This window comes from Vallicoccus soli, from assembly GCF_003594885.1.
Taxonomy (GTDB): domain Bacteria; phylum Actinomycetota; class Actinomycetes; order Motilibacterales; family Motilibacteraceae; genus Vallicoccus; species Vallicoccus soli.
This window is the reverse complement of sequence record NZ_QZEZ01000010.1, coordinates 1-49,060: the sequence shown is the minus strand read 5'-3', so window position 1 is coordinate 49,060 and position 49,060 is coordinate 1. Positions and strand designations below refer to the sequence as shown.

At 78.3% G+C, this 49,060-nt stretch carries 46 protein-coding genes, 1 tRNA gene and 1 riboswitch; of the genes, 5 read left to right on the top strand and 42 right to left on the bottom strand.

What is annotated here, in order from left to right; translation table 11 throughout:
* Positions 1–97: 97 nt before the first annotated feature.
* Genes D5H78_RS17165 through D5H78_RS17155 form a run of 3 tightly spaced genes read right to left on the bottom strand, consistent with a single transcriptional unit; the run spans position 98 to position 2,781 of the window.
* Positions 98–1,126, bottom strand: coding sequence for an NAD(P)/FAD-dependent oxidoreductase (locus D5H78_RS17165; protein WP_119951735.1), 1,029 nt, complete (start codon positions 1,124–1,126; stop codon positions 98–100).
* Entirely contained in the window at positions 1,123–1,665 is a 543-nt protein-coding gene (locus D5H78_RS17160; RefSeq protein ID WP_119951734.1) for an isoprenylcysteine carboxyl methyltransferase family protein, read from the bottom strand. Before D5H78_RS17160 ends, D5H78_RS17165 begins: the two co-directional genes overlap by 4 nt.
* Positions 1,666–1,710: 45 nt before the next feature.
* Positions 1,711–2,781: a type III polyketide synthase gene (locus D5H78_RS17155; protein ID WP_119951733.1), complete on the bottom strand. Its 1,071-nt coding sequence runs from the start codon at positions 2,779–2,781 to the stop codon at positions 1,711–1,713.
* Positions 2,782–2,947: 166 nt separating this feature from the next.
* On the opposite strand from D5H78_RS17155, the gene D5H78_RS20360 reads away from it, so the two are divergent.
* Positions 2,948–3,145, top strand: coding sequence for a DUF5999 family protein (locus D5H78_RS20360; protein WP_119951732.1), 198 nt, complete (start codon positions 2,948–2,950; stop codon positions 3,143–3,145).
* A gap of 22 nt (positions 3,146–3,167) precedes the next feature.
* Here D5H78_RS20360 and gcvP read toward each other — a convergent pair whose 3' ends face one another.
* The 11 genes from gcvP to clsA all read right to left on the bottom strand — a co-directional run bounded on the left by gcvP (position 3,168) and on the right by clsA (position 14,785).
* A complete protein-coding gene (gcvP, locus tag D5H78_RS17145; protein WP_119951731.1) occupies positions 3,168–6,065 on the bottom strand; it encodes an aminomethyl-transferring glycine dehydrogenase in 2,898 nt (965 codons plus the stop codon).
* 96 nt (positions 6,066–6,161) lie between these two features.
* A riboswitch (glycine riboswitch) is annotated at positions 6,162–6,256 on the bottom strand.
* A gap of 63 nt (positions 6,257–6,319) precedes the next feature.
* Positions 6,320–6,847 carry a MerR family transcriptional regulator gene (locus tag D5H78_RS17140; protein WP_218566757.1) on the bottom strand — a complete coding sequence of 176 codons (528 nt, stop codon included), beginning with the start codon at positions 6,845–6,847 and terminating at the stop codon, positions 6,320–6,322.
* A 329-nt stretch (positions 6,848–7,176) separates the two neighbouring features.
* The gene (locus D5H78_RS17135) at positions 7,177–7,653 is read right to left on the bottom strand and encodes a bifunctional nuclease family protein (protein ID WP_119951729.1); all 477 of its coding nucleotides are present in this window, start codon (positions 7,651–7,653) and stop codon (positions 7,177–7,179) included.
* Between the two features lie 57 nt (positions 7,654–7,710).
* Positions 7,711–8,424, bottom strand: a complete 714-nt coding sequence (ftsR, locus tag D5H78_RS17130) for a transcriptional regulator FtsR (protein ID WP_119951783.1) — start codon at positions 8,422–8,424, stop codon at positions 7,711–7,713.
* A 43-nt stretch (positions 8,425–8,467) separates the two neighbouring features.
* On the bottom strand, positions 8,468–8,998 hold the full coding sequence (locus tag D5H78_RS20355) for an FHA domain-containing protein (protein ID WP_119951728.1): 531 nt from the start codon (positions 8,996–8,998) through the stop codon (positions 8,468–8,470).
* Positions 8,999–9,166: 168 nt separating this feature from the next.
* Positions 9,167–9,556 carry a glycine cleavage system protein GcvH gene (gene gcvH / locus D5H78_RS17120; protein ID WP_119951727.1) on the bottom strand — a complete coding sequence of 130 codons (390 nt, stop codon included), beginning with the start codon at positions 9,554–9,556 and terminating at the stop codon, positions 9,167–9,169.
* Between the two features lie 28 nt (positions 9,557–9,584).
* Positions 9,585–10,391, bottom strand: a complete 807-nt coding sequence (locus D5H78_RS17115) for a DUF881 domain-containing protein (RefSeq protein WP_119951726.1) — start codon at positions 10,389–10,391, stop codon at positions 9,585–9,587.
* Positions 10,392–10,397: 6 nt separating this feature from the next.
* A complete protein-coding gene (locus D5H78_RS17110; RefSeq protein ID WP_119951725.1) occupies positions 10,398–10,718 on the bottom strand; it encodes a small basic family protein in 321 nt (106 codons plus the stop codon).
* Positions 10,715–11,665, bottom strand: a complete 951-nt coding sequence (locus tag D5H78_RS17105) for a DUF881 domain-containing protein (protein ID WP_165865781.1) — start codon at positions 11,663–11,665, stop codon at positions 10,715–10,717. The genes D5H78_RS17110 and D5H78_RS17105 overlap by 4 nt, the downstream gene beginning before the upstream one ends.
* A gap of 32 nt (positions 11,666–11,697) precedes the next feature.
* Positions 11,698–14,193 carry a mannose-1-phosphate guanyltransferase gene (locus tag D5H78_RS17100; protein ID WP_119951723.1) on the bottom strand — a complete coding sequence of 832 codons (2,496 nt, stop codon included), beginning with the start codon at positions 14,191–14,193 and terminating at the stop codon, positions 11,698–11,700.
* 10 nt (positions 14,194–14,203) lie between these two features.
* Positions 14,204–14,785, bottom strand: coding sequence for a cardiolipin synthase ClsA (gene clsA / locus D5H78_RS17095; RefSeq protein ID WP_119951722.1), 582 nt, complete (start codon positions 14,783–14,785; stop codon positions 14,204–14,206).
* A gap of 128 nt (positions 14,786–14,913) precedes the next feature.
* On the opposite strand from clsA, the gene D5H78_RS17090 reads away from it, so the two are divergent.
* Positions 14,914–16,224 carry an MFS transporter gene (locus D5H78_RS17090; protein WP_165865780.1) on the top strand — a complete coding sequence of 437 codons (1,311 nt, stop codon included), beginning with the start codon at positions 14,914–14,916 and terminating at the stop codon, positions 16,222–16,224.
* Positions 16,225–16,650: 426 nt separating this feature from the next.
* Positions 16,651–17,934 (top strand): GGDEF domain-containing protein, encoded by a 1,284-nt coding sequence (locus D5H78_RS17085; protein ID WP_119951720.1) that lies wholly within the window; start codon positions 16,651–16,653, stop codon positions 17,932–17,934.
* Between the two features lie 245 nt (positions 17,935–18,179).
* Here D5H78_RS17085 and D5H78_RS17080 read toward each other — a convergent pair.
* The 24 genes from D5H78_RS17080 to D5H78_RS16965 form a co-directional block, all read right to left on the bottom strand.
* A tRNA-Pro gene (locus D5H78_RS17080) sits at positions 18,180–18,253 on the bottom strand.
* A gap of 57 nt (positions 18,254–18,310) precedes the next feature.
* Positions 18,311–19,681, bottom strand: a complete 1,371-nt coding sequence (gene der / locus D5H78_RS17075; RefSeq protein ID WP_119951719.1) for a ribosome biogenesis GTPase Der — start codon at positions 19,679–19,681, stop codon at positions 18,311–18,313.
* Complete coding sequence (gene cmk, locus D5H78_RS17070; RefSeq protein ID WP_119951718.1) at positions 19,678–20,403, bottom strand: (d)CMP kinase; 726 nt, start codon at positions 20,401–20,403, stop codon at positions 19,678–19,680. Before cmk ends, der begins: the two co-directional genes overlap by 4 nt.
* A gap of 11 nt (positions 20,404–20,414) precedes the next feature.
* Positions 20,415–20,774, bottom strand: coding sequence for a hypothetical protein (locus tag D5H78_RS17065; RefSeq protein WP_119951717.1), 360 nt, complete (start codon positions 20,772–20,774; stop codon positions 20,415–20,417).
* Between the two features lie 50 nt (positions 20,775–20,824).
* Complete coding sequence (locus D5H78_RS17060) at positions 20,825–21,886, bottom strand: prephenate dehydrogenase (protein WP_218566736.1); 1,062 nt, start codon at positions 21,884–21,886, stop codon at positions 20,825–20,827.
* Positions 21,887–21,893: 7 nt separating this feature from the next.
* The gene (gene aroH / locus D5H78_RS17055; RefSeq protein ID WP_119951716.1) at positions 21,894–22,256 is read right to left on the bottom strand and encodes a chorismate mutase; all 363 of its coding nucleotides are present in this window, start codon (positions 22,254–22,256) and stop codon (positions 21,894–21,896) included.
* 65 nt (positions 22,257–22,321) lie between these two features.
* A complete protein-coding gene (locus D5H78_RS17050) occupies positions 22,322–23,077 on the bottom strand; it encodes a pseudouridine synthase (RefSeq protein ID WP_119951715.1) in 756 nt (251 codons plus the stop codon).
* On the bottom strand, positions 23,074–23,835 hold the full coding sequence (scpB, locus tag D5H78_RS17045; RefSeq protein WP_218566735.1) for an SMC-Scp complex subunit ScpB: 762 nt from the start codon (positions 23,833–23,835) through the stop codon (positions 23,074–23,076). The genes D5H78_RS17050 and scpB overlap by 4 nt, the downstream gene beginning before the upstream one ends.
* Positions 23,828–24,646, bottom strand: a complete 819-nt coding sequence (locus D5H78_RS17040; protein WP_119951714.1) for a segregation and condensation protein A — start codon at positions 24,644–24,646, stop codon at positions 23,828–23,830. The genes scpB and D5H78_RS17040 overlap by 8 nt, the downstream gene beginning before the upstream one ends.
* 19 nt (positions 24,647–24,665) lie before the next feature.
* Positions 24,666–25,613 carry a ParA family protein gene (locus D5H78_RS17035; RefSeq protein WP_425472973.1) on the bottom strand — a complete coding sequence of 316 codons (948 nt, stop codon included), beginning with the start codon at positions 25,611–25,613 and terminating at the stop codon, positions 24,666–24,668.
* A 55-nt stretch (positions 25,614–25,668) separates the two neighbouring features.
* Positions 25,669–26,610 (bottom strand): site-specific tyrosine recombinase XerD, encoded by a 942-nt coding sequence (gene xerD, locus D5H78_RS17030; protein ID WP_119951713.1) that lies wholly within the window; start codon positions 26,608–26,610, stop codon positions 25,669–25,671.
* Positions 26,611–26,657: 47 nt separating this feature from the next.
* Positions 26,658–27,773, bottom strand: coding sequence for an alanine dehydrogenase (ald, locus tag D5H78_RS17025; protein ID WP_119951779.1), 1,116 nt, complete (start codon positions 27,771–27,773; stop codon positions 26,658–26,660).
* A gap of 95 nt (positions 27,774–27,868) precedes the next feature.
* Positions 27,869–28,513, bottom strand: coding sequence for an NUDIX domain-containing protein (locus tag D5H78_RS17020; protein ID WP_119951712.1), 645 nt, complete (start codon positions 28,511–28,513; stop codon positions 27,869–27,871).
* Positions 28,513–30,201 (bottom strand): CTP synthase, encoded by a 1,689-nt coding sequence (locus D5H78_RS17015; RefSeq protein WP_119951711.1) that lies wholly within the window; start codon positions 30,199–30,201, stop codon positions 28,513–28,515. The genes D5H78_RS17020 and D5H78_RS17015 overlap by 1 nt, the downstream gene beginning before the upstream one ends.
* Before the next feature lie 128 nt (positions 30,202–30,329).
* The gene (locus D5H78_RS17010) at positions 30,330–31,421 is read right to left on the bottom strand and encodes a glycosyltransferase family 4 protein (RefSeq protein WP_119951710.1); all 1,092 of its coding nucleotides are present in this window, start codon (positions 31,419–31,421) and stop codon (positions 30,330–30,332) included.
* On the bottom strand, positions 31,418–33,100 hold the full coding sequence (gene murJ, locus D5H78_RS17005; protein ID WP_119951709.1) for a murein biosynthesis integral membrane protein MurJ: 1,683 nt from the start codon (positions 33,098–33,100) through the stop codon (positions 31,418–31,420). Before murJ ends, D5H78_RS17010 begins: the two co-directional genes overlap by 4 nt.
* A 19-nt stretch (positions 33,101–33,119) precedes the next feature.
* Positions 33,120–33,911: a hypothetical protein gene (locus tag D5H78_RS17000; protein WP_218566734.1), complete on the bottom strand. Its 792-nt coding sequence runs from the start codon at positions 33,909–33,911 to the stop codon at positions 33,120–33,122.
* A gap of 104 nt (positions 33,912–34,015) precedes the next feature.
* Entirely contained in the window at positions 34,016–34,963 is a 948-nt protein-coding gene (locus tag D5H78_RS16995) for a copper transporter (RefSeq protein WP_119951708.1), read from the bottom strand.
* Positions 34,960–36,144 carry a putative cytokinetic ring protein SteA gene (gene steA / locus D5H78_RS16990; protein ID WP_119951707.1) on the bottom strand — a complete coding sequence of 395 codons (1,185 nt, stop codon included), beginning with the start codon at positions 36,142–36,144 and terminating at the stop codon, positions 34,960–34,962. The genes D5H78_RS16995 and steA overlap by 4 nt, the downstream gene beginning before the upstream one ends.
* A gap of 216 nt (positions 36,145–36,360) precedes the next feature.
* Positions 36,361–38,331 (bottom strand): DNA repair protein RecN, encoded by a 1,971-nt coding sequence (gene recN, locus D5H78_RS16985; protein ID WP_119951706.1) that lies wholly within the window; start codon positions 38,329–38,331, stop codon positions 36,361–36,363.
* 10 nt (positions 38,332–38,341) lie between these two features.
* The gene (locus D5H78_RS16980) at positions 38,342–39,310 is read right to left on the bottom strand and encodes an NAD kinase (protein ID WP_119951705.1); all 969 of its coding nucleotides are present in this window, start codon (positions 39,308–39,310) and stop codon (positions 38,342–38,344) included.
* A complete protein-coding gene (locus tag D5H78_RS16975; RefSeq protein ID WP_119951704.1) occupies positions 39,307–40,116 on the bottom strand; it encodes a TlyA family RNA methyltransferase in 810 nt (269 codons plus the stop codon). The genes D5H78_RS16980 and D5H78_RS16975 overlap by 4 nt, the downstream gene beginning before the upstream one ends.
* The gene (locus D5H78_RS16970) at positions 40,113–40,439 is read right to left on the bottom strand and encodes a hypothetical protein (protein WP_119951703.1); all 327 of its coding nucleotides are present in this window, start codon (positions 40,437–40,439) and stop codon (positions 40,113–40,115) included. Before D5H78_RS16970 ends, D5H78_RS16975 begins: the two co-directional genes overlap by 4 nt.
* A complete protein-coding gene (locus D5H78_RS16965) occupies positions 40,436–42,124 on the bottom strand; it encodes a coiled-coil domain-containing protein (RefSeq protein ID WP_133412086.1) in 1,689 nt (562 codons plus the stop codon). Before D5H78_RS16965 ends, D5H78_RS16970 begins: the two co-directional genes overlap by 4 nt.
* 209 nt (positions 42,125–42,333) lie before the next feature.
* On the opposite strand from D5H78_RS16965, the gene D5H78_RS16960 reads away from it, so the two are divergent.
* Complete coding sequence (locus tag D5H78_RS16960) at positions 42,334–42,660, top strand: SCP2 sterol-binding domain-containing protein (protein WP_119951701.1); 327 nt, start codon at positions 42,334–42,336, stop codon at positions 42,658–42,660.
* Positions 42,661–42,762: 102 nt separating this feature from the next.
* Here D5H78_RS16960 and D5H78_RS16955 read toward each other — a convergent pair whose 3' ends face one another.
* Both D5H78_RS16955 and D5H78_RS16945 read right to left on the bottom strand, forming a co-directional pair.
* The gene (locus tag D5H78_RS16955) at positions 42,763–43,917 is read right to left on the bottom strand and encodes an HAD-IIA family hydrolase (protein ID WP_119951700.1); all 1,155 of its coding nucleotides are present in this window, start codon (positions 43,915–43,917) and stop codon (positions 42,763–42,765) included.
* Positions 43,918–44,077: 160 nt separating this feature from the next.
* Entirely contained in the window at positions 44,078–44,506 is a 429-nt protein-coding gene (locus tag D5H78_RS16945) for a tetratricopeptide repeat protein (RefSeq protein ID WP_119951699.1), read from the bottom strand.
* A gap of 82 nt (positions 44,507–44,588) precedes the next feature.
* Here D5H78_RS16945 and D5H78_RS16940 point away from each other — a divergent pair, with 82 nt between their 5' ends.
* On the top strand, positions 44,589–45,998 hold the full coding sequence (locus D5H78_RS16940) for a DUF1015 domain-containing protein (protein ID WP_218566733.1): 1,410 nt from the start codon (positions 44,589–44,591) through the stop codon (positions 45,996–45,998).
* 16 nt (positions 45,999–46,014) lie between these two features.
* On the opposite strand, the gene D5H78_RS16935 is transcribed toward D5H78_RS16940, so the two are convergent.
* Positions 46,015–46,404 (bottom strand): single-stranded DNA-binding protein, encoded by a 390-nt coding sequence (locus tag D5H78_RS16935; protein ID WP_119951698.1) that lies wholly within the window; start codon positions 46,402–46,404, stop codon positions 46,015–46,017.
* A 131-nt stretch (positions 46,405–46,535) separates the two neighbouring features.
* Complete coding sequence (locus tag D5H78_RS16930) at positions 46,536–47,615, bottom strand: tetratricopeptide repeat protein (RefSeq protein ID WP_133412085.1); 1,080 nt, start codon at positions 47,613–47,615, stop codon at positions 46,536–46,538.
* Positions 47,616–49,060: the final 1,445 nt, after the last annotated feature.

Below are 49,060 nucleotides of genomic sequence, written 5' to 3'. Positions count from 1 at the left end.
TGATCATGCGCCTCCCCGGCCGTGACCATGCGCCTCCCCGGCCGTGATCATGCGCCTCCCCGGGCGCGACCATGCAGTCGCCCGGGACGGGGTGGGGTCAGGGGCGGGCGAGGCGGTCGACGACGTGGGCGAAGGCCCAGGGGGCGCGGCGGGCGGCGGGGACGAGGCGGCGGCGCACGGCGGGGCGGGAGGAGGCCCAGAGCAGGCCGCGGGTGAGGCGGCGGTAGTCGCCGGTGGCGCGGCGCCAGGCGCGCTCGTACTCGTGGGGGCGGCCGGCGACCAGGCACCGCACGAGCTCGCGGGCGCCGATCAGGCCGACGGCGATGCCCTCGCCGGTGAGGGCGTCGACGTACCCGGCGGCGTCGCCGGCGAGCAGCACGCGCCCGTCGACCCGGCGCCGGGCGCGCTGCTGCAGCGGGCCGGCCCCGCGCACCGCGGAGGCGGGCTCGGCCCCGGCGAGGCGCTCGCGCAGCGCGGGGAAGCGGTCGAGCCAGGCCTCGTACGGGCGCCCTCCCCCGCAGAGGACGGCGACGCCGACGAGGTCGTCGGCGACCGGGGTGACGTACGCCTCGGCGTCCGTCGCCCAGTGCACCTCGACCGCGTCGGACCAGGGGGCCACCGCCCAGTGCCGGCGCAGGCCGTAGCGGGGGCGCCCGCGCACCGGCGCGTCCAGCCCGAGCGCGCGGCGCAGCGGCGAGTGCAGGCCGTCGGCGGCGACGGCCCAGGGGGCGCGCACGCCGGCGACCTCCACCTCGCCGGGGCGCACCAGCGGCGCCGCAGCGCGGGCGGCGACCCGGCGCACCCCGAGGGCGGACGCGCGCTCGGCGAGCGCGCCGGACAGGGCGGTGCGCCGCACCCCCAGGCCGGGCCCCGAGCGGAAGCGGGCGGTGGCGGCGGGGCCGCGCCCGTCGACGTACGCGATGCCGTGGAACTCGCGCCCCGGCGGCTCGACCCCGAGCCGGGCGAGCGCGTCGCGCGCCGGGGGCATCAGCCCCTCGCCGCAGGCCTTGTCGACCGGGCCGGGCCGCGGGTCGACGACGACCACGTCCATCCCGGCGAGCGCGGCCTCGACCGCGGTGCCGAGCCCGACCGGCCCGGCCCCGACGACGACGAGGTCGGCCCTCACCCGCGCCCGCGCCCGCGCCCGCGCCCCAGGGCCGCCTCCTCGGCGCGCAGGCGCACCGCGAGCAGCGGGACGTTGAGCACCGTGAAGACGAGCGCGGTGACCCACGCGGTGTGCACCAGCGGCAGCGCGACGCCCTCGACGACGACGGCGACGTAGTTGGGGTGGTTCACCAGCCGGTACGGCCCGCCGGTGACGAGCGGCATCCCCGGCACGACGACGACGCGGGTGTTCCAGCGGTGCCCGAGGGTGCGGATCGACCACCAGCGCAGGCCCTGCGCCAGCAGCGCGAGGGCGAGCATCGGCCAGCCCAGCCAGGCCAGGAACGGCCGGTCGAGCACCAGCACCTCGACGAGGCAGCCCACGAGCAGGCCGGTGTGCAGGACGACCATGGAGGGGTAGTGGCCGAAGCCGGTCTCGACCCCGCCCCGCGCGAGCGACCAGCGGATGTTCCGGGCGGACAGGACGAGCTCGGCCAGCCGCTCGACCGCGTAGAGGCCGACGAGGAGGCAGTACGCGGCGACGCTCGACACGCGCCCCATCCCACCACGGGCGCGCCCCGCCCGCTCACCGCTCGGACCGCCCGCTCACCACTCGAGCAGCACGAGCTCCGCGCAGAAGCCGGGGCCCATGGCCAGCAGCACGGCCGGGGCGCCCGGGGTGCCGCGACCCTCGGCGATGGTCCGGTCGAGGACGTGCAGCACCGAGGACGAGCTGAGGTTGCCGGTGTCGGCCAGGCACTCCCAGGTCACGTCGAGCGCGCCGTCGGGCAGCTCCAGGGCGCGCTGCACGGCCTGCAGCACCTTGGGCCCGCCGGGGTGCGCGAGCCACGTCGCGACGTCGACGGTCTTGAGGTCGTGGTCCTCGAGGAACCCCCGGACGTCCTCGCCCAGGTGGGCCTCGACGACGTCGGCGACCGACGCGGCGAGGACGATGCGGAAGCCGCTGCCCCCGACGTCCCAGCCCATGACGCGCTCGGTGTCCGGGTAGAAGCGGCTGCGCGAGGCCAGGACCCGCGGCGCCGCGTCGAGCCCCATCCGCCGGGCGCGCTCCTCGCCCACCATGACCACGGCCGCGGCGCCGTCGCCGAAGAGGCCGCTGGCCACGAGGTTGGCCATGGAGGTGTCGTCGGCCTGGAAGGTCAGCGAGCACAGCTCGACCGACAGCAGCACCGCGACGTCGTCGGGGTGCCCCACGAGGTGGTCGTGCAGCCGGGCGATCCCGGCAGCCCCGGCCACGCAGCCGAGCCCGAAGACCGGCAGGCGCTTGACGTCGGGGCGCAGCCCCAGCCGCGGGACGAGCCGCGCGTCGAGGCTCGGCGCGCCGATGCCGGTGACCGAGGTGGCCAGCAGCAGGTCGACGTCCTCCCCGGCGAGGCCCGCGCGGTCCAGCGCCTCGCGGACCGCCCGCTCGCCCAGGCTCGTGCCCACGTCGAGGAACCGGTCGTTGGCGCCGCCGAAGCCGCCGAGCCGCGCGTACTCCTCCAGCGGCACGGCGAGCGAGCGCTGCCGGACGCCGGCCGCGGCGTGCAGCCGCTCCATGACGGGGCGGCGGTCGGTCTGGTCGCCCAGCACGACGTCGCCGATGGTCGCCGTGATCGTCGCCTGGTCGTACGCGTGCTCGGGGACCACCCCGGCCGCGGCGGCGATCCTCGTCATCCGGCCGTCCTCATGCGCGGACGCTACCCCGGGCCCCCGGGGGCGGGCACCCGGGACCTCCGGCCCGGGCAGGACAGGACCTCCGCCCGCTCAAGCGGCGCGGCGCGGGGGCCGACGTGGAGGGGGAGGCCACCGCACCGCCCGCGCACCCACAGGAGTCGCCACCATGTGCTCGCACCAGCCGACCTGCCCCGCCGCCGACGCCGTCGACCACGAGGCCGCGGCCATCGTCAGCGCCCACCCCGAGCAGGGCTGGAACCTGCTCTGCAACGGCGTCGTGGTCTTCGAGGACACCGGCGAGATCCTGCCGACCGGCCAGGTCGTCGCCCCGCACCGCGCGCGCCCGCTCGTCGCGGCCGCCTGACCCCGGCCCCCTCCCGGCCGGCTCAGTCGGCGAGCTCCTCGACCGGCGGGCAGGAGCAGACGAGGTTGCGGTCGCCGTACGCCCCGTCGATCCGGCGCACCGGCGGCCAGTACTTGGCCGCCGTCGTGCCCGCCGGGTAGGCCGCGAGGGCGCGGTCGTAGCCGTGCTCCCACGGCCCGGCCAGGTGCGCCGCGGTGTGCGGGGCCTGGCGCAGGGGGTTGTCGGTGGCGTCCCACTCCCCCGCGCCGACCTTCTCGATCTCGGCGCGGATCGCGACCATGGCGTCGCAGAACCGGTCGAGCTCGGCGAGGTCCTCGCTCTCCGTCGGCTCGATCATGAGCGTCCCGGCGACCGGGAACGACATGGTCGGGGCGTGGAAGCCGTAGTCGACGAGCCGCTTGGCGACGTCGTCGACCGTGACGCCCGTGCGCTTGGTGATCGCGCGCAGGTCGACGATGCACTCGTGGGCGACGAGCCCGTCGCGGCCCGTGTAGAGCACCGGGTAGTGCTCCGCGAGCCGAGCGGCGACGTAGTTGGCGCCGAGCACCGCCACCTGCGTGGCCTCGCGCAGCCCGTCGCCGCCCATGAGGCGCACGTACGCCCAGGAGATCGGCAGGATGCCGGCGGAGCCGTACGGGGCGGCCGAGACGGGCCCGACGCCGGTCCCCGGCGCGGGCGGCGTCGACGCGGCGGCCTGCGGGTCGAGGGGGTGGCCGGGCAGGTACGGCGCGAGGTGCGCGCGCACGGCCACCGGCCCCACGCCCGGCCCGCCGCCGCCGTGCGGGATGCAGAAGGTCTTGTGCAGGTTGAGGTGCGACACGTCGGCGCCGAAGCGGCCCGGGCGGGCCAGGCCGACGAGCGCGTTGAGGTTGGCGCCGTCGACGTACACCTGCCCGCCGGCGTCGTGCACCAGCGCGCAGACCCCGCGGATCGACTCCTCGTAGACCCCGTGGGTCGAGGGGTACGTGACCATGAGCGCGGCGAGGTCCTCGCGGTGCGCGTCGACCTTCGCGCGCAGGTCGTCGAGGTCGACGTTCCCGGCGTCGTCGCAGGCGACGACGACGACCCTGAGCCCGGCCATGACGGCCGACGCGGCGTTGGTGCCGTGCGCCGAGGACGGGATGAGGCACACCCGCCGCTCGCCCTGGCCGTTGGCCCGGTGGTACGCCCGGATGGCCAGCAGCCCGGCGAACTCGCCCTGCGACCCCGCGTTGGGCTGCAGGGACACCGCGTCGTACCCGGTGACCTCGGCGAGCCAGCGCTCGAGCTGCGCGATGAGCTCGCGGTAGCCCTCGGTCTGGTCGTCCGGCGCGAACGGGTGGACCTGCGCGAACTCGGGCCAGGTGATCGCGGCCATCTCGGTGGTCGCGTTGAGCTTCATCGTGCAGGAGCCGAGCGGGATCATGCCGCGGTCGAGGGCGTAGTCCTTGCGCGCCAGGTCGCTGATGTAGCGCAGCATCGCGGTCTCCGAGCGGTGCGCGGAGAAGACCGGGTGGGTGAGGTACGCCGAGGTGCGCAGCAGCGCCTCCGGCAGCGCGTCGGGCGCCTGCTCGTCGAGCGCGTCGACGTCCCCGGGCACGCCGAACGCCGCCCACACCCGCCCGAGCACCTCGGGGGTCGTCGTCTCGTCGCAGGCGGCGCCGACGACGTCCTCGTCGACGAGGCGCAGGTTGACCCCGCGCGCCGCGGCGGCCTCGACGACCTCGCGGGCCCGGCCGGGCACCCGCGCCTGCACCGTGTCGAAGAAGGCGCCGTGCACGACCTCGACCCCGCCGGCGCGCAGCCCGGCGGCGAGCACCGCGGCGAGGCGGTGCGTGCGCGCGGCGATGGTCCGGATCCCCTCCGGGCCGTGCCACACGGCGTACATCGAGGCCATGACGGCCAGCAGCACCTGCGCGGTGCAGATGTTGCTCGTGGCCTTCTCGCGGCGGATGTGCTGCTCGCGGGTCTGCAGGGCCAGCCGGTACGCCGTCGCCCCGTCCGCGTCCTTGCTCACGCCGACGAGCCGCCCGGGGAGCGAGCGGGCCAGGCCCTCGCGCACCGCGAGGTAGCCGGCGTGCGGGCCGCCGAAGCCCAGCGGCACCCCGAAGCGCTGGCTCGAGCCCACCGCGACGTCGGCGCCGGCCTCGCCCGGCGGGCGCAGCAGCGCGAGGGCCAGCAGGTCGGCGGCCACGGCGACGAGCGCGCCGCGCGCGTGCGCCTGCTCGACGAGCGGCGCGTGGTCGCGGACCGCGCCGGAGGCCCCCGGGTACTGCACGAGCACGCCGAAGACGTCGCCCTCGGGCAGGCCCGGCCCGTCCGGGCCGAGGTCGGCGACGACCACCGGGATGCCCAGCGGCTCGGCCCGGGTGCGCACGACCGCGAGGGTCTGGGGCAGCGCGTCGGCGTCGACGACGAGCGCCGCCCCCGCCGGCGCCTTCGACGCCCGGCGCATGAGGGTCATCGCCTCGGCGGCGGCGGTGGCCTCGTCGAGCAGCGAGGCGCCCGCGACCGCGAGGCCGGTGAGGTCGGTGACGACCGTCTGGAAGCTCAGCAGCGCCTCGAGCCGGCCCTGGGAGATCTCCGGCTGGTACGGCGTGTACGCCGTGTACCAGGCCGGGTCCTCCAGCACGTTGCGCTGCACGACCGCCGGGACGTGCGTGCCGTGGTAGCCCAGGCCGATCATCGGCACGAGCACGCGGTTGCGCGCGGCGAGCGCGCGCAGCTCGGCGACGACCTCCGCCTCGCTCGCGGCCGGCGGCAGGTCCAGCGGCGCGCCGTCGCGGATCGCCTCGGGCATGGCGCCCTTGGTCAGCGCCTCGAGGCTGGGCTGGCCGACGGCGTCGAGCATCCGCTGGCGCTCGTCGGCCGAGGGGCCGACGTGGCGCTCGACGAAGGGGGTGCCGGCGAGGTCGCGCAGCGAGGGGGTCGTACGGGGCACGGGAGGGCTCCTGACGGGCAGGCCTCGGCGGGCGCCGGGCCGCGGGTGCGGGCGCCTCCCCCAGTCACGGCGCTGCGCGCGCCGCCCCTGGTGTGCCTCGTCCGCGCGGTCCGGTGGCCTGAGAGGTTCCGGGAGCGTTGCCCCTTCGGCGCCCGGCGCTGGCTGCGCCGGGACTCTCCCGCGCGGAGTCGTCAGCGGGTACGGGCGCCGAGCCTACCCGCCGCGCGGGGGTGCCGCGAGGCGCCGCGCGGGCCTCAGCCGGCCGAGCGCGCCCGGCGCCGGGCGGAGAGCTCGTCGTCGGCGCCCGGGGCGGCGGGGGCCTCGTCGCCGGCGCGCTCGGCCGGCAGGTGCGCGAGCGAGCCCTCGACCTCGCGCCAGACCCGCCCCACGGCGATGCCGAAGACGCCCTGCCCGCCCTGGACGAGGTCGACGACCTCGTCGGCGGAGGTGCACTCGTAGACGCTGGCCCCGTCGCTCATCAGCGTGATCTGCGCCAGGTCGTCGATCCCGCGGTCGCGCAGGTGCCCGACCGCGGCGCGGATCTGCTGGAGCGACACCCCGGTGTCGAGCAGCCGCTTGACGATCTTGAGCACGAGGATGTCGCGGAAGCTGTAGAGGCGCTGGCTGCCCGAGCCGTGCGCCGTGCGCACCTCGGGCTCGACGAGGCCGGTGCGCGCCCAGTAGTCGAGCTGGCGGTAGGTGATGCCGGCGGCCCGGCACGCGGTCGGGCCGCGGTAGCCGACGTCCTCGCTGAGGTCGGGCAGGTCCTCGTCGAACAGCAGGCCCTGCGCGCCCGCGGCGCGGCGCGCCTGCCAGCGCCCCGCGTCGTCCTGCGCGCCGTCGGCGGCAGCGCCGCCGCGCCCCGCGCCGGGGTCTCCCGTCGTGCCCACCACGACCTCCGTCTCCGCGCCGCACGTCCCACGTCCCGTGGTGCCGCTCCCCCGCTCGGGCGGGGGGGCGCACGGTGGCGTCGACGGGAGGCGTCCCTGGTCGGAGACGCTACGGGCGCCCCCGAGGAGCGTCAACGAGGCGCGCGGCGTGTCGCCGGCCCCTGGTCTCGACCTCAGGTCGAGGGTACGACCCGCCCGCCCCACCCCCGGGCGGCGCCGGCTCAGTGCGGCGAGCCCTCGCCGAAGTCGTCCGGGGAGATCTGGTCGAGGAACTCGCGGAACTTCTCGACCTCGTCCTCCTGCTCGTCGGGGATCGGGATCCCCGCCTCGCCGAGCACCTCGTCCGCGCCGTAGATCGGGCTGCCGGTGCGCAGCGCGAGCGCGATCGCGTCCGACGGGCGCGCGCTGACCTCCACCCCGCCGCTGAGCACGAGCAGGGCGTAGAACACCCCGTCGCGCAGGTCGGTGATGCGCACGGCGGTGAGCTCGCGGCCCACGGCCTCGAGCACGTCGCGCAGCAGGTCGTGGGTGAGCGGGCGCGGCGGCACGACGCCCTGCTGGGCGAACGCGATGGCCGTCGCCTCCGCGGCGCCGATCCAGATCGGGAGGTAGCGGTCGCCCGCGGTCTCCTTGAGCAGCACGATCGGCTGGTTGGACGGCATCTCCACCCGGACACCGACGACGTCGAGCTGGTTCACCCTCCGCACCCTACGCCCGGGCGGCGGCGCCGGTCGGGGGCGGGGCGGCTGCGGCGCTCAGCGCCCCAGGCGGGGGCGCAGCGCGGCCTTGACGAGCACCGCGTGCAGGGTGACCGAGAGCGCCGCGAGCTCGCGCGAGGCCTCCTCGGCCCGGGCGCGCGCCTCGGGGTTGCGCTGGCGCAGCGTGGGGCTGATGACCTGCTCGACGAGCCCCACCTCGCGCTCGGCGGCCGCCTTGAACGGGCGCAGGTGCCGCGGCTCGATGCCGAACCCGCTCATCTGCGCGACGGTCCGCGCGATGACCAGGGCGTCCTCGTCGTAGTGGGTGCTGCCCGGGCGGGGGCCGACGAGGCCGTACGACTCCACCTGGTCCAGCAGGCGCCCGTCGATGCCGGCGGCCTCGACGAGCTCGCTGCGCGACAGGCGCAGCTCGTCGGCGCCGCGGGCGAACGCCTCGGGCCCGGGCAGCCCCTCGCCCTGCGCGACGGCGCGCGGCGCGCGCGGGCCGGGCCCGGCGGAGGGGCCGGCGGGCTCGAGGCCGCGGTCGAGCGCCTCGAGGTGCTCCTTGATGACCCGCAGCGGCAGGTAGTGCTCGCGCTGGGCCGTCAGGACGTAGCGCAGGCGCTGGACGTCCTCGTGGGAGAACTTCCGGTAGCCCGAGGGCGTGCGCTGCGGCTCCACGAGCCCCTCGGACTCGAGGAAGCGGATCTTGGAGATCGTCACGTCCGGGAAGTCCGGGCGCAGCGTCGCGAGCACCTCGCCGATGCTCATGCCGGCCCGGGCCGGGACCGCGGAGCTCACCGCCGACCCCGGCTCAGGCCCGGCCGGCCGCGGCGGGGCCGTCGTGCTGGCTCGGGAAGAACACCAGGCGGTACTTGCCGATCTGCACCTCGTCGCCGCCGGCGAGCACGACCTCGTCGATGCGCTGGCGGTTGACGTAGGTGCCGTTGAGGCTGCCGACGTCGCGCACGGCGAACGAGCCGCCGCTGCGGGTGAACTCCGCGTGCCGCCGGGAGACGGTCACGTCGTCGAGGAAGATGTCGCTCTCCGGGTGGCGCCCGGCGGTGGTGACGTCCTCGCCGAGCAGGAAGCGGCTGCCGGAGTTGGGGCCGCGCCGCACCACGAGCAGCGCCGAGCCCGCCGGCAGGGCGTCGACCGCCGCCTGGTCCGCCGGCGACATGCCGCCGGCGGCCGCCTGCTCGCCGTGGTCGGTGTCGCCCTCCACGCCCTGCAGCGGGATCCGCGAGGTGGCGTCCGGCGCGGCCGCGCGCAGCGGGGCCCCGCAGTTGCTGCAGAACCGGCTGTCGTCGCTGTTGGCGTGCCCGCACTGGGTGCAGAACGGCATGGGTGCCTCCTGCCGCGGCCGGGGCCGCGGCGATGGTCGGGGGCGCTCGGTCCGCCCGTCGGCTGTCTCCCCCGGGGCGACCCTCGAGCGCGCGTCGAGGGTGAGGGTGCCCAGGAACCTACTACGCCCGCGCGGGCGCCGCGCCGGGCAGGGGTCCCTGCGCGGGGCCTACTGCTGCGGCAGCTGCGCGGCGTACGCCGCCGCGTCGAGGAGCCCCTCGACGGCGGCCGGGTCCTCGGGGCGGACCTCGAGGAGCCAGCCCTCGCCGTAGGGGTCGGTGCCGGCGACCTCGGGCGAGGCGTCGAGGGCCTGGTTGCGCGCCACGACGGTGCCGCTGACCGGCGCGTAGACGTCGCTCACGCTCTTGGTGGACTCGACCTCGCCGCAGGGCTGGCCCGCCGTGACGGCCTCGCCGGCCTCCGGGAGCGTCACGAAGACGATGTCGCCGAGCGCCTCCGCGGCGTAGGAGGTGATCCCCACCCGCACGGGCTCGTCCGCACCGGCGGCGCGCACCCACTCGTGCTCGGGGGTGTACCTCAGGTCCTCGGGGTACTGCACTGCGCCACCTCGTCCGCCGCCGGTCGTCTCAGCCCCCCGCGGGGGCCGGCGAAGCGTACTGAGGCTCCGCCGGGGGCCGCAACGCGTCGACGAGCACCTCGTCCCGCTCGGTGACCCGCGGCTCGGACCCGCGCCGGCGCAGCGACTCCTCCACCCCGCCCGGGATGCCGAGGGCCGCCGAGAGCGTCTCGGGGGCCCCGACGGCCAGCACCCGGTACGGCGGCGCGAGCACCGTCCCGTCGACCTCCACCGTCCCGGGCCCGTCCGGCCCGTCGACGAACCAGGTCTGCGCGACGACGCGCACCGGTCCGCCGGCGCTGCCCGGGCCGCCGCCGACCTGCACCGCCTCGGCGCCGGCGTCGCGCAGCTCCTGCACGAGGTCGAGCAACTGGTCGGCGTCGACGGCGCCCTCCTCGTCGGGCACGACGACCTCGACGCCGGGGCCGGTCGCCGGCGCCGTGCCCGCGAGGACCGCCAGGACCTCGGCGCGGCGGCGGGCCTCCTCCACGGCGGCGCGCGCGCCGTCGGTGCCCGAGGCGAGCTGGCGCCGGGTCTCCTCCAGCTCGGCGGCCTCGGCGCGCAGGCGGGCCGAGCGCTCCGCGGCGTCGTCGAGGATCCGCACGAGGTCGGCCTCGCGCAGCGACTCCAGACCCTCGGCCTGCGTGGAGCGCACCTGCACCGCGACCGCGAAGCCCAGCAGGCCCAGCAGCACCGCCGCGGTGACCCGCCCGGCGCTGGGCCGCCCGCCGGCGGCGCGGCGCAGCGCCGCCCAGCCGGTCGGGCGCGGCGCGGGGGCGCCGCCCGGCGCCGCCGTGCCGTCCTCGTCCGTCGCCATGCGCGCTCAGGCCTTGAACAGGTGCCGGCGGATCGCGGCCGCGTTGGAGAAGATCCGCACCCCGAGCACGACGACGACCCCGGTCGAGAGCTGCGAGCCGACGCCGAGCTGGTCGCCGAGGAAGACCACGAGCGCCGCGACGACGACGTTGGACAGGAACGACACGACGAACACCTTGTCGTCGAAGATGCCGTCGAGGAGCGCACGCAGGCCGCCGAAGACGGCGTCGAGCGCGGCGACGACCGCGATGGGCAGGTACGGCTGCAGCGCCAGCGGCACCGTCGGCTCCAGCACGAGGCCGAGCACGAGCCCCGCGGCGGCGATCACGAGCCGCCCCCGTCCCCGCCGCGCCCCGCCGCGGCGGCCACCCGCAGGGTCGTGCCGGACGCGCCCGGGAGCCGCAGCTCCTCCTCGCGCCGCAGGTCCGAGCGGATGCCGTAGTTGTCCTCGAGGGCCTGCAGCACGAGCCCGGCCTCGCTGTCGAGGAAGCGCTGCTCCAGGGCGGCGGGGTCGCCGACGGCCGCCACCTCGTACGGCGGCGTGAGGGGCCGGTAGGCGACGAGGACGGCCTCGCCGGCACTGCGGATCGCGGTGAGCGAGGTGAGCCGCTGCCCGTCGATGCTCACCGCCTCGGCGCCGGCGCGCCACAGGCCGTTGACGACGTCCTGCAGGTCGCCGTCGCGCACGCGCCCGGGGTCGGAGGCGCCGACGACGGGCTCCTCCCCCACCTCGGGCTCGGGGGCCTCCGCGTCGTCCACGGTGAGCACCACCCCGGGGCCCGTGACCGGCCCGACGCCGGTGACCGCCTCGAGCCCCTCCAGCCGCTCGGCCGCCACGGTGCCCGCACCGCTGAGCGCGAGGGCCCGCCCGCGGGTCTCGGCGAGCTCCTGGCGCAGGTCGGCGACGGCCCCGGCGAGGCGGTCGTTGGCGGCCGTGCGCTCCTGCACCTCCGCGGACAGCGCAGTGCCGGTGCCCACGCGCTCGCGGTCGCGCTGGCGCACCGCCGCCGTGGCGAGCAGGAGCCCGACGGCGAGCAGGCCGACGACGAGGACCGCGCTGCCCCGCACCCCGCCCGCGGGGCGCCCGGCGGCGCGGGCCCGCGCCGTGGCGGCGGCGTACCCGTCGTCGAGCGTGTCGGTCATGAGGGTCTGCAGCAGCGACATCGACGCGTCGCGCCGGGGGCCGCGTGGCGGGGACGCCGGGGCCGGTGGGGCCGCCGGACCCCGACCGCCGCCGCCACCGGCGTCGTCGACCGTCCCCGCGCTGCGCACCACGGCCGCCATCGTGCCACGCGGCGGCGACGGGCTCAGCGGCCCGCGCGCTCCACGACCGCGCCCCACCGCTCCAGCAGGCCCGCCGTGGCCGCGTCGTCGGCCCCCTCCGCCCACAGCCGGGTGACCGGCTCGGCGGGGTCGGGGAGCACGAGCACCCACGACCCGTCGGGCTCGACGACGCGGACGCCGTCGGTGGTGTCGAGCGGGCGCCCCTCGGCCGCCTCGACCACGGACCGCATGACGAGGCCCTTGGCCGCCCACGGGGTGGGCACGGAGCGCCGCACCAGGGTGGCCGTCGGGATGCGCGCGTCGATCTCGCTGAGGTCGAGCCGGGTGCGCGCCACGAGGCCGCAGAGCCGGACGAAGGCGGCGATGCCGTCGAGCCCGCCGGAGCACTCGGGGATGACGTACCCGCCCCGCCCGTCGCCGCCGAGCACGACGCCGCCCCGGGACACCGTCGTCGTGAGGTCGTCCGGCGACGTGGTCGTCCAGGCGATGGACACGCCGTGGAAGGCGGCGACCCGCTCGGCGACCCGCGTCGTCGTCACGGGCAGCGCCACGGTGCAGCCGCGGTTCTCCGCCGACACGAGGTCGAGCACGACGAGCAGCGCCCGGTCGTCGTCGACGACCCGCCCCGCGTCGTCGACGAGGGCGATGCGCTCGCCCACCGGGTCGAAGCGCACCCCGAAGGAGGAGCCGGAGGACGACACCATGGCCGCGAGCCGCTCGAGCGCGGCGGCCGACGCCTCGGGCAGGTGCGTGGGGACGGCCTCGTCGAGCCGGTTGTTCATCGTCAGCACGTCGACGCCGAGCCGGCCGAGGAGCGAGGGCAGCACGAGCGCGGCGCTGCCGCCGCCGGTGTCGACGACGACCTTGAGGCCCGCCCCGGCGACCCCGCGCACGTCGACGGTGCGCAGCACGTGCTGGCTGTAGCCCTCGAGCACCCGCGCGGGCAGCTCGAGGTCGCCGATCTCGCCGGGGAACGCCCGGCGGTACTCCTCGCGGGTGTACACCCGCTCCAGCCGGCGGCGCGCGGCCTGCGTGAGGTCCGCGCCCCGTCCGTCGAGGAAGGCGATGTCCACCGACTCCGGCTGGCCGGGCGTGGTGCGCAGCAGGACCCCGCCCGCGCGGCCCTGGGAGGTCTCCAGCCGCGCGACCGGCGCGGGCACCGCCTCGAGGTCGTGCACGTCGATGGCGCTCGCGGTGAGGGCCGCGACGACCGCCCGGGTCAGCGCCTGCGCGGCGCGCGAGTGGTCGCGCGCGGTGACGACCACCTCGCCCTTCTTCAGGGTGGTGGCGAAGGCGGCGGCGAGCCGCACGACGAGCTCGGGGGTGATCTCGACGTTGACGATGCCCGAGACCCCGCGCGGGCCGAAGAGGCTGCGCTGCCCGCGGTTCTCGAAGATGACGCTGCTGGTGACGACGGCGCCGGCCTCGACCGTCTTGTACGGGTAGACGCGCACCCCGTCCTGGACGATCGCCTCCTCCTCGATGACGCACTCGTCGCCGATGACCGCGGCCTCCTCGATCCGCGCGGCCCGCATGACGTCGCTGTTCTTGCCGACGACGCAGGCGCGCAGGCTCGTCTGGGGCCCGATGAAGACGTTGTCGTGCACGACGGCGCGGTGCAGGAACGCCCCGGCCTTCACCACGACGTTGCTGCCGACCACGGTGTTCTCCCGCAGGACCGCGCCCGCCTCGACCTTGGAGTAGTCGCCCACGAACACCGGGGCCTCGAGCGTCGCCTCCTGGCTGACCTCCGCGCCCTCGGCGATCCAGACGCCGGGGGACACCTCGAAGCCGTCGAGCTCCACATCGACGAGCCCGGACAGCACGTCGGCCTGCGCCTTGAGGTAGCTGTCGTGGGTGCCGACGTCCTCCCAGTAGCCCTCGGCGACGTAGCCGTACACGGGGGCGCCGGCGGCGAGCAGCCGCGGGAAGACGTCGCCGGACCAGTCGAGGGCCTCGCCGCGGGCCACCTCGTCGAGGACCGAGGGCTCCATGACGTAGATGCCGGTGTTGACCGTGTCGGAGAAGACCTGGCCCCAGGTCGGCTTCTCGAGGAACCGCTGCACGCGGCCCTCCTCGTCGACGATGGTGATGCCGAACTCCACCGGGTCGGGGACCCGGGTGAGGCAGACCGTGACGAGGGCGCCCTTGGCGCGGTGGAAGGCGACGAGCGCGGTGAGGTCGATGTCGGTCAGGGCGTCGCCGCTGATGACGAGGAAGGTGTCGTCGCGCAGCAGGTGCTCGGCGTTCTTCACGCTGCCGGCGGTGCCGAGCGGCTCCTCCTCGGTGGCGTAGTGCAGCTCCATGCCCAGGTCCTCGCCGTCGCCGAAGTAGTTGCGCACCAGCGAGGCGAGGAACTGCACCGTCACGACGGTCTCGTGGAAGCCGTGCCGCTTGAGCAGGCGCAGCACGTGCTCCATGATCGGCCGGTTGACCACGGGCAGCAGCGGCTTGGGCATGCTCGCGGTCATGGGGCGCAGGCGGGTGCCCTCGCCGCCGGCCATGACCACCGCCTTCACGCCGGCCCCCTCACGGCGCGGCCGGCACCGGCCCGGCGAGCACCCGGCGCGCCTGCACGGCGTAGAGGGCGCCGGCCCACCAGTAGAGCGCCGTCCCCCACAGCACGAAGGCCCAGCCGAAGGTCGCGGCGAGCGCGGCGAGCACGCCGTCGCCGTCGGCGAGGAGCAGCAGGGGGAAGGCGTAGAGGAGGTTGAAGGTGGCCGCCTTGCCGAGGTAGTTGACCGGCAGCGCGCTGATGCCGCGGCGGCGCAGCAGCGGCAGCGCGGCGGCGACGAGCACGTCGCGCCCGACGACGGCCAGGGCCAGCCACAGCGGCACGACGCCGCGCGCGGTCAGCCCCCAGAGGGCGGCGAGGATGTAGAGCCGGTCGGCGACGGGGTCGAGCAGCTGCCCGAGGCGGGTCACCTGGTCCCAGCGGCGCGCGAGCCACCCGTCGACGTAGTCCGACCAGCCGCTGGCCATGAGCAGGAGCAGCGCCCAGCCGTCGTGGCCGGCGCTGATGAGCCAGAGGAAGACGGGGACGCCGAGCAGGCGCAGCAGGCTCAGGGCGTTCGGCAGCGTCACGACGCGGTCGACGGCGGCCCCGGCCACGCGCCCACCTCCTCCCCGCCGTCCGCGACCCTACACAGGACGGGCGCCCCGCGGCGTCGTAGGGTCGGTCCCCGCAGCGCCCGGTCCGCACCGGTCCGGGCCCTTGAGTGGTCACGGACGGAGATCGCGTGGCAGCAGAAGGTGGTGGCACCCCGGCACCGGCGCCGGGCGGCGCCGCACCCGCGCGCGCCACCTTCCGCGACGTGCTCGCCGTGCGGGAGTTCCGCGCCCTGTGGGGCGCGCACCTGCTCAGCGTCCTCGGCGACCAGCTGGCGCTGGTGGCGCTGGCCGTCCTCGTCTTCGAGCGCACCGGCTCGCCGCTGCTCACCGCGGCCGCGTACGCCGTGAGCTACCTGCCGTGGGCGGTCGCCGGCCCGCTGCTCTCGGGGCTGGCCGACCGCGTCCCGCGGCGCAGCCTCATGGTCGCCGCCGACCTCGTCCGCGCGGTGCTGCTGCTGCTCATGGCCCTGCCGGGCGTCCCGCTGCAGGTGCTCCTGCTGCTCCTGCTGCTCGCCGAGCTGTGCGCGCCGCCCTTCGCCGCCGCCCGGGCCGCCGCCCTGCCGGACGTCCTGCCCGGCGACCGGTACGTCGTGGGCAGCGCCGTCACCACCGTCACCACGCAGGTGGCGCAGGCGGCGGGCTTCGCGCTCGGCGGGCTGCTCGTCGCCGTGCTCGGCGCCCGCGGGGCGCTCGCCCTCGACGCGGTCACCTTCCTCGCCTCCGCTGCGCTGGTCCGGCTGCTGGTGGGCGAGCACCGCCCCCCGCGGGCGGCGTCCCTGCGGGCGGACGCGGCCGGCACCGCAGCTTGGCTGCGCGCCGAGGCCCGCGGGCTCGTCGCGTCGAGCCGGGAGGGGCTGGCGCTGCTCGCGCACCGCCGCGACCTGCTCACCCTCGCCGGGCTGGGCTGGCTGTGCGCGTTCTACGTCGTCCCCGAGGGCCTGGCCGCGCCGTGGGCGGACGCGCTCGGCGGCGGCGAGCGCGAGGTGGGGCTGCTGCTCGCCGCGGCACCCGCCGGCTCGGTGGTCGGCGCGCTCGTGCTGAGCCGCCTCGTCGACCCGCCGCGGCGGCTCGCGCTGATGGGCCCGCTCGCGGTCCTCGGCTGCGCCGCCCTGGCCCTGTCCCTGCTGCGTCCGGGGCTCGTCGGCTCGCTCGCCCTGCTCGCCGTGTCCGGTGCCGCGGCGGCGTACCAGCTGCCGGCCAACGCCGCCTTCGTCGCCGCGGTGCCGCCGGAGTCGCGCGGGCAGGCCTTCGGGCTCGTGCAGTCCGGCATCAACGTCGTGCAGGGCGCCGCGATCCTGCTCGCCGGCGCCGTCGCGCAGGCGGTCGACGTGCTCGTGGTGGTCGGCACCGCGGGCCTGCTCGGCTGCGTGGCGGCGCTGCTGCTCTGGCGGGCCTGGCTCGGCGCGCCGGCGCCGGCGCGGGTCCTCGCCGACGGCTGACGCGCGCCCCTCGCGGTCCCCCGGGCGCAGCACCGGGCGCGCGCGGCCCCCGGCCCCGTCGCCGGGGCCCGGGGCGCGTCGTGCGCTGCGGGCACCACCGGCCCGCGCGGGTCTCAGCTCCACTTCCAGCCGCGCACCCTGACCACCTCCTCCCCTGCCGCTCCCGCTCCTGCTGCCTGCCGTCCCGGGGCGCCCGCCCCGGCGGTCGGGGGCTCAGCCCCTCAGCTCCACTTCCAGCCGCGCACGGGGACCACCTCCTCCTCGGCTCGGGCGCCCGGTCCGGTCGCACCCCGCGTGTCGGGGGGTTCGGAGCCGTGCACGACGGGGTCTGCACGGACTACGGTCGTTCCCTGTGACGCCTTGAGTGCAGACGGTTGCGGAACGCTGCTCCGGGGTGTGACAGTTGGCCGACCAGGAGGGAGCCCCATGCCGTCTCCCGCAGCAGCTGCGGGGCCGAGCGGCCCCGTCCCCGGCCGGCCCCGGTCGCCGTTCCTCGCGCTGTCCGCGCCGCTGCGCGCGTACGTCGCGGGCGTCGTGCTGCTCGCCGCGGGCCTGCTGGCCGTCCTGGCCCCGCGCACCGCGTGGACCGGCGGGGACCTGTGGACCCTCGGGCTGCTCGCCGGGTGCGCCTGCGTCTGCGTGGAGGCGAGCCGGCGCCAGGGCGAGGCGGCGGGGGTGGTCGCGCGCGACCTGCTCGCGGCCTGGTGGCTGCCGGCGGCGCTGCTGCTGCCGCCCGCGTACGCGCTCCTCGTACCGGTGCCCGCGATGCTCGTGCAGCAGTGGCGGGTGCGGCGCGCGCCGTGGCACCGCCGCGTGTTCACCACGGCGGCCATCGGCGCCTCCGGAGCGCTCGGGGCGCTCCTCTTCGGTGCGCTGGTGGGCGTCGAGCGCGCGAGGGACGTCCAGGGCGGTGCGCTGCTGCACCTGGCCGCGGCACTGCTGACGGCGCTCGTCGTCAGCGCGCTCAACCTGCTGCTGGTGGCCGTCGCCGTCAAGGCGGACAACCCGGGGCTCACCTGGCCCGAGGTGCTCATCGACGACGAGGCGAGCCTCCTCACGGAGGCCGCCGAGGCCTGCATGGGCGTGCTCATCGCCCTCGCCGCGAAGGTGGACACCACGTTCGTCCTCCTCGGCCTCGCGCCCGTGCTGCTGCTGCAGCGCACCCTGCTGCACCAGCAGCTGCGCACCGCGGCGCGCACCGACGCCAAGACGGGGCTGCTCAACGCCGCCGCCTGGGAGCGGGAGGCGGCCACGCACCTGCTGCGCGCCCGCCGGACCGGCGGCGGCCTCGCCGTGCTCCTGCTCGACCTCGACCACTTCAAGGGGGTGAACGACCGGCACGGGCACCTCGTGGGCGACGAGGTGCTGCGCGCGGTCGCCGACACCGTGCGCGCGCAGCTGCGCGGGTACGACGTCCCCTGCCGCTTCGGCGGCGAGGAGCTCGCGGTGCTGCTGCCGGACACCGACCTCGACGAGGCCGCGCGCACCGCCGAGCGGCTGCGCCGGCGCGTCGCGGCCCTCGTGGTCCTCGACGGCGAGCAGCCGGTGCGGGTCACCGCCTCGCTGGGGGTGGCGGGGCTGCAGCGCGCCGACCAGGACGTCACGGACCTGCTGGCCGCGGCGGACGCGGCGCTCTACGCGGCGAAGGAGGCCGGGCGCGACACGGTGCGCGTGGACGGGCGGCCGGGCCTCGACGTCGCCCTCGGCTGAGGGGCGCGGGGCGGCGCCCGCCGCGCCGGGGCGCCGCAGCCGCCGGACAGGGGCGTTCGGCGGCTGCGGCGCTCTGCTGCCAGGGTGCGCCGGGACCGCCGGGGGCGCCATCGCCCGCCCGGGTCACGCTCGGGTGGTCAGGTCGGGCCAGGGGTGCCGCGCGCCGGGGACCCGCGCGGGGCGGGGTCCCCCGGACGCGCCGAGGGGCGCCGTCCTCGCGGACGACGCCCCTCGTTCCGTACCGGTCGGGACGGCGGGATTCGAACCCACGACCCCTTGACCCCCAGTCAAGTGCGCTACCAAGCTGCGCCACGTCCCGGCACCCCGGGCCTCGCGGCTCCGGAGCGGTGCCACCCTACCGCAGCCGGCGGGGCGCTCAGCGCCCCCGCTTCTCCCGCACCCGCACCGACACCTCGACCGGCGTGCCGGTGAAGCCGAACTCCTCGCGCAGCCGCCGCTCGATGAACCGCCGGTACGCCGGCTCGAGGAAGCCGGAGGCGAAGACGACGAAGCGCGGCGGGCGCACGTCGGCCTGGGTGGCGAAGAGGATCTTCGGCTGCTTGCCGCCGCGCACCGGCGGCGGTGTGGCCGCGACGAGCTCGCCGAGGAACGCGTTGAGCCGCGCCGTGGGCACGCGGGTCTCCCAGCCGGCGAGCGAGGTGTCGAGGGCCCGGACGAGCCGGTCGACGTGCCAGCCGGTGCGCGCCGAGACGTTGACCCGCGGGGCCCACGTGATGCGGACCAGCTCGCGGTCGATCTCCTTGTCCAGCTGCTCGCGGCGCTCGTCGTCGAGCAGGTCCCACTTGTTGTACGCGATGACGAGCGCGCGCCCGGCCTCGACCACCATGGACAGGATGCGGGTGTCCTGCTCGGTGAGCGGCTGGCTGGCGTCGACGAGGACGATGGCGACCTCGGCCTTCTCCAGCGCGGACTGGGTGCGCAGGCTGGCGTAGAAGTCCGCGCCCTGCGTCTGGTGCACGCGGCGGCGGATGCCGGCGGTGTCGACGAAGCGCCAGGGGCGCCCGCCGAGCTCCACGAGCTCGTCCACGGGGTCGCGGGTCGTGCCCGCGGTGGGGTCCACGACGACCCGCTCGGCGCCCGCGAGCTGGTTGAGCAGGCTCGACTTGCCGACGTTGGGCTTGCCGAGCAGCGCGACGCGGCGCGGGCCGCCCTCCTCGGGCTCGGCCTGCGGCGGGGCCTCGGGCAGGGCGGCGAGGACGGCGTCGAGCAGGTCGCCGCTGCCGCGCCCGTGCAGCGCCGAGACCGGGTGCGGCTCGCCCAGGCCGAGCGACCACAGCCCGGCCGCGTCGGCCTCGGTGCGCTGGTCGTCGACCTTGTTGGCGGCGAGCACGACGGGCTTGCCGGAGCGGCGCAGCACGCGCACGACGGCGTCGTCGGTGTCCTGAGCGCCGACGCGGGCGTCGACGACGAGCAGCACGGCGTCGGCGGCGTCGATGGCGAGCTCGGCCTGGGCGGCGACCCGCGCGGCCATGCCCTCGGCGTCGGGCTCCCAGCCGCCGGTGTCGACGACGGTGAAGCGGCGCCCGCCCCAGGAGGCGTCGTACGGGACCCGGTCGCGGGTCACGCCGGGCACGTCCTCGACGACGGCCTCGCGCCGGCCGAGGATGCGGTTGACGAGCGTGGACTTGCCGACGTTCGGGCGGCCGACGACGGCGAGCACCGGCACCGGCCCCTCCGGCGGCGCGTCGACCTCGACCAGGGCGCTCTCGTACGGCTCCCCGCTCATCGGGCGGCCCCCACGGCGGGGCGCACGCCGGTCAGCCGGGCGACGACCTCGAGGACGGTGGCGACCGTCTCCTCCACGCCCATGTCGGACGAGTCGACCTGCACGACGCCGTCGTCGGCGGCGTCGAGGAAGCGGGCGACGCGCGAGTCCCGGGCGTCGCGGGCGAGCACCTGGTCCCGGGTGGCGGCGAGGGCGGCGGCGTCGGCCGTGCCGTGCACCTCCTGGGCGCGCCGGGCCAGGCGCGCGTCCTCGCGGGCGGTCAGCAGGATGCGCACGGGCGCGTCGGGGGCGACGACGGTGGTGATGTCGCGCCCCTCGGCGACGACGCCGCCGGGGGCGACGAGCGCCTGCTGGCGCCGGACGAGCTCGGCGCGCACGGCGAGGTTGCCGGCGACCGCGCTGACGGCCTCGGAGATGCGGGTGGTGCGGATGGCGGCGGAGACGTCGGTGCCGGCGACCCGGACGGTCGGCGCCGCCGGGTCCTGGCCGAGCTCGAGCGGCAGGGCCACCGCGAGCGCGGCGACCGCGTCGGCGTCGTCGAGGTCGGTGCCGCGCTCCAGCGCCCACCAGGTCAGCGCGCGGTACATCGCGCCGGTGTCGAGGTAGCGCAGGCCGAGCGCCGCGGCGACCCGCTTGCAGACCGTGGACTTGCCGGACCCGCTCGGGCCGTCGACGGCGACGACGAGCTGGTCGGGGGCGGGCGGGGCGGGGTCGGTCTGCACGGGTGCCGAGCCTACCGGCCCGCGGCGGGCCCGACGGCCCGCAGCATCGCCGCGAGCGAGCGCAGGTCGGTGCGCACGGTGACGCCGCCGTACGACCGGTCGCCGAGGACCGCGCGCACCTGCACGCCCGCCGCAGGGGCCCCGCCCGCGAGATCGAGCACGTCGGCGTAGTCCCGCCACGGCCCGAGGAGCGCGCCGACGTCCTCCCAGGAGCGCCGGCCGTCCGCGTCGACCACTTGGACGCTGGCGAACTCCGGCTCGTGGGCGAGCACGACCACCTGCACCACGCTGGGGGGCGCCGGGGGCACCCCGTCGCGGTGCAGCGCGTAGGCGCCGCCGGGGCGCGGCGGCGGCAGGGGCGGGACGGGCACCCCCCTGACCTACCAGGACGCGCGCGGGGCGAACCCCGCCGGGCCCCTCGTCAGCGGTGCACGACCCAGCCGTGCGCGGCGAGGGCGTCGGCGAGGCGGCCCGCGGCCTCGGGCCGCACGAGCAGCTCGACGAGGCCGACCGGCTGCCCCGGGGAGTGCTCCATGGCGATGTCCTCGACGTTGACGCCGGCGAGCGCCGCCTCCAGGAACACCCGGGCGAGCTCGCCCGGGCGGTCGCGCAGCACGACGGGGACGGCGGCGTACGTCGTGGGGGTGCCGCCGTGCTTGCCGGGGATCCGCGCGCGCCCCTCCACGCCGCGGGCGAGCGCGTCGCGCACCCCGTCGTCGTCGTGCCCGAGCGCGCCGAGCAGGCGGTCCAGGTCCGCCCGCAGCGCCTCGAGCACGGCGCGCACCGGCCGGGCGTTGGCGGCGAGGATCGCGGTCCACAGCGCCGGGTCCGAGCCCGCGACCCGCGTCGTGTCGCGCAGGCCCTGCCCGGCGAGCGCCACCGCCGCCGCGGGGGCGTCGACGAGGCGCCCGGCGAGCAGCGACGACACCACCTGCGGCACGTGGGAGACGAGCGCGACGGCCTCGTCGTGCTCCTCCGCCCCGGCCTCCACGGGGACCGCGCCGCACGCGGTGACGAGGGCGCGCACCCGCCGCACGTGCTCGTCCCCGGCGTCGCCGCGGGTGAGGACCCACGGGCGGCCCACGAACAGGTCGCCGCGGGCCGCGCCGGGGCCCGAGCGCTCGCGCCCCGCCATCGGGTGGCCCCCCACGTACGTCGCCAGGTCGCACCCGAGGCGCAGGGCCTCGCCGGCGACGGCGGCCTTGACGCTCGCGACGTCCGTGTAGGTGCGCCCCAGCCCCGCGCGCTGGGCGTCGCGCAGCACGCCGGCCACCCGCTCCGGGGGCACGGCGAGGACGACGAGGTCCGCCGGCGGCTCGTCGGGGGCGGGGGGCCGCCCGGCGCCGAGGTCCGCGGCGCGGCGGGCGTGCTCGGGCGACGCGTCGCGCAGGACGACGTCGATGCCGGCGCCGCGCGCGGCCAGGCCCACCGAGGCCCCCACGAGCCCGGTGCCCACGACGGCGAGCGAGGACAGCGCGCTCACCGGGGGCTCACTGGGCCAGGTCGCGGCGCAGCGCCGTCGCCCCGCGCAGGTAGACGTGCCGCACGGCCGAGCGCGGCGCGTCCATCTCCGCGTGCACCATGACCCGCACGACGCGCGGCAGCGCGCCCGCGACGTCGAGCTCCTGGGCGCACATGAGCGGCACGTCGCCGATGCCGAGGTTCCGGGCGGCGAGCGCCGGGAACTCCGCGTGCAGGTCGGGCGTGGCCGTGAAGACCATGGAGATGAGCTGGTCGAGGCCGAGGTCGTTGGCCCGGAGGATCTCGCTGACGAGCTCCTCGGTGCTGGTGAGCAGGTGCTCGCGCTCGTCCGCCTCGAGCTGCGTGGCCCCGCGGATGGCCCGGACCGGCACGCGGCCCCCTCTCCTCGACGTCCCGCGCACCCTACCGACGGGCGGGGCGCCCGTCGCAGGAGCGGTCAGAGCCCGACGTCGGCGTACAGCCGCCCGACCTCGACGCGGCCCAGCTCGCGGTAGCGCCCCGGGCGCAGGTCGCCGAGCACGACGGGGCCGATCCGGGTGCGCACGAGGCGCAGCACCGGCAGCCCGACCTCGGCGAGCAGGCGGCGCACGACGTGCTTGCGCCCCTCGTGCAGCACCACCTCGACCATGACCCGGTCCGCGGCCTGCCCGACGACGCGGAAGCCGTCGGCCTTGACCGGCCCGTCCTCGAGCTCCACGCCCTCGGTCAGCCGCTTGGACAGGTCGCGCGCGGGGCGCCCCTGCACCTCGGCGAGGTAGGTCTTGCGCACCCCGTACGACGGGTGCGCCAGCCGGTGGGCGAGCTCGCCGTCGTTGGTGAGCAGGATGAGCCCCTCGGTGTCGGCGTCGAGCCGCCCGACGTGGAAGAGCCGCTCCTCGCGGTCCGGCAGCAGGTCCGCGAGCGTGCGCCGGCCCTCCGGGTCGCTCATCGCGGACAGCACGCCGGGCGGCTTGTTGAGGGCGAGGTACGTCCGCCCGCTCGCCACGCTCACCCGCAGCCCGTCGACGTGGATGACGGCGGTCTCGGGGTCGACCCGCAGCCCCTGCTCGGTGACCTTCCGCCCGTCGACGGTGACCCGGCCGGCGGCGATGAGGTCCTCGCTGGCCCGGCGGCTGGCGACGCCGGCCGCGGCGAGCACCTTCTGCAGCCGGACGCCCCCGGGGTCGTGCGGGTCGGGGGTGCGCTGGCTCACGGCTGCTCCTGCGGGGCTGGGTCGGGTCGGTCGGGCGGGTCGGGCCGGGCGGGGTCGTCCGGCGCCGGGGCGGGCCCGGGCGCCGCCTCGACGGTACGCGGTGCGCGGGGCACCGCCTCCTCCATGATCTCCTCCAGCGCGTGGTCCGGCGGGAGGAAGGGCGCCAGCGGGGGCAGGTCGTCGAGCGCGGCGAGGCCGAGGCGCTCGAGGAAGTACGGCGTCGTGCGGTAGAGCTGCGCCCCCGTCGCCGCGTCGGGCCCGGCCTCGGCGACGAGCCCGCGGGTGACGAGGGTGCGCATCACGCCGTCGACGTTGACCCCGCGCACCGCCGACACGCGGGCGCGCGACACCGGCTGGCGGTACGCGACGACGGCGAGGGTCTCGAGGGCGGCCTGGGTCAGGCGGGCCTGCTGCCCGTCGAGGACGAACCGCTCGACGACCTCCGCGTGCTCGGGGCGGGTGTAGAACCGCCAGCCGCCCGCCACCCGCCGCAGCTCGAAGCCGCGGCCCTGCGCGTCGTACTCCCCGGCGAGGGCGCGCAGCGCGGCGCGCACGTCGTCGAGCGGGTGGCGCACCACCTCGGCGAGGACGGCCTCCTCGACGGGCTCGTCGACGACCATGAGCACCGCCTCGAGCGACGGGCGCAGCGGCGGCGGGGGCGGCTCGGGCGGCGGGGCCGGCTCCTCCGCCGGCCCGGGCGCGCCCCGCACCGCCGCGTCGTCGGGGGCCTGCACCGCGCCCCGCTCGGGCTCAGCCACCCGCGCCCTCCCCCTGCTCCTCGTCGAACTCGTCGTGGACCGCCACGTCCGCCTCGCCGCCGGTCCAGCGCACCTCGAGCCGGCCGAGCGGGTCGTCCTGCACGAAGGCGACCGCGCCCTCGCGGAACAGCTCGAGCAGCGCGAGGAAGCGCGCCACGACCACGACCGTGCCCTCGCAGTCCTGCGTGAGCTCGCGGAAGGACGCGCTGCCGGCGGCGCGCAGGCGCCCGACGAGGATGCCCGCCTGCTCCTGGACGCTGACGCGCGGGGCGTGCACGTGCGCGACGCCGACCTCCGGCGCCGGGCGGGGCGCGAGCGCCCGCGCGGCCAGCGCCGCGAGCTCCTGCGGCCCCAGGCCCATGACGACCTCGGGCAGGAGCCCGGCGAAGCGCGGCTCGAGGCCGACCGAGCGCGGGTAGCGGCGCGCCTCCGCGGCGAGGCGCTCGGCGAGCAGCGCGGCGACCTCCTTGAAGGCGCGGTACTGCAGGAGCCGGGCGAAGAGCAGGTCCCGCGCCTCGAGCAGCGCGAGGTCCTCCTCGTCCTCCACCTCCGCGCTGGGGAGCAGCCGCGCCGCCTTGAGGTCGAGCAGGGTGGCCGCGACGACGAGGAACTCCGAGGCGAGCCCGAGGTCCCAGCCCCCGTCCGCGTCGCGCAGCGCGCGCAGGTGGGCGATGAAGTCGTCGGTGACCTTGGACAGCGCCACCTCGGTGACGTCGAGCTGGTGCTTGGCGATGAGCCCGAGCAGCAGGTCGAAGGGGCCCTCGAAGACGTCGAGGCGCACGTGGAACGCCCGGGGGGCCGCCTCGCTCACCGCGCCCCCGCGCGGGGGGTCACCGGGACAGGACCTCGAGCGCCAGCTGGCGGTACGCCGCCGCGCCGGCCGAGCTGGAGGCGTACGTGGTGATGGGCTCGCCGGCCACGGTCGTCTCCGGGAAGCGCACGGTGCGGCTGATGACCGTGTGGAACACCTGGTCGCCGAACGCCTCGACGACGCGGGCGAGGACCTCGCGCGAGTGCAGGGTGCGCCCGTCGTACATCGTGGCGAGGATGCCGTCGACCTCGAGGTCCGGGTTGAGGCGGTCCTGCACCTTGCGGATCGTGTCGACGAGCAGGGCCACGCCGCGCAGGGCGAAGAACTCGCACTCCAGCGGCACGATGACCCCGTGCGCGGCGGTGAGCGCGTTGACGGTGAGCAGGCCCAGCGAGGGCTGGCAGTCGATGAGCACGACGTCGTAGTCGGGCGTGACCGGCGCCAGGCTGCGCGCGAGGACCTGCTCGCGGGCGACCTCGCCGACGAGCTGCACCTCGGCGGCGGACAGGTCGATGTTCGCCGGCACGAGGTCGAGGCCGTCCACGTCGGTCTTGAGCACCACGTCCTCGACGGCGCAGTCGCTCTGCATGATCGCGTTGTAGACGGTGAGGTCGAGCTCGAGCGGGTTGATGCCGAGCCCCACCGACAGCGCGCCCTGCGGGTCGAAGTCGACGAGCAGCACGCGGCGCCCGAGCTCGGCGAGGGCCGCGCCGAGGTTGATCGTGGTCGTCGTCTTGCCGACCCCGCCCTTCTGGTTGACCATCGCGACGATCCGCGCCGGGCCGTGCCGCTCGAGCGGCGGCGGCGGGCCGAAGGTCGGCAGCGGCCGCCCGGTGGGGCCCAGCACCGGGCCCTCGGGCTCGGCCGGGGCGGGCGCGGGCACGGGGGCCGGCGGGGTCGGCGCCGGCTCCGGGAAGAGCAGGTCGCCCTCGGGCTGGGAGGGTGTGCTCACGACCGGCGACCCTATGCGCTCGCTCGGAGCCCCGGCAAACGAGCCGCCGGGGCGGTGCGCGGCGGCCCGCTCAGGCCCGCAGCGCCCGCGGGTGCGCGGCGGCGTACACCTCGCGCAGCCGGTCGACGGTGACGAGCGTGTACACCTGCGTCGTCGTCACCGAGGCGTGCCCGAGCAGCTCCTGCACGACGCGCACGTCCGCGCCGCCGTCGAGCAGGTGGGTGGCGAAGGAGTGGCGCAGGGTGTGCGGGGAGACCTCCACGGCGACCCCGGCGCGCTCGGTGGCGCGGCGCAGCACCGCCCAGGCGCTCTGGCGCGAGAGCCGCCCGCCGCGGGCGTTGAGGAAGAGCGCGGGCCCCCCGGTGCCGCCGGCGGCCAGGGCGGGGCGCCCCCGCACGAGGTACGCGTCGAGGGCCTCCTGGGCGTACGAGCCCAGCGGCACCACCCGCTCCTTGCCGCCCTTGCCCGACAGGCGCAGGGCGTCCGGCGCGGCGTGCGCGTCGTCCACGTCGAGCCCGACCGCCTCGGAGATGCGCGCCCCGGAGCCGTAGAGCAGCTCGAGCAGCGCGCGGTCGCGCAGCGCGAGCGGCGTGCCGTCCGCGCCCGCCGCCGCGATGAGCGCGCCGACCTGCTCGACCGGGATCGCCTTGGGCAGCCGGCGCGGCAGCGGCGGCGGCCGCACGTCGCGCGAGGGGTCGACCTGCGTCTGCCCCTCGCGCAGCGCGAAGCGGTGCAGCCCGCGCACGGCGACGACGGCCCGCGCGGCCGACCCCGCGGCCAGCGGCGGGTGCTCGTCGTCGCCGGCGCGCAGCGCGGCGAGGAACGCCGCCACGTCGGCCTCCCCCACCTCGTCGAGGGCGCCGCGGCCCGTACGGGCGAGGTGCTCCAGGTAGCGCCGCAGGTCGCGGCGGTAGGAGGCGAGGGTGTTCGGCGCGAGCCCTCGCTCGACCGCGAGGTGGTCGAGGTAGGCGTCGACGGCCCGCTGCAGCGGCGGGGGCACGTCGGCGCTCATCGCCCGCAGGCTAGCGCCGCCGCCGCCGCCCCCCGCCCCCGCCCGCGTCAGCCGAGGACGTCGGCCAGGGCCACCCCGTCGAGGCCGTGCGCCTCGGCGACCGGGCCGTAGGCGACCTGGCCGTCCACGGTGTTGACGCCCTTGGCCAGCGCCGGGTCGCGGCGGACCGCGTCGCGCCAGCCCCGGTCGGCGAGCTCGACGGCGTAGGGCAGGGTGACGTTGGTCAGCGCGTACGTCGAGGTGTGCGGCACCGCGCCGGGCATGTTGGCGACGCAGTAGAAGAGCGAGCCGTGCACCGGGTACGTCGGGTCGTCGTGCGTCGTGGGGCGCGAGTCCTCGAAGCAGCCGCCCTGGTCGATGGAGATGTCGACGAGCACGGAGCCGGGCTTCATCCGCGACACGAGCTCGTTCGACACCAGCGTCGGCGCCTTCGCCCCCGGCACGAGCACCGCGCCGATGACGAGGTCGGCGTCGAGGACGGCCCGCTCGATCTCGTACTGGTTCGACGCGATCGTCTGCAGGTGCCCCTGGTAGATCGCGTCCGCCTGGCGCAGCCGGGCGATGTCCTTGTCGAGCAGGAGCACCTCGGCCTGCATGCCGAGGGCGATCGCGGCCGCGCTCATGCCCGACACGCCCGCGCCGATGACGACCGTCTTGGCGGCGTAGACGCCGGGGACGCCGCCGAGGAGGATGCCGCGCCCGCCGCTGGCGCGCAGCAGGGTGTGCGCGCCGACCTGCGGGGCGAGGCGCCCGGCGACCTCGGACATCGGGGCCAGCAGCGGCAGGGTGCGGTCGGGCAGCTCCACGGTCTCGTACGCGATCCCGGTCACCCCGGCCTTGAGCAGCGCCTCGGTGCAGTCGCGCGAGGCCGCCAGGTGCAGGTACGTGAAGAGGGTCTGGCCCGAGCGCATGCGCCCGTACTCCTCCGCCACCGGCTCCTTGACCTTGAGCACGAGGTCGCCCTCGGCCCACACGTCGTCGGGGCTGTCGAGCACGGTGGCGCCCGCGGCGGCGTAGTCCGCGTCGGGGATCGACGAGCCGACCCCCGCCTCGCGCTCGACGAACACCTCGTGGCCGTGGCGCACGAGCTCGTTGACGCCGGCGGGCGTGATGGCCACGCGGTACTCGCGGTTCTTGACCTCGCGGGGGATGCCGATCCTCATGCGCTCGACGGTAGGCGCGGAGGTGACGCGGCGCACGTGGCAGGCTGTCAGACGATGGGGGGCGGGGCTTTGCACCTTGCGACCCCGTCGGCGGCTCAGCCCTCCGGGAACCGCTCGGGCCAGGGCGCGTCGGCCGGGCGCAGACCGCTCCACCCGCGGCTGCGGGCGGCGGCCGCGGCCAGGACGCCGCTCACGGTCGTCGGGTTGTGCAGGGCCCCCGCGAGCACCAGGTCGACCGCCTCGTCGAGCGGCACCCAGGCGGCCGGCATGTCGCGCTCCTCGCCCTCGCCCTCGTGCCGCTCGTCCTCGGCGACGGCCTCGAGCCCCCGCGCGAGGTAGCAGCGGAACGCCTCGGTCGTGCCGCCCGGGGAGTTGTAGTAGTCGACGAGGACGTGCCAGCGCTGCGCGCGGTACCCGGCCTCCTCGACGAGCTCGCGCTGCGCGGCCGCGAGCGGCCGCTCCCCCTCGACGTCGAGCAGCCCGGCCGGCGCCTCCCAGAGCATCCGCCCCGTCGGGTGGCGGTACTGGCGCACGAGCAGCACCCGCTCGTCGTCGTCGAGCGCGAGGACGCCGACGGCGCCGGGGTGCTGGAGCACGTCGCGGACCACGGTCTGCCCGTCGCCGAGGTCGACCTCGTCGCGGCGCACGTCCCAGACCTTGCCGTGGAACACGACCTCGCTGGAGCGGACCCGCCGGTCCGCGACCTCGTCGGCGACGGGGCCGTCCCAGGGGGCCGCCATCAGACGCCCATGCCGGCCGACGCGGTCGTCACGTCGACCGGGGCGCCGCCGGTGCCCGCCGCGCGCTCGACGGCCGCCGCGACCAGCCCGCTGAACAGCGGGTGCGGGCGGGTCGGGCGCGAGCGCAGCTCCGGGTGCGCCTGGGTGGCCAGGAAGAACGGGTGCACGTCGCGCGGCAGCTCGGCGAACTCCACGAGCCGCCCGTCCGCCGTGGTGCCGGAGAAGACGAGCCCGGCCTCCTCCAGCTGCGCGCGGTACGCGTTGTTGACCTCGTAGCGGTGCCGGTGGCGCTCCTCGACCTGCGCCGCGCCGTACGTCGCGCGGGCCAGCGAGCCCTCGGCGAGCGTGGCGGTCCAGAGCCCGAGGCGCATCGTGCCGCCCATGTCGCGCTCCCCCGCGACGACGTCGCGCTGCTCGGCCATCGTCGCGATGACCGGGTGCGGCGTCTGCGGGTCGAACTCCGCCGAGCTCGCCCCCTCCAGGCCGGCCACGTCGCGGGCGTACTCGATGACCATGCACTGCAGGCCGAGGCACAGCCCGAGTAGCGGGATGCCCTGCTCGCGGGCGTGCCGGACGGCCCCGAGCTTGCCCTCGATGCCGCGCACGCCGAACCCGCCGGGCACGCAGACCCCGTCGACGCCGTCCAGCTCGCGGGCCGCGCCCTCGGGGGTGCGGCACGCGTCCGAGGGCACCCAGCGCAGGTCGATCCGGCAGTCGTTGGCGAAGCCGCCGGCGCGCAGCGCCTCGGTGACCGACAGGTAGGCGTCGGGCAGGTCGACGTACTTGCCGACGAGCGCGATGGTGACGCGCCGGGCCGGGCGGTGGACCCGGCGCAGCAGCTCGTCCCAGTCGGTCCAGTCCACGTCGCGGAACGGCAGCCCGAGGCGGCGCACGACGTACGCGTCGAGGCCCTCGGAGTGCAGCACCTTGGGGATGTCGTAGATCGACGGCGCGTCCACCGCGGCGACGACGCCGTCCACGTCGACGTCGCACATGCTCGAGATCTTGCGCTTGACGCCCTCGGGCACCTCGCGGTCCGCGCGCAGCACGATGGCGTCGGGCTGGATGCCGATCGAGCGCAGCGCGGCGACGGAGTGCTGCGTCGGCTTGGTCTTCAGCTCCCCCGACGGGCCGATGTAGGGCACGAGCGAGATGTGCAGGAAGAACACGTTGTCGCGCCCGACGTCCTGGCGCACCTGGCGGGCGGCCTCCAGGAACGGCTGGGACTCGATGTCGCCGACGGTCCCGCCGATCTCGGTGATGATGACGTCGAGGTCGGGCCCGGCGGCCTCGCGCATGCGGCGCTTGATCTCGTCGGTGATGTGCGGGATCACCTGGACCGTGTCACCGAGGTACTCCCCGCGGCGCTCCTTGGCGATGACCGCGGAGTAGACCTGCCCGGTGGTGACGTTGGCGGAGCCCGGCAGGTCCTCGTCGAGGAAGCGCTCGTAGTGCCCGATGTCCAGGTCGGTCTCCGCCCCGTCGTCGGTGACGAACACCTCGCCGTGCTGGAACGGGTTCATCGTCCCCGGGTCGACGTTGAGGTACGGGTCGAGCTTCTGCATCGTGACCCGCAGGCCGCGGGCCCGCAGGAGCCGGCCCAGGCTCGAGGCCGACAGGCCCTTGCCGAGGGAGGAGGCGACGCCGCCCGTGACGAAGATGTGCTTGGTGGTCTCGAGCGCTGCCAAGGGTGCTCCCGTGGTCGTCGGGCCGGGGTGCGGCCGCTGTGCCGGGGGTCCGCCACCCCCGGTCCACGGGCTTCGAGGCTAACAGCCGCCGGGGCCCCGCCCGCCGCGGCGGCCCCGCGCGCCGCGCGTCAGCCGCCGGCGAGCCCGCGGTACGCCCCCCGCAGCTGCCGGAGCACGGCCGCGCCGTCCGGCCAGCCGGCCGCCCGCTCCCGCCCGGCCGCCGCCAGGCGCTCCCGCTCGGCGGGGTCGTCGAGGAGCCGTACGACCCCCGCGGCGACCCCCCGCGCCACCTCGTCCCGCGGGCCCCACGGCACGAGGACGGCGGCGTCGCCGACGAGGTCCGGCACGCCGCCGACCGCCGTGGCGACGAGCGGCGTCCCCGCCCGCAGCGCCTCCTGGGCGACGAGGGCCCGGGCCTCCCAGGCGCTGGTGAGCACGGCGACGTCGGCGGCCGCGAGGAGGTCGGCCACGTCGTCGCGGTGCCCGAGGAAGCGTACCGGCGCCCCGGCGGCGTCGGCCCGGGCCTGCCACGCCCCGCGGTCCGGCCCCTCCCCCGCGACCGCGACGAGCGGCGTCGGGTCGCGGGCCGCCCAGGTCGCGGCGGCGGCGAGGAGCACGTCGTACGCCTTCTGCGGCGCCACCCGCCCGACGGCGAGCACGAGCGGGCGGTCGCCGAGGCCGAGCCCCGCGCGCACCGCGGCCGCGTCCCGGCGGGGGGCGGGCAGCGGCGGCGCGGCGACGGGGGCCAGGCGCGCGTCGCGCGCGCCGAGCGCACGGGCCCGCTCGACCAGGTCGGAGGACGCGCCGAGCGTGAGGTCGGCGCCGCGGGCGACGAGCCGCTCGAGCCCGGCGAGCACGAGCCGCTGCGGGCCGCTGCCGAGCACCGCGTTGTGCCAGGTCACGACCAGCGGGCGGGCCCCGGCGAGGACCGCGAGGGCCCCGGCGCGCAGCCCGTGCGCGTGCACGACGTCGGGCCGCTCGGCGGCGAGCACCGCCCGCAGCCGGCGGACGCTGCGCAGGTCGGCGACCGGGCGCGGCGCGCTGGACACCTCGACCGGGGCGAAGCGCGCCCCGGTCGCGCGGAAGCCGAACTGCTCCTGCGTGGCGGCGGGCCCGGCGACGAGCACCTCGTCGCCGGCGGCCACCAGCCCGGCGGCGAGGGACCGCACGTGCTGCCCGACGCCGCCGGTGCTCGTGCCGAGGACGAGGGTGGTCTTCACGCGGGACCTCCGGGGTCGGTGGGTGCGCCGGGGCGGGTCGCAGCGGCCTCCGCGGTGGGGGCGGGGGTGCGCGTGCGGCGCAGCAGCCGGGCGAGCAGGGGGCGCAGGTCGTCGCCGTCGAGGAGCAGGACGGCGCCGGCCGCGACGAGCGCGGCGGCGCCGCCGGCGGCGGCCGCCTCGACCGCGCTGAGGACCGGCCCCGCCGCGGGCAGCGCCGCGCCGAGCCCGGCGGCGACGCCGGCGCCGGCGGCGGCGCCCGGGACGGCGCCCGCGAGCCCGGCCGCGCCGGCCCGCACCGCGCCGGCCGTGGCGGCGGTCCCGCCGGCCGCGCGCAGCGACCGCAGCAGCAGCGCACCGGCGAGGAGCATGCCCGCGGAGGTGGCCGCACCGACGCCGGTGGCGGTCCAGCCCCCGGGCAGGAGCGCGCCGCCGAGGATCGACCCGGCGGCCGCGACCCCCCAGCCGGCGACCGTGCCGCGCGCGGCGGCGCCGCCGCGGCCGGCGGCGGACAGCGCCCGGCCCAGGTGCGCGACGAGCGCCTGCCCCGCCAGCCCGGGTGCGAAGGCGACGAGCGCCCATGCCATCGTCCAGGCGGGCTCGACGCCGAAGACGCGCGCGGTGGGGGCGGCCGCGGCGACGAGCACGGCGCTGCCCAGCAGCGACACGAGGAGCACCGCGCGGGTCGTGGCAGCAGCCGTGCCGGCGAAGGCGGCTCGGTCGCCGCGCCCCGCCTGCTCGGACAGGGCGGAGAAGCTGGCGGTGGCGATGGGCACGGCCAGCACGGCGTACGGCAGCAGGTAGACCGCCCACGCGTAGGTGTAGACGTTGATCGCACCGGGGTCGTCGCGGGCGGCGACGAGCACCGCGAGCGTGGCCACCTGCTGGGCGACGAGCCCGGCGAGCCCCGCCCCGGCGAGGGTACGGGCCCGGCGGGCCGCCCCGGGCGGGAAGCGCAGCGCGGGGCGCAGCCGCTCGCGCACGAGCACCGGGACGAGGCTGGTGAGCGCGAGCACGGCCACCCCGCCGGTCGTGCCGAGGGAGAGCCAGAGCAGCGCACCGGCCGGCACCGCGTCGAGGTCGTCCCGGCTGCCGGCGTACGTCGCCTGGAACCCGAGGTAGGCGCCGACGACCACCAGGCTCGACAGCAGCGGGGCCAGCGCCGGGGCGAGGAAGCGCCGCCGGGCGTTGAGGACCCCGCTGGCCACCACCGCGACCCCGTACAGGGCGACCTGCGGGGCGAAGACCACGAAGAACCCCGCGGCCACCCGGGCGCTGTCCCCCGCGCCGCAGGCGCCGTCGCCGCCGGTGAGCAGGCGCATGAGCGGCCCGGCGGCCAGCGCCCCCAGCGCGGCCAGCGGCACGAGGACGAGCAGCGCCCACGTGAGCAGGGCCGAGGCCGCGCGGCGGGCGGCGTCCTCGTCGCCGCGGGCCGCGGCGCCGGCCACGAGCGGGACGACGCTCACCGCGAGCGCGCCGCCCGCGACCACCTCGAAGACGATGTTGGGCAGCATGTTCGCCGTCTGGTACGCCGTGGCCAGGCAGCTCGTCCCGTCCGGGGCGCCGACCGTGCGGCTGAACACCAGCCACCGGCCGAACCCCGTGACCCGCGCCAGCAGGGTGACGGCGGCGATGAGGGCGGCGCCGGCGGCGACCCCGCGGGCGGCGCGCGCGGCGCTCACGGGCGCGGGCCGGCCGGGCTCACCGCGCGGCGCGGCCGAGGCCGTCGAGCTCGCGCAGGCCCGGTGTGCGCTCGATGACCGCGGTGAAGCTGACCCGCTCGCTCGCCACGGTCAGCGCGGCGATGCCGGCGAGGTGCGCGGCGAGGACGGGGCGGCTGGTGGCGGCGGCGATGCCGACCCCGACGAGCGCGCCGAGGGCGTTGGCCCCGCAGTCGCCGAGCATGGACCGGGCCCGCAGGTCGGGCACGAGCAGCGCGGCCGTCGCGCCGACCGGACCCGCGAGCAGGTCCCCGGCGGCGCCGGGGCGGGCCAGCGCGGGGGCGCACAGGAGCAGCACCGCCTTGCCGGCGCGTCCCGGGCGCAGGTCGAGCAGGTTGACGAGGTTGGCCGCGCCCGCGACGACCCCGCCGGCCAGCAGCGCGTCGAGCGGGTCGCGGCGCACGAGCGCGCCCGCCGTGAGGCCGGCCGCGCCGAGGCCGACGACCTTCAGCGCGCCGGTCGTCACCTCGCCGCGGCGCAGCGCGCCGAGGTGCCCCCGCAGCCCGCGGGCGTCGGCGGAGCCGGCCACGTCGTCCCAGGCGCCGAGCACCGCGCCGGCGCCGGTCGCCAGGGCGGCGGCGGCGCGCAGGCGCGGCGGTCCGGGCACGGTCGCGGCGCAGGCCAGCGCCGCGGCGGCCACGGCGGGGCCCTCGAGCAGCGTCACGGGGTGCCCGGCGTGGTTGGTGCGGGCGAAGCGCCCCGCGCGGTCGAGCCGGACCAGTCCGGCGTACGCCCCGGCGCCGGCCCCGGCGCCGAGCAGGGCCGCCGCCACGCGCCCGGCGGCCCCGAGGCCGGGACGACCCGACGTCGCCGCGGCAGCTGCGCGGGCTGCGCGGGCTGCGCGGCCGGCGAGCCGCCCCGTCGTGCCCGGCCTGCTCACGGGGCGTCGGCGAGCTCGGGCAGCACCTCGTCGGCCTCGGCGCCGTAGCCGTAGGCCCCGGTCGCGCCCTCGGCCTCGGCGTCGAGGGCGAGGACCGCGCTGAGCCGCCCGGCCGCGCTGTCGGCGGTGTCCACCGTCGACACGCTGCCCTCGGTCGCCCCCTCGGTGCGCACCTCGCGCACGAGCCCGCCCTCGGAGTTGGCGCTCTGGGTGCCGGCGACGACGGTGCCGGCGCCCTGGCGGTCGAGGGCGGCGACGAGGTCGACCAGCCCGCCGGTCTGCACGCCCGCGACCGCCGCGTCCTCCGGCGCGGGCGCGGCGACGACGAGCGCCAGCCCCGCGCGCTCGGACGGCGTGCCGTCGACGGTGAGGTGCCCGAGCTCCTCCAGCCCGGTCAGCAGCGCCTGCGCGCCGGGGTCGCTCTGCGGGTCGTCCCGGGGCGAGCGGGTGACCAGGGCGCTGGCCAGGACCGTGTCCATGCGCTCGCGGGCGTCGGAGTCCTCGGGGAACGTCGTGCCCGGCAGGACGAGGCGGCTGGTGACCTCGTCGAGCTCCTCCTCGTTGGCGGGGTCGAGCCACGTGTCGACGACGCCGACGGTGCCGGTGACCGTGCCCCCGGCGGCGGCGACGGCCTCCCCCAGCTCCTGCGCGACCTCCGGGTCGGCGCCGGGCGCGGTGACGAGGACGACGCGCCGGCCCGCCAGGCGACCGTCGGTGACGCCCGCGCCGAGGGCGGCGACGACGTCCTCCTGGTACGCCACGCGCTGCTCGGTGAGCCGCAGCTCCTCCTGCAGGTCGTTGCGCTGCTCGCGCAGCTGGTCCGCCTGCTGGCTGATGGTGTTGTCGATGGGCTCGCGCAGCGGCCCGGAGCCGAGCACGATGCCCACCGCCAGCGCCATGAAGATGGCGATGATCGAGACGAGGTGGTAGCGGAAGTCGATCACGAGAAGAGCCCCTGCAGCCAGAAGGTGAAGCTGTCCCAGTAGCTGCGGAGCAGGTCCAGCACGGTCTGCCCGTTCGGCGTGGCGGCCACGGCGACGAGGAGGGTCAGGAGCCCGGCGAGCACGAGCAGCACGAGCTGCCAGGTGGAGATGCGGCTGCGGTAGAGCCGGCTCACGCCCTTGGCGTCGACGAGCTTGCCGCCGACGCGCAGGCGGGTGAGGAACGTGCTGGCCATGCCCGCACGCCCCTTGTCGAGGAACTCCACGAGGGTGTTGTGGGTGCCGACGGCGACGATGATCTCGGCGCCCTTGTCGTCGGCGAGGAGCATCGCGACGTCCTCGCTGGTGCCCGTCGCGGGGAACACGACGCTCTCCAGGCCCATGGCCTCGAGGCGGGACAGGCCCGGCGCGCGCCCGTCCCGGTACGCGTGCACCACCAGCTCCGCCCCGCTGCGCAGCGTGCCGTCCGCGACGGAGTCCATGTCGCCCACGATCATGTCCGGCGGGTAGCCCGCCTCCAGCAGCGCGTCGGCCCCGCCGTCCACCCCGATCATCACGGGGCGGTACTCGCGGATGTAGGGCCGCAGGGCCTGCAGGTCCTCCTTGTAGTGGTAGCCGCGCACGACGACCAGCGCGTGGCGCCCCTCGAGCTGGGTCCGCACGTCGGGGACGCCGACGCCGTCGAGCAGCAGCTCCCGCTCGCGGCGCAGGTAGTCCATGGTGTTGCCGGCGAAGGCCTCGAGCTGCACGGCGAGCCCGGCGCGGGCCTCCTCCATCGCCCGGGCGACGGTCTCGGTGCTCTGGCGGGCGCCGCGCGCCACGACGGCCTCGCCGTGGAACAGGGTGTCCTCGTCGAGCCGGACGACGTCGCCCTCCTGCAGGGCGTGCATGACGTCGGGCCCCACGCCGTCGAGCAGCGGGATGCCGGCCTCGACGAGGATCTCCGGGCCGAGGTTGGGGTAGCGCCCGCTGATGCTCGGCGCCACGTTGACGACGGCGCCGGCCCGGCAGGCCACGAGCGCCTCGGCGCTGACCCGGTCGAGGTCGATGTGGTCGATGACCGCGACGTCGCCCGGCTGCAGCCGCTTGGTGAGCGCCTTCGTGCGTCGGTCCAGGCGGGCGACCCCGTGGACCCCCGGGTCGTCGGTGGTGCTCTGCCGCCTGCGCATGGTCGCGATCCTCATCGCCGTCATCCTCTCAGAGCAAGCGGTACGCCCCCGGTCACGCCGCGCCCGGCGCGTGTCGCAGGCGCCACGCCCCGCGATCCCCTCCCCCTCGCCGCCCAGGACCCGCTGGGCACCCGGGGCCGGGGACCCGGTGCCGGCCTCAGCCGTGGCCGGGCACCCGAGGGTCGGGCACCCGGGGGCCGGGCACCCGGGGCCGGGGACCCGGGGCCGGCCTCAGCCGGTCCGCCGCGCCGCCGGACGCCTGGTCCGGCCCGCGCCGCCGGCCCGGCGCCCGGCGCCGGCGGTGCCCCGCCCGCCGGCGCCGTCCGTGCCCGCGCGGGCCGAGCGCAGCAGCTCCTCAGCGTGCGCCACGGCGGTCTCACTGCCCTCGAGGCCGGCGAGCATGCGCGAGAGCTCGAGCACGCGCGCCCCGTCGTCGAGGGCGACGACCCCGGTGCGCGTGACCGAGCCGTCGTCGGTCTTCACCACGCGCAGGTGCCGGTCGGCGAACGCGGCGACCTGGGGCAGGTGCGTCACGACGAGCACCTGCGCGCTGCGGGCGAGCACCGCGAGCCGGCGCCCGATCTCCACCGCGGCCGCGCCGCCGACGCCCGCGTCGACCTCGTCGAACACGAAGGTCGGCACGGGGTCCGCGCCGGCGAAGACCACCTCGACGGCGAGCATCACCCGGGACAGCTCACCGCCGGACGCCCCGCGGTGCAGCGGCAGCGGCTGCGCGCCGGGGTGGGGCGCGAGGAGCAGGGCCACGTCGTCGACGCCGTGCGGGCCCGCCACGAGCGGCCGCGGTCCGTCCGGCCCGGGCACGTCGAGCACGTCGACCCCCGCCGCCCCGCTCGCCGCGCCGGACGCACCGGACGCACCGGACGCACCGGACGCACCGGACGCACCGGACGCACCGGACGCATCGGACGCACCGGACGCATCGGACGCACCGGACGCACCGGACGCGCCCCTGGGAGCCTCGGCCTGGGTCACCTGGACGACCACGCGGGCGTGCGGCATCGCGAGGGCGCCGAGCTCGGCGGTGACGGCGTCGGCCAGGCGCCCCGCCGCAGCGGTGCGCGCGGCGGAGAGCTCGGCGGCCAGGCGCCCGAGGTCGGACGCGAGCCCGGCCTCCTCCTGGCGCAGCGCGTCGAGGCGCTCGTCGGAGCCGTCGAGCTCGAGCAGGCGGCGACCGGCGCGCTCGGCCCAGGCGAGCACGGCGTCGACGTCCTCGCCGTACTTGCGGGTGAGCGCGCCCAGCGCCGCGCGCCGCTCCTGCACCGCGGCGAGGCGCGCCGGGTCGGCGTCCACGCCCTCGGCGTAGGACGCGAGGTCCGCGGCCACGTCGGCCAGCAGGTAGGACACCTCGCCCAGCCGCTGGCCCAGCGCGGCGAGGGCGGGGTCGTGCTCGCCCGCCTGCTCCGCGGCGCGGCGGGCGCCGGCGACGAGGCCGACCGCGTCGACGGCGTCGGGCGCCACCGGGTCGCCGAGCAGCGCGGCGTGCGCGGACGCCGCCGCCTGGCGCAGCGCGTCGGCGTGCGCGAGGCGCTGGTCCTCCGCGGCGAGCTCGGCGTCCTCGCCCGGCTGCGGCGCGACCTGCTCGACCTCCGCGAGGCCGAACCGCAGCAGGTCGGCCTCCTGCGCCCGCTCGCGTCCGCGCGTCGTCAGCTCCTCGAGCTCGCGGCGCACCGCGCGCAGCCGGCCGTAGGCCGTCTGCCACCGCGCGAGCAGGTCCGCGACGCCCGCCCCGGCGAAGCGGTCGAGCGCGGCGCGCTGGCGGGAGGGGCGCAGCAGCCGGCGCTGGTCGTCCTGCCCGTGGACCGCGACGAGCTCCTCCCCGAGCTCGCCCAGCACCGCGAGGGGGACGGCGCGCCCCCCGACGTGCCCGCGGCTGCGGCCCTCCGCGGAGACCGTGCGCGCCACGAGCAGGCGCCCGTCGTCGAGCTCGCCGCCGGCCTCCTGGGCGCGCGCGAGCGCGGGGTGCCCGGCGGGCACGGCCACGCAGCCCTCGACCACCGCTGCGCGCGCCCCCGAGCGCACCCGTGCGGCGTCGCCCTTGCCGCCCAGCAGCAGGCCGAGGCCCGTCACGACCATCGTCTTGCCCGCGCCCGTCTCGCCGGTGAGGACGGTGAGGCCCGGGGACAGCTCGATCTCGGCATCGTCGATGACGCCGAGGTCGCGGATCCGCAGGAGCTCCAGCACGGGCGTGACCCTACGCGGGCGGTCCGACAGGTCCGGGCGGAGCGGCACCGGGCTGTGGACCGCCGGCGGGCGGGCGCCCCCGGCCGCGCCACCCCTCCACCGGCAGGTCGAACTTGGCGACCAGCCGGTCGGTGAACGGGTCGCGGTGCAGGCGGACCAGCCGCACGGGGTCCGCCGACCGGCGCACCTCCACCCGCGCCCCCGGCGGCAGGTCGATGCTGCGGCGCCCGTCGCACAGCAGCGTGCCGCCGATGCGGCTCTCGGCGAGCAGCTCGACCGCGAGGACGCTGTCCGGCGCCGTGACGAGCGGGCGGGCGAAGAGCGCGTGCGCGCTGAGCGGCACGAGGAGCATCGCCTCGACCTCCGGCCAGACGACCGGACCGCCCGCCGAGAAGGCGTACGCGGTCGAGCCGGTCGGCGTCGCGCACAGGACGCCGTCGCAGCCCCAGCGCGACAGGGGCCGCCCGTCGACCTCGACGACCACCTCGAGGATGCGCTGGCGGCTCGCCTTCTCGACCGAGGCCTCGTTGAGCGCCCAGGTGCGCTCGACGCGGCCGTCGTACCGGACGAGCACGTCGAGGGCCAGGCGCTCCTGGACCTCGTACCGGCCGTCGAGCACCGCCTCCACGGCCGCGCCCAGGTCGTCGCGCTCGGCCTCGGCGAGGAAGCCCACGTGGCCCAGGTTGACGCCGAGCACGGGCGTGCGGGTGGGGCGCGCCGCCTCGGCCGCCCGCAGGAACGTGCCGTCCCCGCCGAGGGACAGCACGAGCTCGCAGCCCTCCGCGGCAGCGGGCCCCGGCTGCACCACGCGCGCGCCCTCGAGGCGCGGCGCGTCCGGCAGGTCGGGCGCGTCCGCCTCGTCGGCCAGGACCCGTACGTCCACCCCGCCGGCGGTCAGGGCGGCGACGGCGCCCTCCGCGTCGCGGGCCCCGCCGGCGCGCTGGCTGTGCAGCACGAGGAGCACCGAGCGCCCGCTCACGACGGGCCCTCCCGCACCGCGCGGCGCAGGTCGTCCTCGGCGAGCGCGCCGGCGTCGCGGCGCAGCCAGAGGAAGTACTCCACGTTGCCCGACGGCCCCGGCAGCGGGCTGGCCACGACGCCGGCGGCGCCCAGGCCCAGCGCCGCGGCCGCCGCCCCGACGTCGCGCACCGCGTCGGCCCGCAGCTGCGGGTCGCGCACCACGCCGCCCTGCCCGAGGCGCTCGCGGCCGACTTCGAACTGCGGCTTCACCATGAGGGCCAGGTCCGCGTCGGCGCCCGGCGCGCACGCCGCGAGCGCCGGGAGGACGAGGCGCAGCGAGATGAACGACAGGTCGGCCACCACGACGTCGACCGGCCCGCCGACGTGCTCCGGGGTGAGGTCGCGGACGTTGGTGCGGTCGTGCACCTGCACCCGCTCGTCCGTGCGCAGCGCCCACGCCAGCTGGCCGTAGCCCACGTCGACCGCCACCACCTGCGCGGCGCCCCGGCGCAGCAGCACGTCGGTGAACCCGCCCGTCGAGGCGCCGGCGTCCAGGCACCGCCGGCCCTCGACCCGCAGCCCCCGCGGGCCGAACGCGTCCAGCGCGCCGGCGAGCTTGTGGCCGCCGCGCGAGGCGTAGCCGGGGTCGCCGTCGTCGTCGGCCACCGCGACCGGCGCCCCGACCTCGACCTGCGTCGCCGGCTTGGTCGCGCGCTGCCCGCCCACCGTGACCCGGCCCTGCTCGACGAGGGAGCTGGCGTGCTCGCGGGAGCGGGCCATGCCGCGGCGCACGAGCTCCGCGTCGAGCCGTACCCGGCGGGTCACTCGCCGGGCGCCGGGGAGGACGGGCGGGCGAGCACGTCCTCGAGCGCCCGGTGCACGTCCGCGAACACCTCGGGGTGGTCGTCCACCGCCAGCGCGTCGAGGTCGGCGAGGCGCTCGAGCGCCGAGTCCACGGCCGGTACGCCCGACGGCTCCCCCGACGGCTCCCCCGACGGCTCCCCCGACGGCTCTCCCGACAGCTCCTGGGGCGGGGCGTCCGTCGCGCCCGTCGCCCGGTGCGGCGGCGCGGCACCGCGGACCGGCGCCGGGGGCCGCGGTACGGGCCCCGGGCCCGGCACCGGCCGGGGCAGGGGGCGCTCGCTCACGCGCCGTCCCCCGTGGCGTCGCCGCCACCGGCGGGGCGGCGGGTGGCCTCAGCGCGGCGGCGGGCCGCAGCGCTCGCGGGCGCCTTGCGCGCGGCGGCCTCGCGCGCGGCGTCGCGCGCCGCAGCGCGGCGCCCCGCGGACTCCCCGGCGCCGCTGCCCCCTGCGGGGGCCTCGTGCGGGGTCGCCCCAGCGGCAGCGCCCTCGGAGGTGCCGTCTGGCGTCGTCGCCCGTTCGCCGGTCGTCGTGGTCGCAGCCGCCTTCGTCGCCGTCGCCTTCCTGGCGGTCGCCTTCTCCGCCGTCGCCTTCGTGGCGGCCGCCTTCTTCGTGGGCGCCTTCTTGGCGGGCGCCTTCTTCGTGGGCGCCTTCTTCGTGGGCGCCTTCCCGGCGGGCGCCTTCCCGGGCGCGTCCCCGGCCGCAGCAGCCTGCGTCGTCGCCCCGGCCGCCTCGGTCGCGGCCGGCTCGGTCCCGGTCGCCCCCGTCGCCGTGCCCTTCCTCGCGGTGGCCTTCTTCGCGGTGGCCTTCGTCGCGGTGGCCTTCGTCGCGGTGGCCTTCTTCGCTCTGGCCCTCTTCGCGGGCGCCGTCGTCACGGGTGCCTCCGTCACGGGCGCCTCCGCCGCGGGGCCCTTCGTCGCGGGGGTCCGCGGACCCGCCCCCGGCTCGGGGGCCTCCTGCGGGCCGGCCTCCTGCGGAGCCGGCGCCTGGGCCCGGTCCTCCTCCCCGCGGCTCGCGGGCAGGAGCTCGCCCTGCCCGGTCGCGCCGCCGCGGCGGGCCGTCGAGGCGCGTCGGGCCGCCGCCTTGCGGGCCGCGTCCTCGCGTGCGGCCTCCCGGGCCGCCGCGCGACGGCCGTCCCCGGCGGCGGGACCGTCTCCCGCCCCGCCGTCGCCGAGCCCGGCGGCCGAGGCCGTGGTGCGCGCGGCGGTCCCTGCGGCCACGGCCGGCCCCGCGGGCCGCTCGACGTCCACCGGCGGTACCTCCGGGGCGCCGGCCGCCCGGGACCTCTTGCCCTGCAGCACGGCGGCGCCGGACGCCGAGCCCTGCTGCTGGTCCACGGCCCGGCGGCGCGTCTCGCCCTGGGCGCGCGCGAGGTCGTCGGGCGGCGCCGTGCGCGCGACCGTCCGCCGCGTGACGGTGGCGACCACCGGCGTGCCCTCGTACGACCCCACCGCCGACCCGGCCCCCGCGCCGTCGCCCGGCTCCCCCGCCCGCGTGCCGGTGCCGGTGCCGGTGCCGGTCGTGGTACCTGTCGTGGTGCCGGCCTGGCCGCCGGCGGTGCCGCCCTCCGGCGCCTGGCCCTCGTCGGGGCCCGCCGCCGTGGCGGGCGCCCCGCCGGAGCGCGGCGCCAGCCGGGCCTCGAGGTCGCGCAGCCGGCGCTCGAGCTGCTCCGCGCGCCCGAGCGCCCGGGCGAGCTCCTCCGCGGTCACCAGCCCGAGCCGCGCCACCTGCCGCTCGACCTCGCCGGCGACGAGCCCCACGACGAGGTCGCGGTTGGCGCGGCTCGTCGCGAGCGCGTCCTCGAGCAGGCCGGCCACCTGGCCCTTGACCTCGTCCGGCAGGAGCGCGGCGACGCCCTGCTCGCCCTGCTCGGCGAGCTGGCGCACCGCCTCGACGGCGCGCTGGCGGGGTCCTTCGGTGAGGCCGGACGCGATCTGCACGTAGCCGCGCAACCCGTCGATGAGCGTTGACATCTCGCTGGTGACCTTCCGTCCGGGCGCCGTGCTGCAGGGGTCGCCGCGGCCACGCGCGGCTGGCACCGCCCGTCGCCCCACCGACCCGAAGGGCCGTACCCCCGGCGCACGACGGGCAAGCGCCCGTCCCGCGCGCGGGTCGTCCCCCGCACGCTACCGGTGCCCGTCCCGCGCTGCGCTACCGTCGCGACCCGACGGAAGGAGCCGGAGTGGCGAGCGTGCAGGAGTGCGAGGCGGCGATCGAGCGGCTCTCGCAGACCCTCGGCGGGCGCGAGCAGGCGAGCGGCCTCGACCGCAGCCTCAGCTTCCGCGCGACGGACCTCGACGTGACGTGGACCGGCCGGCTGCACGACGGGCGCCTGGACGACCTGACCCGGGAGGACCGGCCGCGGGCGCAGATCCGCCTGGCCGCCACCAGCGACGACCTCGTGGCGCTGACGTCGGGCAGCCTCGGCTTCGCGGGCGCCTGGGCCTCCGGCCGGCTGAAGGTCGACGCCGGGGTCATGGACCTGCTCAAGCTGCGCAGCCTGCTCTAGGCCCTGCGCCGCCGGCCCTCCCGGCCCGAGCCCGGGACCCGCCCGGCACCGGGCGCAGGTCCGGGACCGGGCGCGCCCACGCCCCCGCCCGAGGACCCGCCCTCAGCCCTCGTCCGGCACCGCGTCCCCGAGCGCCTCGACCGCGGCGAGCGCCGAGCGCCCGTCCACCGCCGGGGCGACCCGCTCCAGCGCGTCGAGCGCCTCCTGCAGCAGGACCTCGCCCTCGTGCGCCCAGCGCGCGGCGCACGCGGCGCGCAGCGCGTCCCACCCGTCCCCGCCGGGACGCTCCTCACCGGCGGGCTGCACGGCCAGGGACGGGCCCCCGGCGGCACCTCCCGTCCCCACCGCGGCGCGCCAGCCGCCGCACCACCACGCGCCGTCCCGCTGCTCCACGTCGGGGTGCTCGACCAGCAGGCCCCCGAGGTCCCCCGCGAGGTACGTGGGCCGCTCCCCCGGGGCCGCGGCCAGCAGCCGCGCCGCGTCGCTGACCCCGGTGAGGACCGCCAGCGAGGGCAGCCCCGCCCGGACGGCGCAGGCGATGTCGGTGTCGAGCCGGTCCCCGACGACGAGCGCGCTGCGGCTGCCGGTGCGCGCCAGCGCCGCGTCCACGAGCGCCCGCTCGGGCTTGCCGGCGACGCGGGGGTCGACGTGGACGGCCGCGCGCACGGCCGCGACGAGCGAGCCGTTCCCCGGCGCCACGCCGCGGTCGGTGGGGATCGACAGGTCGAGGTTCGTCGCGACCCAGGGCAGTCCGGCCTGCACGCCGTACGCCGCCTCCGCCAGCTGCGCCCAGCCCACCGAGGGGTGGAACCCCTGCACCACCGCCCGCGGACCGTCGTCGAGGCTCCGCACCGGGACGAGGCCCTCGTCGCGCAGCGCGACCTCGAGGCCCTCCCCGCCGACGACGAGCACCGCGTCCCCGGCACGCAGCTCGCTGGCGAGCAGCGCCGCGGCCGCCTGGGCCGACGTCACCACGTCGTCGGCGGTCGCGGGCAGGCCCATGCCGGCGAGGAGCTCCGCGGTCGCCGCGGCCGTGCGCGAGGCGTTGTTCGTCAGGTAGCAGCACCGGACCCCGCGGCCCTGCAGGGCGCCGACGACCTCCGGGGCGCCCGGCACCGGGCGCGGCCCGGTGTAGACCGTCCCGTCGAGGTCGAGGAGCAGCGCGTCGAGCGCCTCGTGCAGCGGCCCCCGGGTGCCCCGGAGCGGCCGGTCCTGGCCGCCGACCCCGTCATGACCGCCCTGCGCACGCTGCTCCACCGCTCGTCCTCCCGCTCGTCCCGCGGCGCGGCGCGTCCTCGCGCGCCCGCCCCTGCACCTCCGCCCCGGTCCCGCAGGTCCCGGTCCCGCAGGTCCCGGTCCCGCAGGTCCCGGCCCCGCCAGTCCCGGCCCCGCCAGTCCCGGCCCCGCAGGTCCCGGCTCAGTCGGGCCGCTCGCGGGCCCGCAGCGTGGCGCGCGCGTGCCGCAGCGCCTGCGCGTACTCCGCCCGGCCCGGACGCATCGCCACCGCGAGCGAGAGCTGGTCCACCGCCTCGTCCCAGCGGTCGAGGCGCGTCAGGCTCAGACCCAGCCCGAACCGTCCGTAGTCGTCGTCTGGGCGCAGCGCGACGAGCCGGCGGAACCCGTCGGCAGCGTCCGCGTAGCGCCCGGCGTCGTACAGCGCGCGGGCCAGGGCCTCCTGGATGCTCGCGGAGCCGGGCTCGGCCGCACCCGCGCGGGTCAGGAGCTCCGCGGCCGCCCCGGCGTCGCCGCGCTCGAGGAGCTCCGTGCCCCGGCGGAACCAGTCGTAGAGGTCCCCCGCGGGTGCGCCGCCCGGGCGGTCGCGGGGGTCGTCGGCCGGCTCGCGCACGGGGCCACGCTGCCACACGCCCCGCCCGCGGGTCGCACCCGGCGCGCAGGGGCGCCGCCGCCCCGCCCGTACGATCCCTCGCGTGCCGCGGCCCGACGACGCTCCCGCCGCGCCCGTCACCCGCCTGCCCGTCGGGCTCGACGTGCGCCCCTTCCTCGGCGTGCGGTACGACCCCGCCCGCGTGCACGACCTCGCCGCCGTGACCTCGCCGCCGTACGACGTGCTCGACCCGCCGGCGGTCCTGGCCCACGAGCTCCTCGAGCCGCACAACGCAGTGCGCCTCGTGCGCCCGCGCCAGGACGGCTGCGGCCCCGAGGGCCCGTACGCCCGGGCCGCCGCCCTGCTGCGGCGGTGGTTGGAGGAGGGCGTCCTGCGCACCGACGGCGAGGTGCTCTACGCGTACGAGCAGGGCACCCGCGGCGAGCCCGGCTGGCAGCGGGGCCTCCTGGCGGCGGTCGGCCTCGGGGCGCCGGGGCGCAGCGCGGTGGTGCCGCACGAGCAGGTCATGCCCGGCCCCGTCGAGGACCGTCTCACGCTCATGGACCGCACCGGGGCGAACCTCGAGCCGATCCTGCTGCTGCACGAGGGCGACCGGGGGGCGGGCGTCGTGGTGGAGGAGGCGCTCGAGCGGGCCGCCGCCGGCCCCGCGGACCTCGCGCTGCACGACGCCGCCGGGCGCGCCCACCGGCTGTGGGTGCTGCGCGACCCGGCCGTGCACGAGCGCCTCCGCGACGCGCTGCACCACCGAGGTGCGCTCATCGCGGACGGGCACCACCGCTGGGCGGCCTACGCGGCGCTCGCCGAGCGCCGGCGCGAGGGCGGCGACGGCGCGGGCAGCGCGGTCGCCGCGGGCGGTGCGGGCGGTGCGGGCAGGGCGGGCAGGGCGGGCAGGGCCTCGGGGGACCGGGGCCCCGAGGCGGGGTTGGCGCTGCTCGTGGACCCGGAGCGGTACCCGTTGCACCTCGGTGCCATCCACCGGACGGTGCGGGGACTCGACGCGGGGACGGCCGCTGCCGCGACGCCGCCCGAGCTCGCGGAGGTCGGCCCCTGGCGGCCCCTGCGCGGGGAGGACGTCCCGGCCGACGCGCTGGCCGTGCTCGTGGATCCCCGGCGCCAGGCAGCGGCGGCGCTGCGGCCGGGGCGGGGCCTCGCCGAGCACCTGGCGCGGCTGCTGCCCGGTGCGAGCACCGCCTACCGGGGCGTCCCGGCGACGGCGCTGCACCACGTCCTGCTGCCGGCGTGGGACGTCGCCGAGGCGGACGTGGCCTACCACCACGACGTCCCGTCGGCGCTGGACGACGCCGCGGCCGGCGCCGGGACGGCGGTGCTGCTGCCACCGACCACCCTCGACGCGGTCGTCGCGGTGGTCGCGGCGGGCGAGACGATGCCGCGCAAGTCCACGTCGTTCGGCCCGAAGCCGCTCACCGGGCTCGTCCTGCGGCTCCTCGCGCCGCGCCCGCTCCGCGACCACGCGGCCCGCAGCGACCGCTGAACCGCCCGCGGGGCGCTCACCGCTGCGCAGGGGCGCGCGACGGGCGGCGCAGGGCGAGCACCTCGACGCCGTACCTGCTCGATGCGCCGGCGGGCCCGCGCCAGAACCGCCGGCGCAGGGCGCCCTCGACCTCGAGCACCTCGTGCTGCCCCGCGGCGAGCGCGCGGCGGCGCAGGGCGGCGGTCCACGCGGTGCACTCGATGGTGTCGACGAGCGCGCGCGGTCCCGTGCGGCGCGCCGGCGCGGGCTCGCGGGGCACGACCAGCCGGAAGGTGGCGATCTCGTCCCCGCTCGGCAGCACGACGGCCTGCGCGGGCGCGGCCAGCCGGCCCTTGAGCCGGACCTCGTTGCGGGCGGGGCCCTCCGCCCCCTCGACCGCGTCGCCCCGCCGCTGCGTCGTCCCCATCCGCTCTCCTCGGCTCGCGTCCCCGTCCCGTGCTGCGGGACCGGGAGCAGCCTGGCGCGCCGGCGGCGGGCGCACCGGCCCCGCAGGGGCCCGCTGTGGACGGCGGGCCCCCGCGGCACCTGTGGACGGGCTCAGCCCCGAGGGTCGCGCGACGGGCTGTCGTCGTGCGCGCCCGCCTCGTCGGCATCCTGGTCCGCCCCGTCCTGCCCCGGCCGAGCAGGCGCCGGGGCAGCGTCGTCGCTGAAGAGCACCGGCGCGACGGCCGGCGCCGGCGCGGGAGCACCGGCTCCCTCGAGGTCGGGCTCGCCGGGCCGGTCGGCCTCGACCTCGGGCAGGCCCGCAGGGACCGCGGCCTCGTCGGCCTCGACCCCGGGCTCCTCGGTCTGCACCTCGGGCTCGTCCGGCTCGACGTACGCCGCGGGCTCGCCGCCGTCGGCCCGAGCAGCGGTCCCGGCGGGGTCGTCGGTGCGGCCGCTCGCAGCGGCCTCGTCCGGCCCGTCCTCCGGCCCGTCCTCCGGCCCGTCCTCCGGCCCGTCCTCCGGCCCGTCCTCCTCCTCGAGGTCGACGAAGACCAGCCCCTGGAGCTCGGCCAGGCGCTCGCCCGCGTCCGTCTCCTCGTCCCGGTCGACGGCGGCGGCGCGCTCGAACCAGGTCACGGCCTCGTCGCGCCGCCCCGCGGCCAGGAGCGCGTCCGCGTACGCGTAGCGCAGCCGGGCCGACCACGGCTCCGGGCGCGTGCTCGTGAGGTCGGGCCCCTGCAGGGTCACCACGGCGGCGTCGAGCTGGCCCATGTCGCGCCGCGCACCGGAGGCGACGATGCGCATCTCCACCTGCCCTGCGTGGTCGAGGCGGCCTGCCTCCGGCCCCGCGGCCAGCGCCAGGGCGCGCTCGGGCCGCCCGAGTCCGCGCTCGCAGTCCGCCATCACCGGCAGGTAGTCGTCCGACCCCGTGATGCGCCGGGCCGCGCGCAGCTCCGCCAGCGCCTCGGCGTAGTGGCCCGCGGCGTACGCGGCCAGCCCCGCCGCCTCACGCACCGAGCCCACCCGGCCCGCCGTGCGCTGGGCCGCCATGGCGTGCCCGTACGCGGCCTCGGGGTCGTCCTCGAGCAGCCGCGCGGCCATGGCGAGGCGTCGCGCGACGACGTCGGCGTTGAGGGACGACAGCGAGCGCAGCTCGGCCCGCACCTCGCGCGGGAGCTCGCTCGTGTCCACGTCGCTGGGCAGCGGCGGAGCCGGCGGCCCGCCGCGCACCGCCCGCTGCGGGCGCGAGGCGGCACCGACGGGACGGCTGCCCCCCGGTGCGCGGTCGCCGTCGCCGCGACGGCGCGTGCCGGCGGCCTGGCCCTCGCGGCGGTACGGGCGCTCGTCCCCCCGCGGCGCACGGGTGCCACCGCCGGCCCGGCCGCGCTCGGGACCACCGTCCGCGGCGCGGTCCTGGCGGGCTGCGCCCCGCCCGCGGTCGTCGTCACGTCCCGGCCGCCAGCCGCGCTCAGCACGAGGCGAACCCGCCGGACCCCGCGCAGCGGCACCCCGCTCTGCGCGGGCGGTCCACCCGGTGCGGTCCGTGCGCTCGGCGCGGTCCGTGCGCTCGGCCCGGTCCGTGCGGTCCGTGCGGCCCGTGCGGCGCGTACGGTCGACGCGGTCCGTGCGCTCGACGGGCCCGGTCCGTGCGGTCCGCTCAGCGCGGTCGGGGCGGCCGGTCCGCTCAGTGCGCCCCGCCCGGCCGCTCCGCTCGGTGCCGTCGGTGCGGTCCGTGCGGTACGCCGGCCGCCCGCCCGTCGTGCGACCGCCTCGAGGGTCGCGGTCGTCCTGGGCACGGGAGCGCGCCGAGGGCGCCCGTCCGGGCCGCTCCGCCCTCTCCTGCCGCCACGGGCGGGCCTCGTCCGCGCCGGAGCGGCGCGCCGGGCGCTCGCCCGCGACCGGACGGCTCGTCCGCGCCGGACGCTCGGACCGGGCGTCGCCTCCTGCGCGGCCGTAGCGCTCGGAGCGCTCGGGCCGGGCTGGGCGCGAGCCGGGGCCGGCCGCCCGGGCACGGTCGGATCGCTGCGGGCGGTCGTACCCCGCCCGACCCTCGGATCGCGACGCGCGCTCCGGCCGGCCGCGCCCGTCGCGAGCGGCGTCGTCCCCGCGCTGCGGCCGGTCCCAGGACGGGCGCGAGCCCGACGTACCGCCCCCTCGAGCGCTCCCCGCGCCGGCGCGAGGGGCGCCCGCACGGCCGGAGGCACCGGTCGGACGCTCACCCGCAGCACCCCGTCGGGCGCCCCCGCCGGTCCCCGCGCCCGAGGACCCCGGTCGCGACCCGCCCCGGGGACGACCGTCGCGGCCGGCGTCGTCCCGGCGGTCGCCGCGCCCTCCGGCCCCGCCGGGACCGCCAGCGCGTCCCTGCCGCGGACCACCACGCCCACGGTCACCGTCGCCGCGGGGGATCCTGCGCTCGTCGCTCATCTGGTCCTGCTCTCGTCTCGTCTCACGCTGCGGCCTCGAGGGTGCCAGGTCGGCGCCACGACGCCAGGTGCCGGTCCCCCGACCTCACCGCGCTCCGCCCGGCGCTCACGACGACCTGCGCCGGTCGTGGCCCTGGGCCGCCGTTCAGAGGGGAATGCAGGAAGGGCCGGTACCGGGTCCGGTACCACACCGCGTGCGCGGGGTGGCACCGA

What these genes read in the sequence shown, in the direction of transcription:
- D5H78_RS17160 (WP_119951734.1), bottom strand. Translation starts at nt 1,665, where the DNA reads ATGGGGCGCGTGTCGAGCGTCGCCGCGTACTGCCTCCTCGTCGGCCTC.
- D5H78_RS17155 (WP_119951733.1), bottom strand. Translation starts at nt 2,781, where the DNA reads ATGACGAGGATCGCCGCCGCGGCCGGGGTGGTCCCCGAGCACGCGTAC.
- D5H78_RS20360 (WP_119951732.1), top strand. Translation starts at nt 2,948, where the DNA reads ATGTGCTCGCACCAGCCGACCTGCCCCGCCGCCGACGCCGTCGACCAC.
- ftsR (WP_119951783.1), bottom strand. Translation starts at nt 8,424, where the DNA reads ATGAGCATCGGCGAGGTGCTCGCGACGCTGCGCCCGGACTTCCCGGAC.
- D5H78_RS20355 (WP_119951728.1), bottom strand. Translation starts at nt 8,998, where the DNA reads ATGCCGTTCTGCACCCAGTGCGGGCACGCCAACAGCGACGACAGCCGG.
- D5H78_RS17115 (WP_119951726.1), bottom strand. Translation starts at nt 10,391, where the DNA reads ATGGCGACGGACGAGGACGGCACGGCGGCGCCGGGCGGCGCCCCCGCG.
- D5H78_RS17085 (WP_119951720.1), top strand. Translation starts at nt 16,651, where the DNA reads ATGCCGTCTCCCGCAGCAGCTGCGGGGCCGAGCGGCCCCGTCCCCGGC.
- der (WP_119951719.1), bottom strand. Translation starts at nt 19,681, where the DNA reads ATGAGCGGGGAGCCGTACGAGAGCGCCCTGGTCGAGGTCGACGCGCCG.
- xerD (WP_119951713.1), bottom strand. Translation starts at nt 26,610, where the DNA reads ATGAGCGCCGACGTGCCCCCGCCGCTGCAGCGGGCCGTCGACGCCTAC.
- ald (WP_119951779.1), bottom strand. Translation starts at nt 27,773, where the DNA reads ATGAGGATCGGCATCCCCCGCGAGGTCAAGAACCGCGAGTACCGCGTG.
- D5H78_RS17020 (WP_119951712.1), bottom strand. Translation starts at nt 28,513, where the DNA reads ATGGCGGCCCCCTGGGACGGCCCCGTCGCCGACGAGGTCGCGGACCGG.
- steA (WP_119951707.1), bottom strand. Translation starts at nt 36,144, where the DNA reads ATGAGGATCGCGACCATGCGCAGGCGGCAGAGCACCACCGACGACCCG.
- D5H78_RS16965 (WP_133412086.1), bottom strand. Translation starts at nt 42,124, where the DNA reads ATGTCAACGCTCATCGACGGGTTGCGCGGCTACGTGCAGATCGCGTCC.
- D5H78_RS16935 (WP_119951698.1), bottom strand. Translation starts at nt 46,404, where the DNA reads ATGGGGACGACGCAGCGGCGGGGCGACGCGGTCGAGGGGGCGGAGGGC.